Below are 57,671 nucleotides of genomic sequence, written 5' to 3'. Positions count from 1 at the left end.
CCTTCGGGTCAGGTAATGCTGAGGTTACGCCTGCGTTTGCTGAACTGTTAGAAGAGCTGGCAACGGTATTAGCTGCCGTCACTGGAACGATTTCGATTGAGGGACATACGGACAACGTGCCAATTAGCACTTCTCGTTTTCGAAGCAATTGGGATCTAGCTGCTCTGCGTGCATCTTCCGTTGCCAACATACTCGTATCTACTGAAACACTTTCTGCTGAGCGGTTGATGATACAAGGCTTTGCTGATACGAAGCCTCTTGCGTCAAATCTGACGCCTGAGGGACGCGCAGTTAATCGCCGTGTTGAGCTAAAAATTGATATTAATGACCCGATTGAAGAGCGGGAAGAACGCTCAATTCGCTCAATGGAAAACAGCTTAAGCGACGTGGCTGCCATACAGCCTGCCCCTTAATTCAGTCTGGCTAAGGGCTGAATTCGGCATCAGTGATAGAATCAGCTACGCTGAGTGTGTTAATGGTTACAGTGTATGTGGCCTGAAAACGAGTTGACGCTAACTATCAAAGGAAAGGAGAACGTAATGGATAGTAAAGCAAGTGCACGCTGGGAAGGTGGCCTTAAAGAAGGACAGGGTAATGTAGCGACGGAAAGTGGAGCATTGGATGCTGGCTATTCGTTCAAACAGCGCTTTGAAGGTGCGCCCGGCACCAACCCAGAAGAGTTAATTGGCGCTGCCCATGCAAGCTGTTTTTCAATGGCGCTTTCGATGATTCTTGGAGAGAAAGGCTTTACCGCTGAGGCTATTGATACTAATGCTCGCGTAACGCTTTCACAAAGTGCTGAAGGCTTCGATATTTCCAGTATTCATTTGGACGTTGTTGCCAGCGTAAGCGGTGCCGATGATGCTGCTTTTCAAGAAGCCGCTGAAACGGCTAAAGCGAACTGCCCTGTTTCCAAAGTATTAAATGCTGACATAACCATGGAAGCAACATTAAAGGGATGATTTGAACGCCAGATAACACCAAAAAGCGCTGCTAGCAGGCAGCGCTTTTTTACGGTTTTTTTAAGTTAAATAGCGTTCAGGACAGCGCTCATGACAAGGGCCTTGTTGTTAGCAAGGCCCTGTAGAGCACCGCGGTCCATTACCTTGGCGAACGATGCTTAAATAACGAGTATTACTCGTCGTCATTCTCGCTGTTATTTAGCTCTGTATCACGCTCTGTTTCAAGGTCATTGTCACGATCACGATCATATTCTTCGGCATCTTGCAGCGCTTCTTCGGATGCATTTACCGTAATAATGTAATCGTCGTTATCTTCATCTTTGGTAAGTTCAAGCGAATCCCACTCAATGGCGATATCTTTTTCGCCCATACCAAGGAAACCACCAACGCCCACCACAACGGCATTAATTTGCCCATCTTCATCAATGATTAAATCATTGATGGTGCCGATGTCTTCATCGTTTTCAACGCTACTTTTTACTTGATTACCGGTTAGGGAATCTGCGTGAAAAGTGCCTTCCGGCGCATGGGTCAGATAAGAGGCTTCCATACCAGTCTGATTGTCATCACTCGCCTGGGCAACGCCTGCGACAGCAATAAAAGTAGGAATAATCAGCGTGCTGAGAAACGTCGTTTTCATCGTTTTGCTCCTTGCATTTTTATAAAGGTGTTAACAGGTAATCTGTTAATGCCTAAGTAACATCGTAGCGGTAAGGTAGTTGGTACTCTTCATGCTCCTTGCTAACCAACCCTACCCGGTAGGTTCCTTTTGTCGGGTGGCGCTACTATTCCTGTTGGTGATGAGTAAGCCCTGCATATTGCTGATTGCTGTATGCAGGCACTTATAAAGGTAGGTGCTGTGCACTGTATTGCAATGGGAATGAAGAACTCTTAATTAATATCAACTCAAAAGCTCGTCAGCGTTAAACCAGGACGTGTTAGTTTTATTGATAAACGTTAAAATCACATACAACGATACGCGCACTTATAGTGGGCGTTGAGATGATAGTGGTCGTTGAGATTGTCGTAGGCATTGAGATTGCTGCGACAGTCTGTCGAGTTGACCCAATGAGACCCCTTGTCCATATTCTTAGCCACCTTGCCCTACAGGAGAGAGTGCCTTGGGGTTATATAAAAAAGGAAATCCCATGACGCTTATCACGCGATATCAAACGCTTCGGCAGGTTAAAAAATTGTGGGCTAGCAGTGTAGCCCTCGGCGCTTGGCTGTTTGCATCCAGTGCTGTTGCCAGTGAGAGTGAGTTACCCAAAGGCCATTTTTCTCTCCCCGATGAGGGTAATATGGTGGGTGAGATGTATACCGTTATGGCGAAAAAAGAGGATACCCTGCTCGATATTGCCCGTGAGCATAACGTTGGTTATGAAGAAATTCGCATGGCTAACCCTGATACCAGTATTTGGGTTCCTGGCGAGGGTACTGAAGTGACAATCCCCGGCCAATATATTTTGCCGGATGAGCCGCGTACTGGCATTGTAATTAATGTCGCCGAGCTACGCCTTTATTACTATCCAGAAGTGGAAGAGGGTAAAGAGCCACGGGTAGAAACCTATCCTATTGGCATCGGCCGCGATGCATTCAATACGCCGCTAGGCATTACTAAAACTACCATGCGTTTAGAAAATCCTGCATGGTATCCACCTGAATCTATTCGCCGAGAAGCCGCGGAACGCGGTGATCCTGCGCCATCGGTTGTTCCACCAGGTGAGGATAATCCATTAGGGCAATACGCCATTTTGCTGGATATACCTGGTTACCTAATCCACGGCACTAATCAGCCTGACGGTATTGGTATGCGCGCTAGCCGGGGATGTATTCGTATGCACCCAGAAGACATTGAATCTGTGTTCTGGCGTGTTCCAGTTGGCACACAGGTGAATATTATCGACACGCCCGTTAAGGTGGGTTGGGGAAGTGACGGTAATGCCTATGTACAAGCTTTTTCGCCCACGGATGAGCAGAGCTTTGGCATGGACACGCTATTGGAAGTGGTTAGCCTAATTGAGGCCCATGAGGGTGATGAGCACAGCATGGATTACGAACAAGTGCGTAATGTGCTGGAAAAAGCCAATGGCCAACTTGTTCCGCTTAGTTAGGCCTTGCTATCAAAATAAGTGGCGCTGAGCGGAGAAACGAGTTCTAGCGCCACCGCTTGTCGAACGAGCTCTGCTAAATTTGCAGCGTGCATGGCCTTCATCGCTCTTAGCCGATAGACTTCGACGGTTTTGCCGCTAATCTGCATATGCTCGGCAATTTCACGACTGGTCATTCCTTCTGCCACGTGAATCACAATGCGTTGCTCTTTTGGGCGTAGAGATTGGTAGCGTGTTCGCAACAGGGCGAGCTGTTGCTTAGCGCGTTGCTGTTGATGAGCGCTGCCTAATGCTTGCTGTACGCTGTCAATCAGCTGCTGGTGATTAAACGGCTTTTCGATAAAATCAAACGCGCCGTTTTTCAGTGCAGCCACCGCCATAGGGACATCGCCATGCCCCGTCATCATAATGACCGGCAGGGTAGTGCCTTGATCCACCAACTGCTGTTGCACTTGCAGTCCACTCATTCCCGGCATGCGAACATCAAGCAGTAGTGCGCCTAATTCATCATGCTGGCTAGCTAGAAATTGCTCGCCATCATGAAATGCTTGAGCGGTTAAACCAACTGATTCGAGCAGCCAAACCAGCGATTCACGCAGTGCCTGATCATCATCAACAACCGCAATAGTGGCGATGGATTTATGTTCAACACTGCTAGTCATCATTGGTTCCTGGTGATGCACCGATGGCGCGTTCATGTTGTTTCTGTACGAAGTATTATGTCAAAGCATGCGCCTTTCGAGCTTTGCTGAGGGCGCAGAGTAAGGGCACCCCCCATGCTTTCCATGAGTGAACGACTAATCGCTAAACCCATTCCCAACCCTTCATCGCGGGTGGTGAAAAAGGCATCAAAAATTGACCCTTGATGGGCTGGCGCGACGCCTGGGCCCAGGTCTTTAACGCTAAGGGTAAGCTGCCGATTACCGCTTTTTTGCGCAGCAACGATGACTCTGTCAGCACCAGAAACGTCACGGCTAGCGGTGAGTGCATTGAGTAATAGGTTAACGATAACTTGCTCAAGGGCAATAGGGTCCGCATAAATACGTGGCAACCCAAGGGGTAATTGTTGGGTAAGTTGAATAGAAGCCTGTTGATATTGCCAGTTGCACAGTTGAAAAGCGGCGTTAATAACATGTTCAAGTGCCAGGGGCCTGACGCAGTGGCTGCGTTTACGCACAAAGCTGCGCATATGTCGGAGTCGCTGGGCAAGGCGTTGTACTTGCTCATCAATGCGGGCCAGAGGCAACTGTAGCTCGCTGGCGGGCAGATTGGGCGTATGCTTAGCTTTCAGCAGGGCGCCGCTGGTATAGTTGGCGATGGCCCCTAAGGGCTGATTGAGCTCATGGGCAATATTAGACGCAAGCTCTCCGGCAGCGGCTAATCGATTGGCATGGGCAATTTGTTCTTGGTGCCGACGTGCCTGGGATTCGGCCGCTTTACGCACGCTAATATCGCGGTTAATCAGCGCAAAGTGCCCAGGTTCTGCCCCGCGGCTGCGATGGGTAAGCACAACACTAAGTACCGGCACTGTCCCGTTTGCACTCAGCATTTCTAGTTCGCCACTCCAGGAACCATAGCGTTCAACGGCTGGGAAGACGACTTGCTCTAAAAGAGCCAGCGAGTCAGCATGGTAGAGCGCTGCCAGGGCAACTTGCATGGCATCACGTGGGAGTGAGAAACAGCGCCGGGCGGCTTCGTTGGCGCTAAAAATATGTTGGTTAGGTCCTAAAAAAAGCACGTAGTCAGTGGTGGATTCGACCACTTGCGCTAAACGCTCTCTGGTGGCTTCGGCATGGACGCGGCGACTCACATCCCGCGACACACATAAAATATCAATCAACTCGCCTGTGGCAGTGTCTCGGCGGGTTCGACTGGTAGTTTCAAACCAGATGTAGTGGCCTGCTTTGGCCCGAAACCGATACGTTTGCTGATAAAAACCGTCGTGATAGTAGACCCGGGGTGATTTGTTTAATAGATCACTTAAATCAGCGGGATGAAACAGCTGATAGGCTGACACGCCAATCAGTTCTTCTGGCTCGTACCCTAGTAAGTCGCGCGCTGCTTGAGAGGCATATAAAAACGTACCGTCGCGGGCATGGCGAGATATCAAGTCAGTGGTACTTTCTGCCAGCCACTGATAATGACGTTTCTCTTCTTCCAGCGCTGCATTTTGTGCTTCTAGCGCCTTGATCCTGGCACTTAATGTGGCTTCGTTAACGGTGCTCATCGCGTGTCAGTGCGCCGGGTCGAGCACGCCACCCAGCGAGGCGTTGCGCCTAAACCAGCCAGCAATACTGGCACGTGGATGCTGCGTGGGCACTACCTCGTGAGGAATGGTTTCGGATAAAAAACAGGCGAACGTGCCGGCTTCGGGCACCACGCGGGCGACTTCCTGAGAGGGGGCATCAGGGTGATAAATGACCATCTCTCCGCCACCATCTAATGGCCACTGAGGGTTCAAGTAACCGACGGTTGAAATAACTCGGTTAGCTCGCCCACGAAAGCTATCGACATGGCGTTGATAAAATGCGCCTGGGGGGTAATGGGCAAAGTGAGCCTCGTACTCAAATAACCCCAGGAAAAGCGCCTGATTGAGGGATTGCTGGAGTTCTGCCATGGCATCAAGGTAGCGGCGTTGGGCTTCGCTTTCTCTATCCAACCAGTGAATGGCATCGCCACGAATATCTTTGCGAAGGAGATGTTCTTTGCCACGACCAATGCCTGCCTCGGCAAGCACGTCGTGTTCAGCCATATGGTGCAGCTCACGGTGCAGCGCTTGGCAAAGATCGAGGTCTATCACGTTTTTACCCACGTACCAACCGTGCTCAACAAGCGCATCCACCAGCGCAACATGGGCGATAGGATTGATCGCTGGTGGGCTATTACTATTGCTATTGGGTAAGGAGTTTGGCGCTGCAGAGGCAATCATTTCATGGTTCTCTTCGTTGGCATGCGAGTTGCTTTGGGTAGGCGACTGCTTCTCTCAGGATAGTGACGTAACGCTCCTGGCGGGCGCTGGTAGAGATCAATAGCCATACCAAAACCTTCTGCCAGCAGTTCTACCAGCATCATGGCAGAAAGCCCCCAAATCACGTAGCCATCCACGTGGTAGCTGGGCACATAGTGGGCAACCCCGTCTACTGTAATCACATCGGTGTGGGTGCGCCTGTCGTCTAAAAAATGGCTGAGTGGCACTTCAAAAATAGTGTCTAGTTCTGAGGGGTCTGCTACCAGCGGTAAATCTGGCGGAATAATACCTACCCACGGCGTGACGCGGATGCCATGTAGTGAAATAACATCTGATAACCTTCCCAAGGGTTGTACAAAGGAGGGCGCTAGCGCAATCTCTTCTTCTGCCTCGCGAAGTGCCGTGGCGTAGAGATCGGCATCACAGGCCTCGCGTTTGCCACCGGGAAACGCCACTTGGCCACTGTGAGTGCTTAGATGGCTAGCCCGCCGTGTAAATAGCAGCGTGGGCGAAGGTCGCTCAACAATCGGCATTAGCACGGCAGCCTCGGGCATTACAACGTGGTCTAGCCGTTGAGGAGAGTGCTGTTGCAGCTGTTTGCGCAGTTTCTCTAACATAGGGTTTCCCTTTGCTTTGTTCTCTTTTACCCAGCAGCGGTGTTTGACGTCAAGTACGTCAAAGCCTTACCCCATCAGCCGTAGAGAAAACGCGATGAATTTTTGTAGTCAGTGTGGTGAAAAAGTCCGTTTTGCTGTTCCTGAAGGCGATGACCGTTCACGCTATTTATGCGATGCCTGTGGCGCTATTCATTATCAAAATCCACGTATTGTGGCGGGTACGTTGCCGGTAATTGGCGATAAAATATTGTTGTGTAAGCGGGCGATTTCTCCTCGTAAAGGGTACTGGACACTTCCAGCGGGCTATATGGAAAATGCCGAAACCACTCAGCAGGCCGCCGCAAGAGAGACCTGGGAAGAGGCCTTTGCAGAGGTCAAGCTGGAAGGGTTATACACGCTCATTGATCTACCTCATATCAATCAAGTGTATATGATTTTCCGTGCAGAGCTTCTGGGTGGTTTTAGCGCGGGCCCTGAAAGCCTAGAGGTCGCCCTGTTTGAAGAGCATGAGATCCCCTGGGATGAACTTGCCTTTCCCACGATTGAGCGCACGCTGCAGCACTTTTATGAAGATCGAAAAAGCGCCCACTACCCGCTACACATCAGCGCAATTACCCCTGAAGACAGGGAGCGTTATTTTGGCAGTGCCTAAGCTCTTTTAGTGCCTAAGCTCTTTTAATGCAGGGCATCGCTGAATTACAGATCGGCTAATTGCCAAACATCATAGGCCACCTCTTCATAGGGGTGGGCTAATTTCAAAGCGGCAATGGCGGCCTGAATGTGCTCATCTTGGCAGACAAGCTCCACCTTTACCTCTTCAACAGTTTCAAGCGTGCCCACTTTGCCTAGGTGTGGCTCTGCGCCTTCTAGCGGACGAAACTGCCCGATGCCGCGGGTTTGAAAACAGCAGGCCTCGTAATCACCAATTCGCCCAGCGCCTGTTTCAAACACCGCTTCTTTAACACTCTCGGCATCTTCAACGGGAACAAAAAAAGCCAGCTTGTACATAGTAATCAGGCTCCAAAATTAGCGCAGGCAAGGTAACGCTGCTTTCAGAATGATCACCTAGCCAGAGGGATTGCCCAGCAGCGGTACGACCTTGTAACGTTCAAAGTGTATAAAAACAAACAAAGAATAGCTTACAGAAACAGAATAGTTAGAAACAGGTTGGTTAGAAATAGAGTATCTAAAAACTAAGTATCTAAAAACTAAGCATCTAGAAGTGAGTAGGAAAAAGCTAAGCGAATGATCGCTACGTCAACGGTTCAGAGTGAGCGTTATGGATAACAATCTGAGTAACTTGCTGGATACGCTGGGATTAATCCCCACTGATAAGCTTCAGCCACTCAGTGGTGGTGACATAGCTGCTGTTTACGCCTTAATGACTCGCCAGGGGCAAGTCATTATCAAACACGATAACCCTGCGCGATTACTTGGTGAAGCCGAAGGGCTTCGCACGCTCAAGGGGGCGGGCACTTCATTAGTGATCCCTGAGGTGCTAGGTGAGTCAATGGGGTGGCTGGTGATAGAGTCGCTCGATACCAAACCTGCAAACACCCAGAGTAGCATCGCTTTGGGCGAGGAGCTACGTGAGTTGCATGGAGTGATAGGTGATGCCCGGCATCAGGACAATGCCTGTGGGCGTACGCCCCAGCCCAACGCCCCATTGTCAGATGGTCGTGCGTTTCAGCGCGAACGACGTTTACTGCCTCTTAGTCAAGCCTGCTATCAGAAGGGGCTGCTGGATGAGGCCTTGCGCAGCCGTGTGGAACACCAAGCAGGCCAATTAGAAACATGGTTGCCAGATTCGCCTGCCAGCCTTATTCATGGGGACCTATGGGCGGGCAATGTGCTGACGACCACAAGAGGGCCGGCACTGATCGACCCTTCTGTTTATCGCCATTATTCCGATGTTGATGTGGCTATGCTGACTCTATTTGGATCGCCAGGCACACCTTTTTTTGATGCTTACTGGGACGGCAATAAGCCAATCGACTGGCCAAGACGAGAAGCGCTTTTCCAGCTTTATCCGTTGCTTAATCATCTGTTGATGTTTGGTTCCGGCTATCGCAGCGCCGTTGAACGTTGTGTGGCAGTGCTGGAGGCTTTTGAAGAGTAATATGGAAGCACTTCAAACAGCTTGTGATTACCGTTCACAGTGGCACTGATGGTTCAGCTGTTGGGCCTGTTAAAGGTCGTGCTAAAAAACTGCCAGCTCAGTGCGCTTTGAACTAAGGTAAAAGAGAGTCTTGTGCAGTGCGGCTATTTATAAGTAACACTGTCCACACATTTAGGTTAAGTTCAAGCCTAGCATACATACATGAATGTAACTATAATGCCATCTTTTAGAATGGCTATCCGACTCGCCACCCTACGTTGACACCTAGAGGCAATCCCATGCGACTGGCACACTGGGCAGTCAATGCCCCTTTTCGTCCCCTGCTATTAGCAGTCCTTACATCATCTTTCATGCTGCCAGCTCACGCGGCAGATCTAATCAATATCACCCGCGACGCGCTTAATAATAATGCTGCCTTGGCGTCGGCACGTGCTGAGTTTTCAAGTGTTGAAGCGGCAAGTGACGTGGCAAGTGGAGCATTGTTGCCCCAGGTAAATGCCTCTGGAAACGTTGTTCATAATCAGCAGTATGAAAGCCAGTCCTTCGCGAGGAGTGCAGGGCAGGGAGCCGAACAGAGTGCTGGTACAGCAGGGGTGGGAGGCAGTGACGATCGATTCAACACGGTGTCGTTAAGCCTTGAAGCGACGCAAGCGCTCTTTAACGAAGTGGCGCGTCAGGAAGTGAATCAGGCTGAGCGTCAGATTGATCAACAAGTGTATCTCTTGGCTGCCACTGAACAGCAGTTGCTGATTGACGTTGCCAGCGCATATTTCGATATTTTACGTGCCCATGAAGTGTTAGAGGCGCGCTTAGCCCAAGAGCGTGCGATTGGTCGCCAGCTTGAACAAGCGCGAGAGCAGTTTGAAGTTGGTCTCATTGCGATTACTGAGGTTGAAGAAGCGCGGGCGAGTTTTGATCAATCTCGTGCGGATCGTATCGCTGCAGAAAGTAATCTTCAGGTGGCATTTGAAGTGCTTGAACAGCTAACAGGGCAGCGTTACGCCAGTATTGATGCCTTGGGCGACGCAATGCCGATTGCCTTGCCAACGCCTTCGGATCGCAATTACTGGGTAGAGCAAGCCATTGAACGTAACCCGCAGGTGCTGGCCCAGCAGGCAGGCATTGAGCTTTCTCGCGTAGGCGTTGAGCTTGCGCGTGCAGGACGCATGCCCACAGTGCAGGCGTTCGCTAACTATCAATACGCAGATAGTGATAGAGATCAGGTCAGTGGTTACGACACGTCAAGCCAGGTGGGCGTTTCAGCGAACTTGCCTATTTATACGGGTGGCAGCACCAGTGCTCGTATCCGCCAAGGGACCTTCCTGCTTGAAAGTAGCCAGTACGATTTTGAGTCCCAGCGCCGTACTACTATCCAGCAGGTCCGCTCGCTCTATACTCAAGTCAGCAATAATGTCGAGACCGTTGAAGCTCGCCAACAGGCAATCGTTTCTAACCGCAGCGCCCTTGAAGCAACTCGCGCTGGTTATGAAGTAGGCACGCGTAATATTGTTGATGTGCTAAACGCTGAACAGAACCTTTATAACGCCATTGCTAACTACGCAGAGGCACGCTACGACTACGTAGTGAACTTACTGTCATTGCGTCAACAGGCTGGTTTGCTGGACGTTGAGGCGATCGAAGAAGTCAATGCATGGCTAACGGGCGATCAGGTGAATTTCACGCTGCCTGAGGGTGGTAGCCCTGACACCTACCAGCGGGCTATGGAGATTGGCGCGCCGCCCACGCCAGGTGCATAAGTTAGCAAAACGTTCGTTTTCTAACACGTTAAATCAATCGAGCGCTGTGCTGCTATCCGTCAATGTTGAAAAGAAGAATGGGAAACCGATGTATGAAGAAGACGATTCACTCAGGTCGAGCGAGTCTAGTGACGCTGATAGCTGCACTGGCGCTAGCCGCATGCGGTCAGGAGCAGCCTCAGGAACAGCAGGCTGGTCAGCAGGAAGCGCCGCCTTATGCGGTAGAAGTTGCTGAAATTGCACGTCAGGATATTCCGCTAGATAAATCGTATCCGTCGCTGCTGCGCAGCGATAGTGAAGTCACGTTGGTGGCGCGGGTAAACGGGTTCCTGGAAGAGCGCCATTTTGAGCCTGGACAATTGGTAGAACAGGGTGATCAGCTCTATACCATTGAGCCAGATCTCTACCAAGCAACGGTTAATCAGCGTGAGGCTGACTTACAAAGTGCGCGCGCTGAGTTGGCACGTGCCCAGCGCGATGCGCAGCGCTTTGAGCAGCTGTTAAGCCAAAACTCGGTGAGTCGTCAGCAGTATGATCAAGCACTGGCTGACCAGCGGGTTGCCCAAGCCAGTGTAGCTCAAGCAGAAGCTGCCTTAACCAGCGCTAACCTTGATTTAGGCTATTCAAACGTCACTGCTCCCGTGTCTGGCATGATCAGCTTAAGCCAAATAAATGTAGGTAACTTAGTGACGCCAGGGACTGAGCTGGCCACTATCACGCCGCTTGATCCCCTTGAAGTACGTTTTCAGCTACCCCAGCGGGATGCCTTTGAACTGCGTCGTCAACTGGGAGAGCGCGGGAGCGCATCAGACATTACCGCCCGGTTGAGTGTGCCAGGGCAAACTAACGGCGATAACACAGAGCTTGAAGGCCGCCTGAACTTTCTTGGTTCCCGAGTTGATACCGGCACCAGCACGGTGCAAGCGTCAGCAACGTTTGCCAACCCCGATGGCGCGGTGTTGCCTGGTCAGTTCGTGCGGGTTCGTATTGAAGGCTTGAAGCGCTTTGATGTGTTGGCCGTGCCAGAAATTGCCGTTACTCAGGGTTTAATGGGACCGCAAGTCTTTATTGTTGATGATGACAATAAAGCTCGCGAGCGTACGGTTCAGCTCGGAGAAGTGGCTGGCCCATGGCAGATCATTCGTGATGGCCTTTCTGCTGGCGAGCGCGTTGTTGTTGGTGATCCTGCTGGTTTGGAGCCAGGCAGGGCAATTGACCCTCAGCCGTTTGAGGGTAACGCTGGCGCTATTGTCGAAGAAGCAGAGCAGGAAGAGGCTCAGCAAGAAGCCGAGCAGGCAGAGGCAATGCAGGAAGGGGAGGCTGACGCACAGCCTGCAGAAGGGGAAGAGGGCGCGCAATAATGAACTTTTCCAACTTCTTTATCAGCCGACCGATCTTCGCTACCGTTTTGGCGATTATCTTGACGCTGGTAGGTACGATGGCAATGCGAATATTGCCGATTGAGCAGTATCCCAGCGTTGTACCTCCCACGGTGTCGGTGCAGGCTCAGTTCCCCGGGGCAGATGCTGAAACAGTGGCGCAGACCGTCGCAGCACCACTTGCTGAGGCCATCAATGGTGTTGAGGACATGTTGTATATGACCTCAAACAGCGCTGATAACGGCACCATGAGTCTGAGTGTCGCCTTTAATATCGGTACGGATGGTGACATCAACACCATCAACGTGAACAACCGAGTGCAGGGCGCACTTTCACAGCTACCCGAGGCGGTACAATCGCAAGGGGTAACGGTCGAGTTACGCTCCGACTCTATTTTGATGCTTGTTGCCTTGACGTCACCCAGCGGTGACTACAGCAAGATCTACATGCAGAACTATGCCACACTAAATATCTTAGATGAGCTACGCCAAGTGCCCGGTGTAGGTAATGCCGAAGTGTTAGGCGGCGGTGAGTTTGCGATGCGGGTGTGGATGGATCCCGACAAGCTAGCTCAGTACGACCTGACGCCCAGTGAAGTGGCCAGCGCTATTCGCGCGCAGAATACCGAGATCCCTGCGGGTAACTTAGCGGCAACGCCACAAAGCGAACCGCGCGCTTATACCTACACGATTACCGCCGGTGGTCGTTTGTCGGGCACCGATGATTTTCGCAATATCTTTCTGCGCACCAACCCAGACGGCTCTTCGCTACGTTTAGAAGATGTGGCGCGGATTGAGCTGGGTGCGTCGTTTTATGGCGTGGATGCTCGTTTAAACGGCGCCACGATGACGCCCATTATTATTAACCAGCAGCCGGGTGCCAACGCGTTGGAAACCGCTGATGCGGTACGCACTACCATGGAAGAGCTTGCCGGGCGCTTCCCGCCAGGGCTTGAATATGTAACGCCTTACGACACCACGTTGTTTATTGATGCCTCTGTAGAAACCGTATTAAAGACCTTTATCGAAGCGTTTCTGATCGTTATCGTTATTCTGTTTATCTTCTTGCAGAACTGGCGTTTTACAGTCATTGCTATGTCAGTCGTGCCGGTGTCGGTTATCGGCACCTTTGCAGGCTTCTACTTGTTTGGCTTCTCCATCAACCTGCTCACGTTGTTTGCCTTGGTGCTGTCGATAGGCATCGTAGTGGATGACGCGATACTGGTGGTTGAAAACGTCGAACGGGTACTGAGCGAAGAAGATGATATTTCGGTGCGTGATGCGACCATTCGTGCGATGAAAGAAGTGGGCGGTCCGGTTATTGCCACGTCGCTGATTATGGCGGCGGTATTTGTGCCGGTGGCATTTCTGGGTGGTTTTACCGGCCAAATTTATCAGCAGTTTGCGATTACCGTGGCGATATCAGTGGCGCTTTCAGCGCTAATGGCACTGACCTTTACCCCCGCGCTCTCGGCTATCTTCATTAAGCATAACCTGCATAAAACGAAACAGTCTGCGTTCCGGCGAGCGATTACCACGCCGCTGCGCCTATTTGACCGTTTCTTCGCTGGTTTTACCGCCGCGTATATGTGGTTCGTGAAAAAGCTGGTGCGCTTCTGGGTGTTAGCGCTCGCGCTAACCGTGGCGGTCGGTGCTGGTTCTTACTGGCTCTACGCGAATACGCCTTCCACGCTTGTACCTGAAACTGACCAAGGTATCGTACTGGTCAGTGTTTCATTGCCCGATGCCGCGTCACTTAGCCGAACCCAAGCCTATATGGCTGAACTTAGTTCACAGATAGAAGATATTCCTGGCGTTGAGTACTCTTCTGCGGTCGCAGGCTATGACATTTTGTCGAGCGCGGTTAATACCGCTCGTGGCATCATGTTTATCAACATGAAAACCTGGGCTGAGCGAGAGCTAACAGCAAATGAGCTGGTCGGCCGTATTATGCAGCTGGGCGCGAGTATTGATGGTGGTTCGGCGATGGCGTTTAACGTGCCGCCGATAATGGGGCTTTCTACAACGGGTGGTTTCACTGGCTACTTGCAATCATTTGAGGGCGCTTCCACGCGTGAGCTTTATCAAGCGTCCTTGCAAATTATGCAGGCAGCGAACCAACACCCAGCATTAAGTCGCGTATTCACGACGTTTAATGTCAATGTGCCTTCTTACCGTGCGGAGATTGACCAGCAAAAAGCACTCAGTTATGGCGTTGCGCTTGAGAATATCAACTCAGCGCTTGCCAATACCTTCGGTAATGGGTTTGTTAACTTCTTTAGTTACCAAAACCGCAATTTCCAGGTCTACTTACAGAACGAAGATGAATTCCGTAAAACACCGGATGATGTCAGCAGCGTTTATGTGCGTAGTGGCAATGGCGATCGCATACCGCTTTCCGAGTTCGTCACGCTTGAACGCCAAACGGGTCCGGCGGTTGTATCCCGCTTCGGTGTTTATGCAGGTGCTCAGTTCCAAGGTAGCCCAGCTCCAGGCTACAGTTCTGCCCAGGCGATTGAAGCCATGGAAGAAGTGGTTCAGGAAACGTTAGGCAGAAACTGGGGCATGGGCTGGACAGGAACAGCGTACCAAGAGTCTAACCTTGGCAATACCGCTGTACTTGCCATCGTGTTTGGTATCCTGATGGTGTTCTTAATCCTGGCGGCTCAGTACGAAAGCTGGTCGCTACCGCTCGCAGTGTTGACGGCTACGCCATTCGCTTTCCTAGGGGGGATCGGCGGCATTGTGCTACGAGGGTTAGATACCAGTGTGTACGTACAGATTGGGATGTTGGTGGTGGTCGGCTTGGCTGCCAAAAACGCGATATTAATCGTTGAGTTTGCTGAGCTACAGCGCAAAGAGCAGGGTAAGTCGATTCGTGAAGCAGCGATTACTGCTGCGGAGCTTCGCTTCCGTCCTATTGTGATGACGTCACTTGCCTTTATCTTCGGCACCCTGCCGTTGGCACTGGCTACTGGCGCGAGTGATGTGAGTAGTCACCACATAGGTACCACCGTTGCAGTGGGTATGGCGTCTGTCGCAACCCTGGGAAGCCTGTTTATTCCCAGCTTCTACGCCATGATTGCCACGGTTTCCGACTGGCTCTATCGTAAACGCCATCCTGACCAAGAGCGAGATAGTCGCAACGGACAGGCAGCGGTAGGTCACGATCAGCCGTAACGCTGTTTAGTCATTGGCGAACGGGCACCATGTGAACATGGTGCCCGTTTTTTTATAGTGGCCATTTTGTTGTCGACCTAAATGGCTTAATTGCCGGTAGCGCTAGTGGAAATAATTAATATTGCTAATTTTTCGAATTTTTACATTAGTTATTTATGGTTTTTTAGAGGCTGTTAGGTTTTTTAAACTACACTTTATTGATAGTAATTGCCCAGAAAAGGATAGCTATCAATGAGCAACTCTAACCCTTCAAAAATATCTGGTTCAAAGCTGAAAGCTCATATTGACGCCCTCGAGAAGCAGCCTCTCGATATTACGCCAGACGCCTCATCAAGACACTTGCATAACGGTATCGACACGCCATTTCCACCCGCCGATCTGCATGGCAGCTATACCAACAACCGGCCACTTCCGACCGAGGGTATTGAGCAGCGTCACGCCTGGATCGTTGGTGGCGGTATTGCTGGGTTGTCTGCTGCTTTCTTCCTGATTCGTGACGGTCATATGCCCGCTGGCAATATCACTTTCCTAGAGGAGCAGAGCATAGAGGGCGGCTCGTTGGATGGTGCTGGTAACGCGGAAGAAGGCTATATCGTGCGCGGAGGCCGTGAAATGGAGATGACCTACCAGAATTTCTGGGACGTCTTCTCGGAAATACCGGCGCTTGAGTTGCCGCCGCCTTTTACTGTGCTAGATGAGTACCGCATTGTAAATGACGCTGACAAAAACTGGTCAAAAGCGCGCCTGTTGGAAAAGCAAGGCCAGATCAAAGATTTTTCCACCATGAACCTCACCAAACGCCAGCAGCTGGAAGTCATCAAGCTACTGCTAGCGCGTAAAGAGGATCTGGATGATGTCACTGTAGAGCAGTGGTTTAGTGAAGGTTTTCTAGACACTAATTTCTATACCTTCTGGCGCACCATGTTTGCCTTCCAAAACTGGCATTCAGTGCTCGAAATGAAGCTATATATGCATCGCTTCCTGCACCTGATGGATGGCCTTAACGACATGACGTCATTGGTATTTCCAAAGTACAACCAGTACGACAGTTTTGTTCGACCACTGATGAGTTGGCTGAAGGATCAGGGTGTAAAGATTGAGTACGATACGGTTGTCGAAAACCTAGGCATGGAGACTCAGGAAGGCGGCAGTAGAACCGTCACCACCATTCAGTGTCACGGTAGTAACGGCGGTAAAGCCATCACGGTCGGTCCCCGCGACTTGGTGTTCGTCACCACGGGTTCGATGACCGAAGATACTGCTTATGGCGATGATGACACCGTTCCACAGCTGAAAGATAAAGGGCAGGCTGGCGTGGGATCAGGTTGGCAACTGTGGAAGAATCTCGCAGAAAAATCTGACATTTTTGGGAAGCCAGAAAAGTTCTGCGGGGACGTTCCGCGTTCTACCTGGGAGTCTGTAACGCTTACCTGTAAACCTTCGCCTTTGATGGATAAGCTTAAGGAATTGTCGGTTAACGATCCTTATTCAGGGTTCACAGCCACCGGTGGGATTATTACCTTTACAGACTCTTCCTGGTTAATGAGCTTTACCTGCAATCGCCAGCCGCACTTCCCCGACCAGCCCGACGATGTGATTGTGCTGTGGACATACGCCTTGTTGATGGACAAGCCCGGCGACTATGTCAAAAAGCCAATGCCAGCGTGCAACGGTAAAGAAGTGTTGACTGAAATGTGCTACCACCTTGGTTTGATTGATCAGGTTGATGCCATAGTAGCCGCTACCAAAACCCGTATCGCGCTAATGCCCTATATCACCGCCCAATTTATGCCAAGAGCTAAGGGAGATCGCCCTGAGGTGGTTCCTGAAGGCTGCACCAACCTGGCCTGTATGGGTCAGTTTGTAGAAACCCATAACGATGTTGTGTTCACGCTGGAAAGTTCGGTGAGAACAGCCCGTATTGGCGTCTACAGCTTACTTGGGCTTAAAAAACAGGTGCCTGATATCTATCCTGGTCAATACGACGTGCGTCGTTTGCTGCGAGCTACCCGCACCTTGAACAGCGACGACGCGTTTATAGGCGAAGGTGTATTACGCCGTCTACTGGGTGGGACCTACTTTGAAAATGTACTGCCGCTTGGTGCAGATGAAACCCCCGATGATCTTCACCACCATGGACGATTGGATCACCAGCTTCAGGCTATTCGTAGCTTAATAGGCGACAATCATACTCTTGACGACGTTAAAAGCCGGCTTCAGGAGCTAAGGGATAAGCTGCGCGGGCGTCGCTGATTTACGCTCGTTTATATTAATTATTTACTATTCCCCGCTCTCCGCCATCGCGCGGTGAGTAGGGGACGCCTTTCGCATAAAGCCCACGGCTGAACTTTCGACTATTAAGTGATGGGCATCAAGTTAGCTAAACACATAAACGCGTAAGGTGGTCTACGCTAAAAGAGATCGCTGTTTTTAGCTTGTACTAATAAAGATAACATCAAGCGAAAACATCACCAGGCTTTGTCTGGAGGAGAATACGCCATGATTCACTCGCTTGTTTCCGCTGCACTGCAATTTCCTACGATCGTTTTTACCCTCTTATTGGCTTTGACAGCACTCTACTGGTTACTGGTGTTAATTAGGCTTGCACCGCTTGAGCTGTTTGAGCGCGATAGCCTGCGCGACGACCACATGGCCAGCACACTTGTGTCGTTAGGCTTTGCAGGTGTACCCGCCACGCTTGCGCTAAGTATTTTGGTACTTTTTGCGGGGGTAATTTCGCTCGCTATTGAGCTACTGGCCCTGCGCTGGTTATCGCTGGGTATGTTGAGAGTGCCTGTCGGCGTGCTTGTACTGTGGGTATCATTTGCGGTTGCGTCGCCGATTGCGGCGGCCGTGTGCCACTCAGTGCAACGCGCGCTTCATCGCTATCAGCCGTTCAATCGTCGCTGTTTATTAGGCGCTACTGTCGTTGTTTCTGAACGCCAGAATGATGAATACGCCTCGGCTCAGCTGGAAAATGAACCCAGCAGTGCTGTTAGGTTGCACTGTAAAGCAGGAGACTGCCCACAAACGGGCGAGCGCCGGGTGCTAGTGAAATATCTTGCCGACGAAGGCGCATACCGTAGTGTGATTGAGCAGCAATATCTCGATACGCGCGTTCGTGTGAATAAGCTGCGCTTGCACCGCAAACATCATTCAAATGGCTATTCCACCTAGTGGGTGTTGTTTAGCCAAATAGCCGCCGCCACTGTTTAACAATCCACTGTGCAATAGGAAGCGACGTAGAAGGAGCACTTGCTGGTTTGCTGGAGGTGAAAACGCTCAGTGGCGTATCGAGAAACTGACGAAGCGGTGTGACTTGTTCGGGATGATTCAGCATAGGAGCATGGCCGCAGCCTGGGGCGGTGAAGGTGACCAAGCCAGGTTGCACCTCTTTCATTCTAGGCAGCGTTTCGGCATCCAGTAGCGTTGATTCAGCACCTCGAATTACCATCACAGGGCAGTGAATGTTCGCCCAATCTGCCCATGTGTCTCGTGGTGTGTCATGGATAAACTGCTCACCAATGCGTGGATCAAAGTGGTAAGTCCAACAGCCATCTGGTAGCCGCCGAGCGCTGCCAAGTGCTAATGCCCGCCACTCAGCGTCACTGGTGATCCCAAAGCTTGCGTAGTGCTGCATCAGTTCTTTTTGTAGATCCACAAAGCTCGTAAAGCGATGGGTTAGGCTGAAATAGCTGGAGAGTGCGATGAGTCCCTCTTTATTCAGTTCAGGCCCAACATCATTGAGGATAAGTCTAGAAATCCGTTGGCTATGCGTTTTATCGGCAGCGAGCAGCATGCCCAGTAGCCCTCCCATGGACGTGCCCAGCCAGTCGACTTGCTTTAACTGGAAATGATCTAAAATAGCGATCGCTACTGTCATATAGTGGCTGTAAAGATAGTCGTGGGCAGGAAACAGTGACCAGCTGGAAAGACCGCGACCAGGCGTATCCGGCGCAAGAATACGCCAGTCGCTGCCTAGCTGGTGTGCAAGTGCCTCGAAGTCGCCGCCGTGACGCGCAAGGCCATGCCACGCAATCAGCGTGCGCGGTGCGCTGGGGTTCCAAATACGAACAGCAATATCAAGTTCGCGGACACGAACAAATTCCAATGCATCCATAACATAATCCTATGCTGACAATGCGCTCAGTATAGGTGTATTGCTGCATTGCAGCGAGATGGTTAGCGCTGCATCATGGTGATTAAGGTATCGATAAGTTCACCGCCACGCTCACGTAGCGAGAAAGACTCAGGATTACGCAGCCAGTCGTGGAACAAACCACCCAGTGCTGCTTGCATCAGCCGGGTTGCCACCTCTGGGGACAGATCATCGCGTAGTAACTGCTGCTGCTGGGCCAGTTGAAAGACCAACAGCATTTCGTCGAAACACTCATCAGCGATTTCATCTTGCATCTGAATCGGATTAATATCGCTAAAGAATTCGCAGCGATGCAGAAGAATCGACAAAATGCGCTGATGAGATGGCTGTTCCAAACGGTTAAGCCCAGCATGGCAAGCAAGCTGAATAGCGGTAAGTGGCGAGAGGGTAGGGTCAGCGTTGTTGACCTCTTCCATTAAGGATTGGAAAGGCATGCGGACACGCTCCACCAACGCCATAAATAAGTCGCCTTTATTTTTAAAATGCCAATAAACGGCACCCCGCGTCAGATTAGCATGACGGGCAATTTGCTCCAGCGATGTGCGAGCTACGCCTTTTGCGAAAAACACTTCTTCAGCCGCATCCAACAGCGCTTCGCGAGTTGCAGCAGCCTCCGCTTTGGTTTTTCTTGCCATAAAAACGTAACCTCAATAAGTGACACGGGATAGTCACATTTTACCGTATGTGCATCACTTTTTACATTCAAAACTGTATGGTTAATTGTTTTAGCTCATAACCTAGGTTAGTAAAGTCGTTATTTCAGTGAAAGACGTATAAGATTTGTTTGGAAACGCTGTTTCGAAATGAAACCGTCATTACCCACGTTATAGGGATTTCAGCATGGCGCGAGCACCTTTTATTTTGGCAGGGCACACTGTAATGCCTGGCCAACGCTTACAAATAGATGTGCCTGTGGCACGCCTATACACCCACACACAGCTGCATATTCCGGTTGAGGTCGTGCATGGGCGTAAAGATGGCCCGGTCATGTTGGTGTGTGGTGGCATTCATGGTGATGAAATTAATGGGGTAGAGATTGTTCGTCGTCTGCTGCGTTCCAAGGCAATTAACAGCTTGCGCGGTACGTTAATTGCGGTACCCGTGGTGAATGTCTTCGGTTTTTTACAGCAAACGCGCTATTTGCCAGACCGCCGCGATTTGAACCGCTGTTTCCCGGGCAGTGAAAAGGGCTCGTTAGGTGGGCGCATTGCGGCGCTATTCCGCGATGAAATTGTCGATCACGCCACGCATATTATCGACTTGCATACCGGTGCTATTCACCGTACCAACCTTCCGCAGATTCGTGCCCAGCTCCAGCCAGGCAGTGAAACGGAGCGCATGGCCGATGCATTTGGCGCGCCCGTTGTGCTTAATGCAGAGCTCCGTGAAGGTAGTTTGCGCCACTATGCGCAAAACCGTGGTATCCCTGTGCTGACTTATGAAGCGGGTGAGGCGCTACGTTTTGATGAGTGGGCAATTGCCCCCGGCGTGCGTGGTGTTTTACGAGTTATGCGACGTTTAGGCATGCTAGCGGGCGAGCAGCGTCGCCGCTCGCCAATGCCTGCGGAACTTGCCAATGGCTCTAGCTGGGCGCGGGCACCTATCGACGGCATCTTACGACCCAAAGTGCGCCTAGGTGCCCGGGTGGCAAAAGGCGAAGTGCTCGGTAAAGTGGCTGACCCGTTTGGTAACGATGAGGGCGAAGTGCTCTCCATGGCCGATGGTATTGTGATTGGTATGAGTCGATTGCCGCTAGCGAACGAAGGTGAAGCACTTTATCACATTGCCCGCTTTGATGAGATTGAGGAAGCTGAGACAGCCATTGAGAATTTTCAATCAAGCCTAACGCCTCAGCCTGATGCGATGTATTGATACGATGTATTGATGCGTGTTTTTGGTGCGAGATTAAAGTTATTGATTCAATATTATAGTTAAAAACTATTAACTCAATAGCAAAAGAAGCCGGATCACAAATGGCGTGATGCAGATGAGTTGGCTATACCTGTGGGGTAGCCGCTTTAGCTTAGATTAATATAGATCGTTAAAGGCGGCTTTTTCCAGTGGTACAGATCGTGCCATGTCGAATGTGACAAGGAGGAAGTGTTATGAGCCGTGATAGCCAGCACCCCACTACGAACGAATCAGGTATTCCGGTTTCAAGCGACGAGCATGCGCTTTCGGTAGGGCCTGATGGCCCCATTGTTATGCACGATCACTATTTGATGGAGCAAATGGCGGCGTTTAACCGTGAAATGATTCCTGACCGCCAGCCACACGCAAAGGGGAGTGGTGCCTTTGGACACTTTGAGGTAACTAACGATGTTAGCTCCTACACCAAAGCCAAGTTTCTACAACCGGGCACCAAGACTGACGTATTGATCCGCTTTTCAACTGTAGCAGGGGAGAGCGGCAGCCCTGACACATGGCGCGACCCCCGCGGTTTCTCGATTAAGTTTTATACCGAAGAAGGTAACTTCGACATGGTGGGTAACAATACCCCTGTGTTTTTTGTCCGCGATCCGATGAAATTCCAGCACTTTATCCATTCGCAAAAACGCCGTGCGGATAATGGCCTGCGCGACCACGATATGCAGTGGGATTTCTGGACACTAGCGCCTGAGTCAGCTCACCAAGTGGCATGGTTGATGGGTGATCGAGGTGTGCCAGCCACATGGCGGCATATGAACGGTTACTCCAGCCACACCTATATGTGGGTAAATGCTGAAGGTGAACGGTTTTGGGTGAAGTATCACTTCAAAACTGATCAAGGCATTAAATGCATGACCCAAGAGCAGGCGGATCAAATGGCCGGCAGTGATGCGGATTATCATCGTCGTGACTTGTTCGAGGCCATAAAGCGGGGCGACTATCCTACGTGGACGCTCAAGATGCAGATTATGCCGTTTGAGGATGCCAAAACGTATCGCGTCAACCCCTTCGATCTGACCAAGGTGTGGTCTCATAAGGACTACCCATTAATCGAAGTCGGTAAGCTGACGCTTGATCGTAATCCTACGGATTTTCATAGCGAAATTGAGCAAGCGGCATTTGAGCCTAATAACATGGTGCCAGGTACCGGTTTATCACCGGACAAGATGCTATTGGCACGCTCTATCTCTTATGCTGACGCGCACCGTGCCCGCTTGGGTGTGAACTACAGGCATATCCCCGTGAATACCCCAAAGTGCCCCGTACATAGCTATAGCCAAGGTGGCGCGATGCGTATTCGACACGCTACCGATCCGGTGTATACGCCCAATAGCAAAGGCGGGCCGAAAGCCGATGCTCAGCGTTACCCAGAAGATGCGGTGTGGTCGACTGACGGAAAGTTTGTGCGCGCGGCCTATACGCTGAGAAAAGATGATGACGACTGGAGCCAAGCTCATGCGCTAGTGCGTGAAGTAATGGATGATACCCAGCGTGATCGCTTAGTATCGAACGTGGTAGGACACTTATCCGGTGGCGTTACTGAGCCTGTATTAGCACGTGCCTTTGAATATTGGCGCAATATTGATCAAGAAATCGGCGAGCGCATTGAGCAGGGCGTTCGCAATCCATAGCGGTGTTTGACGCCTAGCGCGCTCAACGCCGCTAGGCGTCGTCTCAACTGTCGCTAACTGCAGCCCATAGCCGAACTAGGTCGTGGGCTGTAGTGCTTCTGGGGTCTCTGTTTCGGGTTCGCGAACTAAACTAAGCGCTTCATCGAAAAGCCGCAGGCCTGCGTCCTCTTTATGGGCATGTTCAGATAAGTGGCGTCGGAAACGCCTACCCCCTGGGCAGCCCTGAAATAACCCCAGCAAATGGCGGGTAATGTGATTCAACTTGGCCCCTTCATCCAACCGCTGCTGAATATAGGGGCGAAATGCGTTAGCCGCTTCCAGGCGCGTACGTGCTGGTCCTGCTTCACCAAACAGCTGCTCATCCACCCCGGCGAGTAGCCACGGGTTTTGGTATGCCTCGCGGCCCACCATCACACTGTCTACGTGCTCAAGCTGTGCTTTGCACGCGGCAAGGGTTTTGATCCCCCCGTTAATGCCAATATGCAGCTCTGGATGGCTTTGCTTCAAACGGTGCACGCGGGGATAGTTAAGGGGCGGCACATCCCGGTTCTGCTTAGGCGACAAACCCTGCAGCCACGCCTTTCGCGCGTGAACGGTAAAGACGTTGCAACCTGCCGCCGCCACGATCTCAATAAACCGCGCCAGGTCAGCATCTTCATCCTGATCGTCAATCCCGATACGGCACTTCACCGTGACCGGAATCGACACTACCGCTTGCATAGCTTTCACCGCTGCCGCTACTTTTTCAGGGTAGCCCATCAAACAAGCGCCAATCATATTGTTCTGCACTCGGTCGCTGGGGCAGCCGACATTCAGATTGACCTCGTCGTACCCCCACGCCTCGGCAATCGCCGCGCACTCAGCAAGCTCGCCCGCATCGCTGCCACCCAACTGCAACGCAATCGGATGCTCTACATCGCTATAGCCTAAAAAACGCTCACGTGGCGACCCGTGCAAAATGGCACCAGTGGTCACCATCTCGGTGTACAGCAATGTCCGCTTGGTTAACGTGCGTGCAAACGCGCGATAATCGCGAGTTGTCCAATCCATCATGGGGGCAACAGAAAACAGACGGGCAGCATCTGCTGGGCTTGTTTTAGTCATATCAATCACTTGCATCATGCGATGCGGTATAAGCCTGTCGTAATTGCTTAGCAGCAAGGGGAGTAGTTGGCGAGCGATTGTACGCAAAAAGCGGGTTTGAGTACAAAGCAAGTCCCCGAAATCACCGTCATTCAGTTTATGTATGACGCTAGGTAGGTGGTCTCGTGTCGCTGGCTAGCGTTAGCGGTGTTTCTGGCAGTCGGTCGGTGCAGTGTTTTATTCTGATATTTCAGGCAGATTAGCGACGAAATGATGAGGTGTTTTTCGTTTGCCGTGCTATTCGCGTTTAGTTTTTGTATAACTCTTGTGAGCCTTGCAGCACTTTGCTTCTTTTGCGGTCTAATTCAATGTGATGAGGGCTAGGCAGTGGTAAGCTGATATTTCGTTGTTGAGGAGTCTCTATGCATAAGACACTAGGTGGTATCAGTTTTGTGTTGGTGAGTGTGTTACTGCTGGCTGGCTGTGGTAGTCAGGAAGAAGAGTCGCCCTCAGAGCCGGTCGTTGAAACGCCTAGCCCACAGGAAAGCGCCGAACCAAAAGAGGTGATTGATCCTCTTGTCGTAGCTATTTCGACTAAGGCCTCTCTGCGCTCTGATCGTCGTTTAATGGTAGAAGGCGAAACCAATCTGCCGGAAGGTGCCCTTATCCAGGTAACCATTGAGCGTGAGATAAGTCGTGTTCGTTGGCAGGCGCGCACCAATGTTTTGGACGGGAAGTTTAATGCTGGCCCTTTTGGCTCTGGCAGCGGGTTGCCAGATGGAAGATATATGGTGAGGGTTCAGCTTTCAGAAGCATCTGTGCAGCCTAGTTCGGTGCAGGCGCGCATTGGCAATGAAGGAGAGCACTTAGCTGGCGAGCTGGTTACCCAGACTCGCCATGGACTAGGGCAGGTGGCCACCTATTCGCGCAGCTTCTTAGTGGGCAGTGAACCAAGGCGTACGCGCGATCAGGTGGACGTGGTTGAAGAAATGTAGGATGTGGGGAGATAAGATGCTTTAGGCAGGAGACCAGTGTGCTAGAAGTACCGCATGTATGGTGGTATCACTGGGCGCTTTAGCAAAGTGCTCAATAACATAACCTTGTTCACGCTGGATCAGATAATGGCCAGCTTTATGAAATACATGGGTAGGGCCTAATAGCACTAAGTCGCCTACTGACACCGGAGAGAAATCCGTTTCTTGGCCGGGAGTTGCCAGTACGCAGGGGGCTTTCCAGTCAATCTTTAGCGGCAGATGATGTGGTACCGTCATTGTGGTTGCCTGAACCTGTTCCCAGGGGAGGGGGCCGGTATGTGTCAGGGTTAGCAATGGGGGAGCACTGTCACCTTCTAAAAGAGTCGCTAAAGAGCAATCAAGGGCATCAGCGAGCGCAACAAGACGTTCATGGCCGATTTGTTTGATAGCTCCGGATTCCCAATAAGAAATGGTGACATCTGATACGCCTACTTTACGTGCAAGGGCAGCTTTGTTGAGCTTGGCCCGAAGCCGCAGTTGCTTGATACGTGAGCCTAGCGATTCCATTTTATATTCCTATCAATGAGCCAAATAAGCTCGTTTAATGTACTTCCACCTTACTCGGCGGCGTTCTTTACATACTGAAATCGCGAAGCGTTTTCAAGTATGAACACGAATCATAGGTACTTCGCCATACTAAGTGATTGTGCTTTAACGCGCATCTTCCTATCTGTGAGCTTTTTCCTATCCGTGAGCTTTCAGCTTTCGATCAGACGCTTTTAAGTCAAACTCGTTCCCTGCAAGATACTGTTGGTTGCACTAAGGGTGCGTATAATGCCGTGACGCTTTATTGCCAAAAGGACATCTTGATGACCGTACGTACTCGTATCGCGCCTTCTCCGACGGGTGACCCGCATGTAGGAACTGCCTATATTGCGCTATTTAATCTCTGTTTTGCGCGCCAACATGGCGGCCAGTTCATTCTGCGTATTGAAGACACCGATCGGGTTCGCTCTACCGCTGAATCAGAACAGATGATTTTAGATTCTTTACGTTGGCTTGGCCTAGAGTGGGATGAAGGCCCTGATGTGGGTGGCCCGCATGGTCCGTATCGGCAAAGCGAGCGTGGTGATATCTACGCTCAGTACGCTCAGCAGCTTATGGATTCAGGGCATGCCTTTAAGTGTTACCGCACCAGTGAAGAGTTGGATGAACTGAGAGAAGCGCGCAAAGCGGCCGGTATGCACTTGGCCTTGAAGCCAGTTGACCTAGCGTTGGCCCCAGATGAGCAAGCTCGTCGTGAGCAGGAAGGCTGGCCTTATGTCGTTCGTATGAAGGTGCCGAGTACAGGTGTTTGTGTGGTGAACGATATGTTGCGCGGCACAATCGAAGTTGAATGGGCGCAAGTTGATGCTCAAATTCTGCTGAAGTCAGATGGCATGCCTACCTATCACTTGGCCAACGTGGTTGATGATCACTTGATGAACATTACCCATGTGTTGCGCGGCGAAGAGTGGATTAACTCAGCGCCGAAGCATCAGCTGCTTTATGAATACTTCGGTTGGGATATGCCGCAGCTGTGCCACATGCCGCTTCTGCGTAATCCTGATAAGTCTAAGCTTTCCAAGCGGAAAAACCCGACGTCGATTAACTACTATCGTCGGATGGGCTTTTTGCCTCAGGCCGTCACCAATTATTTGGGCCGCATGGGCTGGTCGATGCCGGATGAGCGCGAGAAATTTAGCCTGTCAGAGATGATGGCTGAGTTTGATGTTCAACGGGTATCGTTGGGTGGGCCGGTATTTGATCTTGAAAAGCTGACGTGGTTGAACGGCGTCTATATTCGTGAAGATTTAGATGACGACGCGCTGCTTCGTGCACTTCGCGAGTGGGCATTCAATGAGGAGTATGTGAAGCAAATATTGCCTCAGGTACGCCCTCGTGTGGAAACGCTTTCCCAAGTGATTCCGCTAGCTGGGCACTTTTTCTCTGGCCTGCCTGCGCTAACGGAAGACGACTTTGATAGCGTGAAGCTTGAAAAAGAAGAACTCGTCAAATTACTGCAGTTCTTAGTGTGGCGCTTTGAAGCGGTGCCTGCTTGGCATAAAGAGGCGTTATTGGCTGAGGTCAAAGTGCTGGCTGAGCATTTTGATATTAAAATGAAGGGCTTCCTTGCCCCTGTCTTTATTGCTATTACAGGCAGTACGTCAAGCACGTCGGTAATGGATGCCATGGCGATCTTGGGGTCAGACGTAACACGAGCACGGCTGCGCAGTGCGATTGAGGTATTGGGTGGCGTTTCCAAGAAGCAGGCCAAGCGCTTCGAAAAAGAGTTTCGTGAGCTGTAGACGGTAACGCGAGATGCGGATGGTAACGACAGGGATAGTGAGAGCATAAGAAATAAAGAAGGTGCGATCTGCATGTTACTGCTATGTTTTTGCACCGCTGGTATCGAATAGGCTTGACGAAGGCGGGCGTAATCAGTATTATACGCTCCGTCTTCAAGACATGTGGGGCCTTAGCTCAGCTGGGAGAGCGCAACACTGGCAGTGTTGAGGTCAGCGGTTCGATCCCGCTAGGCTCCACCAATATTGAAAACTCCGATTGTCAGTCCTTATGAAGAGATTTTCTATATAGCGTCTAAAGGCCGTATTGTTATTAGGTTAATAACGTCCCATTCGTCTAGTGGTCTAGGACACCGCCCTTTCACGGCGGTAACAGGGGTTCGAACCCCCTATGGGACGCCACCTACTACTTCCCTCGTTATTTTTTTCAAATCTGCTTTTAGAAAAAAATTCTTAAAATACGCATTTTAATTAAAGGCAATGGCGCAGCCCATCTGTCGGTTTTTGCGTTCCTATCGCTAACGTCGCTACCTGAAATCGCGTCTATTTCGATCGTTTTTTGATGATTTTGTGCTTGACTTGTCCACTTTTGCAGGTTTGTGAAAGGGGTTGTGCACAACCTCGCATTATCACTTCAAAAAATCAGTGATTTAGCATAAACCATTTTAAATCAACAAGTTATGTTAGGTTAAAAAATGACCAATTTAAGGCTAGGTCACTGTTCATGGCGATTGTGGGACGTTTTGTAGTGGTTGTGAACAGGGTTATCCACAGATAGTGTGGAAAACCCTTTTCAAGATCGAGGAGTTTAAATGTCAAGCGTTATTCTGGCTTTTGTAGGCGCTTTAATAGCGACGAAGTGTCCCAACGGCCGCCATCCATGCGTTGTACATCTGCATAAAATTGATCAACAAGGGCGGTAACAGGCAGCGTGGCATTCAATCGGCGAGCTTGTTCTAAACATATCCCTAAATCTTTACGCATCCAGTCCACAGCGAAACCATGATTGTACTCGTTGGCAATCATTGTTTTGTGGCGGTTTTCCATTTGCCATGAACCGGCAGCACCCTTAGAAACCACATCGATTACTTGTTGCTGATCAAGACCTGCTTGTTCGGCGAAGTGCAAGCCTTCAGCAAGCCCCTGCACCAAGCCAGCAATGCAGATTTGGTTGACCATCTTGGTCAGTTGGCCGCTGCTGGCACTGCCCATCAGTGTGACGGCGCGAGCATAGTGGTTGAGAATCGGCTGCACGGCATCAAAATGTGCTTGCTCGCCGCCGCACATAATTGTCAGGGCGCCATTTTCAGCCCCTTGCTGTCCGCCGGACACAGGAGCGTCTAAAAAGCCAACGCCTTGTTCACGGCAGGCGGTATCTAGTTCTAGGGCTAGGTCTGCAGAAGCAGTGGTGTGGTCGATGAGGAAGGAGCCGGTTGTCATGCTGCTCAAAACGCCGTCGATGCCGGTTGTTACTTGCCTGACGTCATCGTCATTCCCAACGCATACCAATACAAGGTCGGCGCCTTCGGCGGCTTCTCTAGGGGTGGCGTGGGCGGTGCCGCCATGCTCTTTTGCCCAGGCATCGGCTTTGCTGCTGGTGCGGTTGTAAACACGCGTTGTTAAGCCTTGTTGGGCGAGGTGGCCTGCCATGGGGTAGCCCATAACGCCGAGGCCAATAAAGGCAACCGTGGTGATTGTTCGCATAGAGCACCTTGTTAGTGAAGGGTGTAACAAAGAAAAGTGGATTTACGATAAGCAAAAGGCCACCCATGGGGTGGCCTTTTATTATCCTAGTGACGCTGCGTTGTTATTGCAGCGTTATTTTTTAGGATAGTCGCGCATATCGTGGCCGATATACAGCTGGCGCGGACGGCCGATTTTATAGCTTTCGCTAAGCATTTCATGCCAGTGAGAGATCCAGCCGATGGTGCGAGATACCGCGAAAATCACGGTAAACATGTTGGTCGGAATGCCCATGGCTTTAAGGATGATGCCAGAGTAGAAATCGACGTTTGGATACAGCTTGCGCTCGATGAAGTACTCATCTTCCAGGGCGATTTGCTCAAGGCGCTTGGCGATTTTGAGCTGCGGATCGTCGGCTAGGCCAAGCTCGGCTAGTACTTCGTCGCAGGTCTCTTTCATTACTTTGGCGCGCGGGTCAAAGTTGCGATACACGCGGTGGCCAAAGCCCATTAGCTTGAAGGGGTCGTCTTTATCTTTTGCCTTATCGACAAAGCGCTGAATATTCTCTTCTGAGTCATCGCCAATTTCGTCCAGCATGTTTAGTACGGCTTCATTCGCGCCGCCATGTGCTGGGCCCCACAACGCTGCAATACCTGCGCTGATACATGCAAAGGGGTTAGCGCCGGTTGAGCCTGCTAGACGTACGGTAGAGGTAGAGGCGTTTTGCTCATGGTCCGCATGAAGCATAAAAATGCGGTCCATAGCTTTCGCGTATACCGGATTGATTTTGTACTCTTCGCACGGGTTGCTGAACATCATGTAGAGGAAGTTCTCTGCATAACTCAGGTCGTTGCGCGGGTAGTTGAAGGGCTGGCCAACGTTATATTTATGCGACATTGCCGCCAGGGTAGGCATTTTTGCAATGAGGCGAATAGCGCTGATCACACGATCTTCTTCTTGGGTGATGTCCATGTGGTCGTGATAGAAGGCAGCTAAGCCACCAACAACACCGCACAAGATAGACATTGGGTGCGCATCGCGGCGGAACCCTTTGAAGAAGTTGTTGATTTGGTCGTGAACCATGGTGTGATTACGAATGCGTGATTCAAAATCAGCGTACTGTTCATCGTTGGGCAATTCGCCGAACAGCAGGGTGTAACAAACTTCTACAAAATTGGACTCTTTAGCGAGCTGATCAATAGGGTAGCCACGGTGTAGCAGTATCCCTTTTCCGCCATCGATATACGTAATGGCTGATTGGCAAGAAGAAGTGGCCATGAAGCCGGGGTCGTAGGTAAACAGGCCTTCGGCACCCAGGCTGCGTACGTCGATGACGTCGGGGCCAAGTGTGCCGGAATACATGGGTAGTTCGATCGATTTTTCTAGACCGTCTACCGTCAATGTTGCTTTCCTGTCAGCCATGCTGGCCTCCTTTCGAATTCGGTTTGGGACGTAAGGTCGTTGTTTCGCATACCGCGCCGGCAAAAAGGCTCGCCCACTATAGAAGTGTGCGCCATTTTGTCAATTAGCCTAAACGCTAGGTATCCTTGTACAAATATTGTTGTTGTGGATAGTTTTTGTATATGATGAAAAAGGAGTTCATAGTAACGAAGTGTCAGGGGATTGGCGACACGTCAACAGGCTTATCAAATCCTCAATCTACTGTCACTATAACCATGCTGCATCGCAAAATCGACTCGGGTTGGCTGCATTTTTCTTGCACCATAGTCGAGTTAAGCCTGAGTTCGGTTTGTCAGCAGGGGCGAAGGTTCTTATAATCCACGGCGCGCGACCGGCAGGTAGGTGGTCGTGCCCGACTTGGCAACGGCCGAGCCCCTTCCAGCAACCACTGCCCGCTCGGGCCATGCCCGACCTGTCGCAGAGCGGGCCAAGAGAGTGTGTATAACGCCGTGAATAGTAAACGACCCGTAAACCTAGACCTTACTACGATACATTTCCCACTACCGGCGCTAACGTCGATTACACACCGTATTACGGGTGTCATCCTCTTCGTTGGCCTGATTTTCGCTTTTTGGGCGCTGGGTAAATCGCTATCGTCTCCTGCTGGCTTTGATAGTGTCAGCAACGCACTGGCCACTAACTTCCTAGCCAAACTCATTGCTTGGGGTTTGTTATCGGCATTGGCATTCCATTTTGTGGCAGGTGTTAAACACTTGCTAATGGATGCTGATATCGGTGTGACCCTAGAAGGTGGTGTGAAAAAAGCACAGATCACAGTTGTGGTCAGCGCCGTTCTGATTATTTTGGCAGGAGTTTGGGTATGGTAACCAACATCACAAGTTTTGGCCGTAGCGGGTTATCCGATTGGCTGATGCAGCGCGTTTCAGCGGTAATTCTGGCTTTATATACCATTTTTATCGTTGCTTACCTGCTGTTCAATCCTAATTTGGATTATTACGCCTGGAGCGGATTGTTCGAGCAAACATGGATGCGTATTTTTTCGCTGCTAGCGTTTGTTTCCATTGCAGCGCACGCCTGGATCGGTTTGTGGACGGTCACCACCGATTACCTCAAGTCCACTCGCCAGCGCGTAGGTGCCCAGACCCTGATTATTCTGGCCATCTTCGTGTACCTGGTATGGGGCATTCAAATTCTGTGGGGAGCTTGATACATGTCTAACCTTCGTAGCTTGACGTTTGATGCCATTATCATCGGTGGCGGTGGCTCTGGCTTGCGTGCCGCTCTTGAACTGGCTAAGTCCGGTAAAAAGACAGCAGTACTGTCCAAAGTGTTCCCGACGCGCTCTCACACGGTTTCTGCTCAAGGTGGCATCACTTGCGCAATCGCCTCTTCAGATCCGAATGATGATTGGCGTTGGCACATGTATGACACCGTTAAAGGCGGCGACTATATCGCTGACCAGGATGCGGCTGAATACATGTGTTCAGAAGGCCCGAAGGCAGTCTTTGAGCTTGAGCACATGGGGTTGCCGTTCTCACGTTTCGATAATGGCCGTATTTATCAGCGTCCGTTTGGTGGGCAGTCGAAAAACTTCGGCGAAGGCGGTCAAGCGGCTCGTACTTGCGCAGCCGCAGACCGTACAGGCCACGCATTGCTACACACGCTTTACCAAAACAACCTCAAGAACAACACCACATTCTTAAATGAGTGGTATGCGGTTGATTTGGTGAAAAACAGCAACGGTGACGTAGTGGGCTGTATCGCTATGTGCATCGAGACAGGCGAAGTCGTCCACGTTAAATCGAAAGCCACGGTGCTAGCCACTGGTGGTGCCGGCCGTATTTATGCTTCTACAACTAATGCCTTGATCAATACGGGCGACGGTATTGGCATGGCATTACGTGCTGGCTTCCCGATGCAGGATATGGAAATGTGGCAGTTCCACCCGACCGGTATCTACGGTGCGGGTACCCTGGTAACTGAAGGTTGCCGTGGTGAAGGTGGTTACCTGATCAATAAAGACGGTGAGCGCTTCATGGAACGCTACGCACCGAACGCCAAAGATTTGGCCGGCCGTGACGTAGTTGCACGCTCTATGGTCATGGAAATTCTTGAAGGCCGAGGCTGTGGCGAGAAGGGTGATCACGTCTTCTTGAAGCTTGACCATCTGGGCGAAGAGGTGCTTGGTAAGCGTCTGCCGGGTATCGTTGAACTGTCGAAAACGTTCGCTCACGTCGATCCTGCCAAAGACCCGATTCCTGTCGTGCCTACTTGCCACTACATGATGGGTGGTATTCCGACCAATATTCATGGCCAGGCAATTACCCAGGACGAAAGCGGCAACGATCATATCATTAACGGTCTGTTCGCTTGTGGTGAAGCGGCGTGTGTATCGGTTCACGGTGCCAACCGCTTGGGTGGTAACTCTCTGCTAGACTTGGTGGTATTCGGTCGTGCGGCGGGTATGTTTATTGAAGGCGCGCTTAACGAAGGTATTGAATACCTAGATGCTTCTGAGTCTGATATTGAGTCAGCGATGAAGCGTATTACGCGCTGGAATGAGTCGGAAGGTGGCGAAAGCATTCCTGAGCTTAAAGCAGAGCTTCAAGACATCATGCAGACCTCTTTTGGTGTATTCCGAGAAGAGAAAAACATGCAGGAAGGTGTCAAAAAGCTAGCGGATCTGCGCAGCCGTATTGCCAATGCCCACCTGCCGGACAAGTCCAATGCTTTCAACACGGCGCGTGTTGAAGCGTTAGAGCTTGATAACCTCATGGAAGTGGCAGAAGCAACGGCGATTGCTGCCCTTGAGCGTAATGAAAGCCGCGGCGCGCATTCGCGCTACGACTATCCTGACCGTGATGATGTCAACTGGCTGAAGCACTCGCTCTACTTCCCGGCCACGAAAGAGCTGAAGAAGCGCGACGTCAACTTCAAGCCTAAAACTGTTGATACGTTCGAGCCTAAGGTTCGCACCTACTAATCTCTGCACTGATGAGAGGGAGTCACCATGTCTAACCTTCAGGTATCCGTATATCGCTACAATCCGGAAACCGACTCCGCGCCCTATATGCAGGAGTTCCAGGTCGATACGAAAGGCCGCGATTTGATGGTGCTAGATGTCCTGCACCTGATGAAAGTGCAGGATAGCGGGCTTGCTTTCCGTCGCAGCTGCCGCGAAGGTGTGTGCGGTTCCGACGGTATGAATATGAATGGTAAGAACGGTTTGGCGTGTATTACGCCGCTGTCAGACGTCGTTAAAGGCAATAAGCTGACCTTGCGCCCGCTGCCTGGTTTGCCGGTTATCCGCGATATGGTCGTTGATATGGGGCTATTCTATAAGCAGTACGAGCGTATTCAGCCGTACCTGCAAAATGATACCCCCGCACCAGCGATTGAGCGTCTGCAATCGCCAGAAGAGCGCGACAAGCTAGATGGTCTGTACGAATGTATCCTGTGTGCATGCTGTTCTACGTCTTGCCCATCTTTCTGGTGGAATCCGGATAAATTTGTTGGTCCGGCTGGTTTGCTCCAGTCATACCGCTTCCTTGCAGATACGCGCGACACGGCTACCCGTGAACGTCTTACAAGCTTGGAAGATCCGTTCTCTGTTTTCCGCTGCCGCGGGATCATGAATTGCGTTGCGGTATGTCCAAAAGGGCTAAATCCGACCCGCGCAATTGGTAAAATTCGTGAAATGTTGCTGGCCGATGCGACGTAAACGCCTAATCCTATGAAAAAAATGCGAGCGCCGCGTAAGTTGCTGCATAAAGCTACTTAAATCGTGGCGCTTCGCTTGTTATCATAGGGAGGTTTGGTGGTGCGGCGACGCGTCGCACTACCTTATCAGCCAAGTTTAAAAGCCGGTGCCGCAAGTACCGGCTTTTGAGCATGAACTGATTGAGTATGACCAAATAAAGAAACGCGTCGTGCAGTAAATGCGAAGCGATATTAGTTCGTAATGAAATTCGTAGCGTAGTTCGTTACGAAAATGCAGTATGAACAGGGCTTCCGGCCTACGGTCGGCGCCGCCGGCAAATGTCCCGCCCCGCCGGCAGGGCAATAGCGATGTCGTTGCGCGATTGCAGCGATACCGATACCACCCCATCAGTGCAGGGTGACCGAGAGATGCAACAAGGCATAATGGAGTTGATGTGGCGTTCCTCTCACGTTAGTGGTGGCAATGTCCACTACGTGGAAGCGCTTTATGAGCAGTACCTCGCCGATCCTGATTCTGTCTCAGACGAATGGCGCAGCTATTTTGATCAGCTGCCACGTTCTGAAGGCAGTGCCTCCCACGATGTTCCACTAAGCCCCACTCGTGATCAGTTCTACCAACTGGGTCGTGAAAGTCGCCCAGGTCGGGTAGCCGCCGCTGCGGATAGCGGTGAGAATAAGAAGCAGGTGAAAGTCCTGCAGCTGATTAACGCATACCGCTTTCGTGGCCATCAGAAGGCCAATATCGACCCGCTAGGACTGCGTAATCCCACCCCCGTCCCAGACCTCGATCTGTCATTTCATCAGCTTTCTAAGGCTGATCTTGACACCGAGTTCCAGACTGGCTCGTTTTTTCTAGGTATCGATAAAGCACCGTTGCGTGAGATCGTTGACGCACTGGAGCAGACCTATTGTCGCTCCATCGGCTGCGAAATTATGCACATCGTCGATACCGAAGAAAAACGCTGGTTGCAGCGGCGTTTTGAATCGGTGCGAAGTGCGCCGAAATTCAGCGATGACGTGCGTAAGCACGTGCTGGAGCGCCTCACCGCTGCTGAAGGCCTGGAAAATTACCTAGCGTCTAAGTACCCAGGTACAAAGCGCTTTGGTTTGGAAGGCGGTGAATCATTTGTTCCAATGATGGACGAGTTGATTCAGCGCTCCGGCGGTTATGGCACCAAAGAAGTCGTTATTGGCATGGCCCACCGTGGTCGTCTCAACTTACTGGTCAATATTTTGGGTAAAAATCCCGCTGAATTGATCGATGAGTTCGACGGTAAAAAGGTGATCGAACGTGGTTCTGGTGACGTAAAATATCACCAAGGCTTTAGCTCTAACGTCATGTCGCCTGGTGGTGAAGTTCACTTGGCCATGTCCTTTAACCCGTCGCATTTGGAAATTGTTGCGCCAGTGGTTGAAGGCTCAGTGCGGGCACGTCAAGATCGCCGTAATGACGAAGAGGGCAGTAAAGTACTGCCAATCAACGTCCATGGTGATGCCGCATTTGCTGGTCAAGGCGTGGTCATGGAGACATTCCAGATGTCTCAAACCCGTGCCTATAAGACCGGCGGTACAGTACATATCGTGATTAACAACCAAGTGGGTTTCACAACCTCGAACCCCTTGGATGCACGTTCTACTGAGTACTGTACCGATATTGCTAAGATGGTTCAGGCGCCGATTTTCCATGTTAACGGCGACGATCCCGATGCAGTGATCCATGCAACCCAGGTGGCATTGGACTACCGTCAGCAGTTCAAAAAAGATGTTGTTATTGATTTGGTGTGCTACCGCCGTCGCGGCCATAACGAGGCCGACGAGCCATCGGGCACCCAGCCAATGATGTACGCCAAAATTAAAGATCATCCTTCTTCGCGTTCTCTCTATGCTCAGCGCTTAGTAGAACAGGGCGTACTATCAGAAGAAGATGCTAAGGCAATGGTTGAAACCTACCGCGATGATCTTGTGGCAGGTAACCACGTAGCAAATGCCTTGGTGCAAGAGCCGAATACCTCACTGTTTGTGGACTGGGCGCCTTACCTGGGACACGAGTGGACTGGCGATGCAGACACCACCTTCGATATGAAGCGTCTGCAACAGTTGGCAGCACGAATGTGCGATATCCCTGACGGGGTCGAAGTTCAGCGCCAGGTCGCTAAGATCTATGAAGACCGTCGCAAAATGCAGGCGGGCGGCATGGGGCTTAACTGGGGCTTCGCTGAAACGCTAGCGTATGCCACGCTGCTTGATCAGGGCCACCCGATCCGTATTACCGGTCAGGATGTTGGTCGTGGGACGTTCTCTCACCGCCATGCGGTTGTGCACAACCAGAAAGACGGTTCTACTTATGTGCCGTTGCAGAACATGTCTGATGGTCAGCCGCGCTTTACGATTCATGACTCTTTCTTGTCAGAAGAAGCGGTGTTGGCCTTTGAATATGGCTACTCTACAACAGCGCCAAACGACTTAGTCATTTGGGAAGCCCAGTTTGGTGACTTCTTCAATGGCGCCCAGGTGGTGGTTGACCAGTTTATATCCTCTGGTGAAACCAAATGGGGCCGGCTGTGTGGCCTAACCATGCTGTTGCCGCACGGCTATGAAGGGCAAGGCCCTGAGCACTCATCTGCTCGATTAGAGCGTTTCTTGCAGCTGTGCGCTGAGCACAATATGCAAGTATGTGTGCCGACGACACCTGCACAGATTTATCACCTGTTGCGACGTCAGGTCATTCGCCCGCTGCGTAAGCCGTTGGTAGTGATGTCGCCGAAGTCGCTGTTGCGTCATAAAGAAGCAGTATCTAGCCTAGAAGATCTCGCTCATGGCAAGTTCCACATGGTCTTGCCAGATCAAGCGAATCTTGAGGCAGAGAAAGTGACTCGCGTTATTATGTGTGCTGGCAAGGTGTACTACGACCTAGCCAACTGGCGTGCAGAAAACGAGCGTGATGATACGGCGATTATTCGTCTTGAGCAGCTCTACCCCTTCCCGAAAGAAGAGCTTCTGGAAGTGCTCCAGGCGTATGCCAATGTGGAAGACATCGTGTGGTGCCAGGAAGAGCCGCTGAACCAGGGCGCTTGGTACTCAAGTCAGCACCACATGCGCGCCGTGGCCGATATGCTGAAAGATGGCTTCGGACGTGATTTGAAATTTGCAGGACGTCCTGCCTCTGCCGCACCGGCAGCTGGCTATATGTCCGTCCACACTGAACAGCAGCGCCAGCTGGTGGAAGACGCTTTTAACCTATAAGCGCCCACCGGGTTTAGAGAACATATAAGGGAAACGACATGGCTACTGAGATCAAAGCGCCAACCTTTCCGGAATCCGTTGCCGAAGGCACTGTGGCTGCGTGGCATAAAAAGCCGGGTGACAGCGTCGAACGCGACGAGCTGATTGTTGAAATCGAAACCGACAAAGTGGTGCTCGAAGTCGTCGCACCGGAAGCGGGTACCCTGACTGACGTAATGGCCGAAGAAGGCGATACCGTTGAGTCAGAGCAGGTGCTGGGCAAAATTGGTGAAGGCAGCGCGTCTAGCAGCAAAGAAGAATCATCTTCTGATGCTAAAAAAGACGAAAAGAAAGACGATAAGCAAGAAGAGAAAAAAACCAGCGGCGGTAACAGCGGTGGTAAGCAGCATGACGTAAAAGCCCCAAGCTTCCCTGAGTCTATTCAGGAAGGCACCGTGGCAACATGGCACAAGAAGGTAGGTGAGGCGGTTAAGCGCGATGAGGTGCTGGCCGATATCGAAACCGACAAGGTTGTGCTAGAAGTTGTTGCACCGGCTGATGGCGCACTGGCTGAAATTAAAGCCGAAGAAGGCAGCCAAGTTGAATCCGAAGCGATTCTAGCCGTCTTCACTGAAGGTGCTGGTGGTGCAAGTGAAGAGAGCAGTAGTGCCTCTTCTTCCAGCGCTGCGGGTACCGATGACGAAGGCTCTGATGAGAAAGTTGGTGATAAAATCTTAGCCCCTGCTGCCCGCAAAATGGTCGCTGAGCATGATCTGGATGTTTCTAAGATTGAGGGCACCGGCAAAGGTGGCCGCATCTTGAAAGAAGACGTGCAAAAAGCAGTGAAAGACGGCTCTGCCAAAAAAGCATCGAAATCTTCAGCCCCAGCGAAAGCTGCTGCCGCACCGGCAGTAGAAGGGGATCGCGTTGAGAAGCGCGTTCCGATGACGCGTCTGCGTCAAACCATTGCTAAGCGCCTGGTTCAGGCACAGCAAACCGCTGCCATGCTGACCACGTACAACGAAGTGGACATGACTGAAATCATGGCCCTGCGTGCTCAGTACAAAGATACGTTCCAGAAAACCCATGATATTAAACTGGGCTTTATGGGCTTCTTTGTGAAAGCGGCTTCTGAAGCACTCAAGCGCTTCCCGGATGTTAATGCCTCCATTGACGGTACCGATATCGTTTACCACGGTTATCAAGATATTGGCGTCGCGGTATCAACGGATCGTGGCCTAGTTGTACCGGTACTGCGTGACACTGACAGCATGAAGATTGCTGACGTTGAGCGCACCATTGTTGATTTCGGTAAGCGTGGTCGTGACGGCAAGCTGGGCATGGATGACATGATCGGTGGCACCTTCACTATTACTAACGGCGGTACGTTTGGTTCGTTGATGTCGACCCCGATTATCAATCCGCCTCAGACCGCTATCCTGGGCATGCACAAAATCCAGGATCGTCCCATGGCTGTGAATGGTAAGGTCGAGATTCGCCCGATGATGTATCTAGCGCTTTCTTACGACCACCGCATGATTGATGGTAAAGATGCGGTACGATTCCTGGTTACTATTAAAGAGCTGCTGGAAGACCCGGCTCGCTTGCTGCTGGACGTATAACGGAGCGCGTTGATCCGCCTCCGCTGCTGTATTAGCGTTCTAATGCAATCGCACCTTGCCTCCTGCCCGATTTAGATTCAAACGGGAGGAGGCAACCAAGCTAAAGGAGCCAACATGGCTGACAAGTTTGATGTGATCGTTATCGGTGCAGGCCCTGGTGGCTACGTAGCGGCTATCCGCGCTGCGCAGCTGGGCCTGAAAGCCGCTTGTGTTGAAAAATGGATTGGTAAAGAAGGCAATGTCGTTCACGGCGGAACGTGCTTGAACGTCGGTTGTATCCCGTCTAAAGCGTTGCTTGAAGCCTCGCATAAGTACGTTGAAGCCAAGCACGATTTCGACGATATGGGTATCAATGCCGGTGACGTCACCATGGACGTCAAAAAGATGATGGCTCGCAAGGACAAGATCGTTAAGAACTTGACTGGCGGCATCTCAGGCTTGTTTAAGGCTAACGGCGTTACCGCTATCGAAGGTACCGGTAAAGTGGTTTCCGGTAAGCAAGTTGAAGTCACTGATCTAGACGGCAACACCACCACGTACGACGCTGATAACATCGTCATTGCCGCAGGTTCCGTGCCGGTTGAAATCCCACCGACGCCGCTAACCGAAGGCTTGATTGTTGACTCTACCGGCGCACTGGAATTCCAGGAAACACCGAAGCGTTTGGGTGTTATCGGTGCTGGTGTTATTGGCCTGGAACTGGGTAGCGTTTGGAGCCGTTTGGGTTCTGAAGTTACCGTTCTGGAAGCGATGGATAGTTTCTTACCGATGGTCGATACGGCAATCGCTAAAGAAACACAAAAACTGCTCAAGAAGCAGGGTTTGGATATTAAACTGGGCGCCCGCGTCACTGGTTCTGAAACCAATGGCGATGAAGTCATCGTTAAGTACACCGATGCCAACGGCGAACAGGAAATGACCTTCGACAAACTGATTGTTTGCGTTGGTCGTCGCCCTTACACCAAAGGCGTCATTGCCGATGGCGTTAGCGTTGAGCTGGACGAGCGTGGCTTTATCTTTGTTGATGACCAGTGCCGCACTAACGTACCGGGTGTTTATGCCATTGGTGACTGTGTGCGTGGCCCCATGCTGGCGCACAAGGCATCTGAAGAAGGCATCATGGTTGCTGATATTATCGCTGGCCATAAAGCCGAGATGAACTATGACACGATTCCGAACGTGATTTACACGTTCCCGGAAGTCGCGTGGGTCGGTATGACCGAGCAAGATGCCAAAGCTAAAGGCATTGAAGTTAAGACCGGCAGCTTCCCATTTGCGGCAAGTGGTCGTGCGATGGCGAACAATGCCACCGAAGGCAGCGCTAAGATTATTGCCGATGCGGAAACTGACCGTATTCTTGGTATGCATATCGTTGGTCAACACGCGGGCGAAATGATTGCTCAAGGCGTGATTGCAATGGAATTTGGTTCCAGTGCCGAAGACCTAGCGTTGACTTGCTATGCACACCCGACCATGTCGGAAGCCGTACACGAAGCAGCACTTGCGGTAGAAGGCCATGCCATTCATATGGCTAACCGTAAGAAGCGTAAGTAATTCGCTAAGCAACAACCAAGCGCCACCGACAGGTGGCGCAACACTTTCGGCCCTGTGAGGCTAGTCATCAGAGTCGAAAGTACGGGGATGTCCCGCTTTTAAAGTAGCGGGGCATCGTTCGAGTCACATGCAACCAATGGCATGAATCGATGAACCTTCACGAGTATCAAGGCAAACAGCTGTTTGCTGATTATGGTCTACCAGTGTCTAAAGGCTTTGCCGTGGACACTCCCGAAGAAGCCGAAGAAGCGTGCAAAAAGATCGGCGGTGACATGTGGGTAGTTAAAGCCCAGGTTCACGCTGGTGGCCGCGGTAAAGCGGGCGGCGTTAAGCTGATTAAAGATCCGGCCGAAGCAAAAGCTTTCGCCGAGCAGTGGTTAGGCAAGAACCTAGTAACCTTCCAAACTGACGAAAAAGGTCAGCCGGTTGCTAAGATTTTGGTTGAGACCTGCACCGATATCGCTGATGAGCTGTATCTTGGCGCCGTTGTTGACCGCACTACCCGTCGCGTGGTCTTCATGGCCTCTACCGAAGGCGGTGTTGAAATCGAGACCGTTGCTGAAGAAACGCCGGAAAAGATTCTGAAAGCTGAGATCGATCCGCTGGTCGGCGCACAACCCTACCAAGCGCGTGAGTTGGCCTTTGCTCTGGGCCTTAAAGGCGACCAGATCAAGCAGTTCACCAAGATTTTCCTGGGCCTTTCTAAGCTGTTCCATGATAAGGATCTGGCGCTGTTAGAAATTAACCCGCTAGTGATTACCGACGAAGGCAATCTGCACTGCCTCGACGCAAAACTGGGACTCGACAGCAACGCGCTATACCGTCACCCAGATCTTCAGGCGATGCGCGATCCTTCCCAGGAAGATCAGCGTGAAGCGGATGCGGCGAAGTGGGAACTGAACTATGTAGCACTTGATGGCAACATCGGCTGCATGGTTAACGGTGCTGGCCTGGCCATGGGTACCATGGACATCGTCAACCTGAGCGGCGGCAAGCCTGCTAACTTCTTGGACGTTGGCGGCGGCGCGACCAAAGAGCGCGTTGCAGAAGCGTTCAAGATCATCTTGTCTGACGACAACGTCAAAGCGGTTCTGGTGAACATCTTCGGCGGTATTGTTCGTTGCGACATGATTGCTGAAGGCATCATCGGTGCTGTTGAACAAGTCGGTGTTAACGTTCCGGTAGTTGTACGCCTGGAAGGTAACAACGCTGAATTGGGCGCTGAAAAACTGGCGTCTAGCGGTCTGAACATCATCGCTGCTACCAGTCTGACCGACGCGGCTCAGCAGGTTGTAAAAGCAGCGGAGGGCAAGTAATGAGCATCCTGATCGATAAGAACACCAAGGTCATCTGCCAAGGTTTCACCGGTGGCCAGGGCACGTTCCACTCCGAACAGGCGATTGCCTACGGCACGCAAATGGTCGGTGGTGTTACACCGGGCAAAGGCGGCCAGACTCACCTGGGCCTGCCCGTTTTCAACACCGTGAAAGAAGCGGTTGAGAAAACCGGTGCTGAAGCCAGCGTGATCTACGTTCCGGCACCGTTCTGTAAAGACTCGATTCTTGAAGCCGCTAACGCGGGTATCAAGCTAATCGTGTGCATCACCGAAGGCATCGCGACGCTAGACATGCTCGAAGCAAAAGTAAAATGCGACGAGCTGGGCGTACGTCTGATCGGCCCGAACTGCCCAGGTGTTATCACACCCGGTGAATGTAAAATCGGCATCATGCCGGGCCACATTCACCAGCCGGGTAAAGTCGGTATCGTGTCGCGTTCAGGCACCCTGACCTATGAAGCCGTTAAGCAGACAACTGACCATGGTTTCGGCCAGTCTACCTGTGTCGGTATCGGTGGTGACCCGATTCCAGGCTCTAACTTCATCGACATTCTAGAAATGTTCGAAAAAGACCCGAAAACCGAAGCGATCGTCATGATCGGTGAAATCGGTGGTACGGCTGAAGAAGAAGCAGCGGCTTACATCAAAGCCAACGTTTCTAAGCCTGTGGTTTCCTACATTGCCGGTGTGACTGCACCTCCTGGCAAGCGCATGGGCCACGCGGGCGCGATCATCTCTGGTGGTAAAGGTACTGCCGATGAGAAGTTTGCTGCTCTGGAAGATGCTGGTGTTAAAACCGTGCGTTCTTTGGCTGAGATCGGCGATGCACTGAAAGAAGTTACTGGCTGGTAAGCCAACTGACCTCTCGAAGCACGCGATAAGGGCGCCTTTCAAGGCGCCCTTATTCATTGGTGCATGGTTAACTTTTTGATGTTTTAGTGTCGGTTTTTTGGCGCAGCATTCGGTAACTGTAAAGAATAAAGAGAGGCGCCCCTACTGCCAAATAAAGGTGGTAGCTCACCAGTCGCCACACTAAGACGGCTGCTGCGGCCTGCTCACGCTCCATTAAGGGTAGCAACAAACTGCCAACCCCCACTTCAGCAGCTCCTGCGCCGCCGGGAAGAAAGCTAAGCTGGCTAGCCGCCATGGCCAGCATTTGGGTTAAAAATGTCCACATCCAATCGGCATGGCCACCCACGCCTAGCACCGCTATATAGAGCAAGCTATAGCGCATTAACCAATGCGCTGTGGTTAGCAGCATCATCGCGAGTAGTGTTGTGCGTGGAAGTGCGAGGGTGGCTTTGAGTGCATGTCGGCATCGTAATAAACGGCGTGTCAGCCAGCGCCGTCGATAACGGCTTGGCCAGACTGCTATAACGCCGCCTGTACGCAGCAGGCTTGGCAAATAGTACATAACAACACTGACCAGCGTAGCCATGAATGCTAAACCGACGAGCGCCCACTGTACTAGGGACTGATGCGGCCACTGGGTGTCGCTAACCAGTGAAAAAAGCACCAAGCCGCTCAGCATGGCGAGAAAGAACAGCAAGTCGCAGCCCTGATCAATCAAGAACACTGCCGCCCCTTTGGCGGGAGGGAAGCCGCGCTGTGCGAGTAGTAACAGCAGAGTAGCTGCGCCGCCACTCCCTCCTGGTGTAGCGCATAGTGCAAACTTAGACGCTAGCTCGATCCCCAGTGCGCCACGTTGGCCGAGTTTACCCGCTCGGCCGTCTAGCATTAGTCGCAGTCTTGTTGCATTCAGGTTCCAACACAGAAACGCCAGTAGCAGCATTAACAGCACTAACTCGAAAGGAAACTGTTTAATACGCTGCAGCGCCTCAACGCCGCCTAGCCAAGTGGTAAGCACTAGTGGGATTAAGAGCGCCCCAGCCAGCATAAAACCATGCAGCGGGCGAAAACGTAGCAGCCGTTGAGGCTTAGTGGTGGTGGGCGAGGGCATTGGGCCGTTCAATATTGCAAAGGTCGATGTAGTGCTCAAGTAGTGACTGGATAACGTTATCCCAACTGAACAGACGTTCGACATAATGACGGGCATAACGGCCGCTGGCGACAATATCGTTGCTGAACAGGGCTGTGCAAGCTTCAGCCATGGCGCTTGGGTCGAGGGGTTGGCACAGTATGCCTGCGCCTAGCGGCACATTTTCAGCCAGCGCACCGGCTCTTGCTCCTACAACAGGAATACCGCATGCCATCGCTTCTTGAGCGATTAGACCAAATGTTTCGCGGGTGCCTGCATGCAGCAGGGCATCGCTACTGGCCAGTGCTTTCGCCACCTCGTGCGCGCCACAGCAGCGATCCACGACAGTGACATTGTTGGGTACCTGATGGGGCATGCCAGGCCCCATCAGCAATAAATGATAATGGCTGCCGAGTTGGCGCATCGTTGCAAGTAGCACATCAATATTTTTCTCGCGGGAATTACGTCCCACAAAGATCAGCAGTTTTTTATCACTGGGTATACCCATGCCTTGACGGAAAGAGGGGTCACGCTGCTGGGGGTGGAAATGGTTTAAATCGACCCCTAATGGCTGTACGCGAACGTTATCGACTCCCCACTCTCTTAAGCGATTCGCCATAGCGTTACAGGGGGCTAACACGCTATCAAATTGGCAGTAGAGGTCTTTGACATAGCGCGTTAAGCGTTTCTCAACGTAGCGGCCAAAGCGATCCCCCATTAAGCGCGGAAGATCTGAGTGATAAAACCCTACCACCGGCACCCCAAGCTTTTGTCCCGCCGCGAGAGCCGCCCACGCCGTTACATAGGGGTCACCCGCCTCGATAAGGTCTGGCTTAAGATCAATCAACGCATTACGCCAGTGTGACCCTCTCAGTGGGAACCGATACCCCTGACCCAAGGGGAGGTGCAATGCGGGTAAGGTGTGGTGATCGCCAAGACTATCTCGCTCCGATCCTGGCACCAGCAAGCTGGTACGCAGGTGGGGAGTTCCAGATAAAACACGGTGCTTGGCTTGTAAATAGGTGCGTACACCGCCGCTAGCGGGGGCATAAAACATCGTCACATCTGCGATGTGCAAGCGAACCTCCAAATCCAAAAAGCGTCACTGTTTCACCATAAGGGAGAAATAAGTCAATTCAGCGACAGCTTAGCTAGGTCGTTGATTACCCGCTCATCTGTGTTAACTCCCCATCAAACTGCATGCTGTTGAAACGCTTTCGCTCGTCTCATTGCTTGACACATGTCGTGGGAAGATTAATATAACATCCATATGGATGGTGTATGGAGTTATTTTGGATGTATTTGCAGGTATTTTAAAATGGTTTTGAGCTACTCTTGCCTGGAGAGTGGGCGCAACGAGGAATGATACATGAGCGTGCATGAACTACGCCGTAAGTCCGGCGATTCCAGCGAAAAAATCACCATTAACCTTGGGGTGGTCGACCTGGGGCAAATCGACTTGCTGGTTCAAGAGGGGTTTTATTCAAACCGTACTGACCTAATACGCACGGCCATTCGTAACCAATTGGCGACACATGCTGAAGTGGTTAAGCAAACCATAACCCGCAAGGCGTTCGTACTAGGGCTTGAACACTACACTCGAGGGGACTTGGAGGCGCTGCAGTCGGCAGGCGAAAAACTGCAGATTCAAGTGCTGGGGATGGCCAGCATTGCTGACGATGTAACGCCAGAGCTTGCCCGTGCCACAATTGAATCGGTGGTAGTGCTAGGTGCCCTACATGCTAGCAAAGCGGTGAAGGCCGCGTTGGCAGACCGAACTCACTGAATGACTTTTAACCGCTAAGCGGCAGTAGGATGTTAACCATGATTGGCGCCACCATGAATAAGCGAATGGAAGAAGCGACGCGGCTGACGCGCGCAGGCAAGTTGCATGAAGCCATGGCACTTCTCCAGGGCGCAATACCTGAGTCGAATGGGGAAGAAGCGCCAGTCAAGCCCTACCAGGGTGGCAATATCTTTGAGGGAACCTGTGAGGTTGTCGACGAAGACGGTACTGTATCGAAATCAAGGCCAACATCGAGAGCCTCATCGTCTGCATGTGGTCACGGCCGGAAAGCCAGCGCGGGCGCGTTTACGGCTGGGCGTTTTTCTAATCATGTTGGCTCGCGTGATTACAAGCTGTATATCCCCAGTGGCTATAAGGGGCAGGCATTACCGCTAGTGGTTATGCTGCACGGCTGCACACAGAATCCCGATGACTTTGCGGCTGGAACCAGCATGAATCAGCTGGCTGATACGCAGCAATTCTGCGTGCTCTATCCTGCTCAGCCGATCAGTGCTAATCACTCGAAATGCTGGAACTGGTTCAAAGCGGAAGACCAGCAGCGCGAAGGAGGAGAGCCTTCGATTCTAGCGGGTATGGCTCGCCACGTTATTGATACGCATGGGCTCGATGCGAGCCGAGTTTACGTGGCAGGGCTCTCGGCGGGGGCGGCCATGGCGACGACGCTGGCGATGACCTATCCGGATCTGTTTGCAGCGGTAGGTGTTCACTCTGGGCTGCCCCACGGTGTCGCAAAAAGCCTTCCCGACGCGCTGAGTGTTATGCAAGGAGGCACAGGGCCACTTGGTAATAGGGGTAAAAAGCCAGAGGCCGAATGGGCATCAGATGTGCCCGCTATTATCTTTCATGGCGACCGCGACACCACCGTGCACCCCAATAATGCGGATCGTGTTGCCGCCCAATACGGTGCATTGCGTCCAGCAGAGGGTGCCTATAAGCCAACGGTAGAGAAGGGAAAAGCTGCCAATGGTCATGCCTACACGCGTACCACGCATTATGATTCAGCGGGCAAGCCACGCCTGGAGCAGTGGAAGATCCATGGAGCAGGCCACGCCTGGTCCGGGGGGAGCGTGGAGGGTAGCTATACAGATCCTAAAGGCCCTAATGCCACGCAGGAAATGCTGCGCTTTTTCGTGCAGCATCAGCAGCCTAGCTAAAGGTAATGGGTTTTTATTGCCTGGCAAAAACAACAACGGCGCCTTTAGGGCGCCGTTGTTGTTTACCTAACCAGTTATTTAGCCGGTTTTCTAACAAGTTTCTATAATTAGTTTATATAGAAGGTTTATATATAGAAGGTTTTACGCCGTCGGCTTTGCTACCAGCGAACGGGTTTCTTCGCGGGCTTCTGTTAGCGCAACGCGCACGTTGTCACCTAACTTGTAGCGCTCTTCGCCTTCAATCTGAATGCGGCCCTCTTTGTCATCAATGACCACTTTGGTTCGATCACTGTGCATCAGCGGAGCGGGTACGAAGGCGGTAGCACCATTTTCCAGCAGGCGTACTCGCATGCCGCCACGATTGATCGCCATGATCTCCGCATCGAAGGCGTCCTGGTTCTGAGCGGCCGGCGTTAAGTAGCGTACGTAGAGCCAATCTTTTACGTCGCGCTCTGCCATACGGTTCAGGCGGCGACGCTCAGTGAGCTGCTCAGTGAGCTGCTGGCTGGCTTCCGCAGGCGCCTGTTCACCTTTAAGCACGCGCTTAATCAAGCGGTGGTTGACCATGTCGCCGTACTTACGAATAGGCGAGGTCCAGGTGGCGTAAGCCGGTAACCCTAGGCCGAAGTGCGGGCCAGGTTGAGCCGACATGCTGGTGAAGCCTTGGAAGCGACGCAGACGTGCGTCCAGCCAGGCATCATCACGGCTTTCAAGGGCACGCTTTAGCTCTTTGTAGTGGGCCAGTTCAGTCAGTGCTTCCTGGGCGACCTCGATTTCCTGAGTTGCCAAGAATTCTTGGGCAGATTCGGCTTTTTCAGGCTCAAAGGCGCGGTGTACATTAAAGATACCGTGGCCGATATGCTTGGCGAGGAAATCCGCACAGCACGCGTTGGCGGCAATCATCGACTCTTCAATCATGCGGTTGGCGATGCGGCGATCTTCGGTGCGAATGCCCAGTACGTTGCCTGCCTCGTCCAGGTCGAAAACGTAGTCCGGACGATCTTTAAATACCAGGGCATGCTCGTTGCGCCAAGCGGTCCGTGCCTCAGTCAAATCACGCAGTGCTTTAAGCTGCTCAGCGATATTGTCGGCGGGAGCCCAGTCACCTTGACCTTCAATCCAGTCGGAAACGCGGTCATAAACTAGTTTGGCGTGAGATTTTACGTTAGCCGCAAAAAAGCGGTAATCACCCAGGCTGCCGTCGGCATTAATATCTAACGAGCAAGCAAGGGCAGGGCGTTCTTGGCCTTCCCATAGCGAGCAAAGGTCGTCCGCCAGCTGTTCCGGTAGCATCGTTACGTTCTGGCCGGGTAGGTAGACCGTGAAAGCACGGGTACGCGCTTCAAGGTCGGCCGCATGGCCTTCTTCAACGTAGGCCGTTGGGTCAGCGATGGCAACGCTCAGTCGCCAACCGCCGCTTTCCAGCGCTTCTACGTGTAGCGCGTCGTCCATATCGCGAGTTTTTTCACCATCGATGGTGAAGAAGGGCTGCGCGGTGAGGTCTTCACGGGTCAAACCCTCATCATGCAGTGGCCATTCGGTGCCGGCGTCTGGGCACTCCTGTTCCAGCGCATGGCGGGCGAGAGTGACGCGCCACGGAACGGTGGGATCATCGGACTTAGCCACCAGTTCGTCAATTTGTGTGAAAAAGCCGCGATCATTCTCTTTCAGCGGGTGGCGTACCAGCCGCGCGACAACCCAGTCGCCATCAGCAATGGTCGCTTCATCCAGGCTGTTCTTGATGCGCGCCTTTAGCACGTTGCGAATCGACGGATGGTCGGGCACAACAGCTAAACGGTCTTCGCGCTTCTGAACACGGGCAACAAAGCGGTCAAGCCCAGCTTCAATCAGCTTTTCAGGCTCAACGGACTTTTTATCGCCGTTTTCATGAATCACTGCCTCGACGCGGTCGCCGTGCAGTACCTGCTTCATGGCGGGGGGCGGCACGAAATAGGATTCACCGCTATCGGTTTCAAGAAAACCGAATCCTTTTTCGGTGGCTTTAATCACCCCTTCAGCGCGTGGGGTGGTGTCACGGATCTGTTGCTTAAGCTGGGCAAGCAATGAGTTGTTTTGCAGCATGTGTTCAATCAGTTGGCGAGAGTAGCCTGCCACTATACGGATTCCTAAAGGCTGCGCCAATTATCCCCTGAAGGAAGTCGGGCCGCCATTGGCAGGTCAATGACTTACCCGTGCCTAGCTAAATCGGTTAAGCTCGAAAATAAACATAAAATCCCACTTCTTCCTAGCCTCTCTACTTTTTAAAAAGGAGTGCACCATGACATCACGCCTTATCGTTTCCGACCTTGACGGTACGCTGTTAGGCAGCGACCACCGGCTGCATGAAAGCACGATTGAGGTGTTGAGGGCGCTTGTAATGCAAGGCCATCATGTTGCGCTGGCTTCTGGCCGCCACTATCACGATATGCGGGTGTTTCGCGATCAGTTGGATATCCCGATCCATTTGATCAGTACCAACGGGGCGTATACTCATGACCCCGCTGGCACGCTGTTGAGCGCGACGCATCTTGAACCAGCCCATGCCGAAACACTTATTCAGTTGCCGCGCCCGCCCCAGGTGCGGCTCAGCCTTTACCGCGAAAACGGTTGGCATGTCGATGCCGAGGCACCACATCTACTGTCATTACATGCGTCGACCGGCTTTACTTATGAGGTCGTGCCGCCGGAAGAGATGGATGCCAAGGGGGTTGGTAAAGTGCTCTATCTGGGTGACCCAGATTCATTAGCGCAACTGGAAGTTCAGGCCCATCAAGCACATGGGCAGGGGTTGCATATTACTTACTCCACTGCGGACGCTCTGGAAATTATGGCCGGTGGCGTCAATAAAGGCGTGGCCTTAACGGCGCTGCTGGAAACGTTAAAGCTGACACCAGCAGAGTGTTTGGCCTTTGGCGATAACCTAAACGACATTGAAATGCTTAACCTGGCAGGTGAGGCTCAGGTAATGGCCAATGCTCACCCGGCGCTATTTGATCGTATAAAGGGGGCTGAACGTATCGGCCACCATGGCGAAGCAGCCGTTGCCGAGTGGCTGAAGCAGCGCTTTGGGCTGTAACAAACGCTTCGCGCTGCCACCTTGGTCGATGGCCGCTTGCGATAGGGTGGCCACTCCACCATCATCTAGCCCCGACAACGATAATAACGAGTGATAATAACCCAGGGGCGCTTTGCTACTATGACTACCACGCCTGCTACCTTGATGGTCGTTGATGACGACTTGGAAATCCGCGAACTACTGGCAGACTATTTAGGGCGTCACGGTTATCACGTGTTGACCGCCGACGGGGCGGATTCGCTTTATCAGCAGCTGGCCAAGCAAACGCCAGACTTGTTGATTGTTGACGTTATGATGCCGGGAGATGATGGTTTTACCATCTGCCGAGAGCTGCGCAAAACCAGCGACATACCGATTATTATGCTCACTGCCAGTGCCGATGATACCGACCGTGTGTTGGGGCTCGAATTAGGCGCTGATGACTATATGGCTAAGCCTTTCAATCCTCGTGAGTTGCTGGCGCGGATTAAAGCGGTACTGCGCCGTGCTAGGCCTGTCGCAACTGTTGCGTCAGCCCAAGAGGCCCGCTGGGTGCGCTTTGGTGACTGGCAGCTTGACCGCATGACCCGCGAACTGATCGACCGAGAAGGCATTCGTACGGCACTTTCTGGCGCAGATTACCAACTTCTGCAGGTGTTTTTGGAACGGCCAGCCACGGTTATTACCCGCGATGATCTCTATACATTGACCCGTGGCCGTGAAGCACCACCACTGGATCGATCGATTGACGTACACGTATGCCGTTTGCGCCAACGCCTGGGGGAAGATGCGCAGCACTCTCAGCTGATTCGTACCGTGCGTGGAGCTGGCTATGTGCTGACCGCCAGGGTTGAACCCGCTTCGTGAAAGGTGTAAAGCGCAAACTCGCCCGCTGGTTACCCAGCAGTCTACGCGGGCGCTTTGTCATCATCATGATTGCAGGTGTTCTGGCCGCTCAAGCGGCCAGCTATGCGCTATGGACTTCCCAGGTGCGGGCCAGCCAGCTGGAACAGTTAGATGAGCTTTCTAGCAATATGGCCTTTAGTATTGCTTCGACCATGCGGTTTTTCCGTTCGCTGCCGGTAGATTACCGGCACATTGTACTGGATCAGCTGCGTAGCATGGGGGGCACGCGCTTCTTCGTCAGCGTGAATGAGCGGCGTATTCCCGTCGAAGATATTGGCAGCGGCCCGGAAAAAGAGGTCGTGGTCGACAATGTACGCGCTATCTTGACCCAACAACTCTCCATCGACGATGTAGTGGTGGAGTTTTCCCGCCCGGAAACCTTGCGTGTCTTCAATAACGAAGTGCTGCTTTATGATTTACCACCCCGTTGGGGGCAGCACAGTTTGTTAATGGAGCCACTGTCTCCACCTATCTTAGTGGTGCAACTGGAGCTGGCCCCTGACACCTGGCTTTACGTGGCCACACTGCTGGGCGTACCGGATATTTTTAGCGGCTATCGCTGGCTGTCTGAAGAGCGTTTATTAGTTGGCGTGTTGGTGCTGCTCAGCGTGTTAGCGCTTTCCCTACTGGGCATTACCAGTGTGACCCGACCGTTGGCAAGGCTCTCAAAAGCGGCACGCCAGTTGGGCGATGACTTGGATAGTCCGCCACTCAAAGAGAGTGGCCCTAAAGAAGTGGCCGCCACTGCGGCGGCCTTTAACCGGATGCAGCAGCGTATTCGCGAACAGATTGATGAGCGCGAACGGCTGTTTTCGGCGATTTCCCATGATCTTAAAACCCCCATTACACGGTTGCGGCTGCGGGCTGAAATGCTCGATGACTCCGTCCAGCGTGAACGTTTTTGTGCCTCGCTTGATGAATTAAGCGAGCTGGTCAAAGGCGCACTGGCCTCGGTAAAAGGACTGGACCTGCATGAAGAGCCACAACCCACAGATCTTAACGCGCTGCTGTTGGAGATTGCCGAAGAGCTGCGTTTACATGGTGGAGAGGTATCTCTCTGTGGCAGCGTAGTACCACTGACCGTTAAGCCGCTGGCGCTAAAACGCTGCTTGGCAAACCTGCTTGAGAACGCGGTGTTTTATGGCCAGAAAGCAACCGTCACGCTGGAAGAGCAGGCGGGGATTGTGACGTTGCGCATTCATGATAATGGGCCAGGTATTGCTGATACGCAGCTTTCCCGAGTGTTTTCGCCTTTTGTGCGCCTGGAAGCCTCGCGAAGCCGCTACACCGGTGGCAGCGGCCTAGGGCTTGGCATTGCCAAGCATATTGCCCGCGCCCATGGGGGCGATATTGTCTTATCTAACCATTCAAAAGGGGGGCTGGTGGCCACGTTAACGCTACCACGCCAAACAAGTATTACAGGTTTGTAATAAACCACTAACACTAGTAACAAACTGCCAAGACTATGCAGGACTCGGTAACTCCCGTTGTGTGCCTGGGTGGCGTACTCTGCTGTGAGTCGTTTGATCGGCCATCAGTCGATACCACAGCGTATCAACACAATAAAAACAGCAGGAGCGAGCCATGCCCACTATTAATATGTCCGTTGTTGACCTGTCCACGTTTAAGAAGTCTGCGTTGGCGTTAGCCCTGGCGGCTGGCACCAGCATGGTGGCCAGCACTACCCATGCTAACGAAGTGGAAGTGCTGCACTGGTGGACCTCCGGCGGTGAAGCCCGGGCAGCTAATGTTCTTAAAGACTTAATGGAAGCCGAAGGCTATGGCTGGCAGGATTTTGCCGTGGCCGGTGGTGGGGGTGAAACCGCCATGACGGTACTTAAATCCCGAGCCATGTCCGGCAACCCGCCTTCCGCCGCGCAAATTAAAGGCCCTGAAATTCAGGAGTGGGGCGAGCTTGGTTTGCTGGGGGATTTAGACGACGTCGCCACCGCTGAAGGTTGGAACGACCTACTGCCCGAGAGTGTTGCCGATATTATGCGCTACGACAGCCACTATGTTGCCGTACCCGCGAACGTTCACCGCGTTAACTGGCTGTGGGCAAATCCTGAAGTGTTAGAAGCGGCAGGTGTTGAAATGCCTACTACGCTTGAGGAGCTATTTACCGCAGGTGAAGCCATTCGCGAGGCTGGTTTTGTACCGCTAGCCCATGGTGGCCAAGCGTGGCAAGACGCCACGGTGTTTGAAAGTGTCGTGCTGGGTAGTCAAGGCGCCGAATTTTATCAGCAAGCGCTGGTGGAGCTAGACCCTGAAGCTCTTGGTGGAGAGCAGATGATCGCCGCGCTAGAAGATTTTAAGCGCCTGCGCGAGTTGATGGATGAAGGCATGTCCGGCCGCGATTGGAACATTGCCACCGCCATGGTGATTGAAGGTGTTGCAGGTTTTCAGCTAATGGGCGACTGGGCAAAAGGGGAGTTCACTGCCGCAGGTCTTACGGCCGGTGAAGACTATCTGTGCGCTGCAGCTCCCGGCACTGAAGATGCGTTCACATTTAATATCGATAGCTTGGCTATGTTTCGTGTAACTGACGACGCCGAGCGCGATGCCCAGCAAACCCTGGCACGCTTAGTGTTAGAGCCGACCTTCCAAGAAGCCTTTAACCTTGCCAAAGGCTCCATTCCTGCCCGCCCCGATCTAGATATGAGTGAGTTCGATAGCTGTGCCCAACAGTCGCTTGCTGATTTCCAACGCACTGCTGATGAGGGTGGCCTGGTGCCCAGCATGGCTCACGGGATGGCGGTACGCGCGGATGTTCAGGGAGCGATCTTTGATGTCGTAACTAACTACTTCAACGATACCACTATGCCTGCCGATGAAGCCGCCCAACGGTTGGTGAGTGCGGCTGAAACCGCCTCTTTTTAAGCCCCACGTACTTTTAATAAGTGACGTAACAGCGCCGCCGCAACGGCGGCGCTAGCGGCTGACTGGCGAGGAATTATCTCATGAGCGAATCCACAACGCGTATACACGCGAGGCCAACGGCGTCTGGCTGGCTGCAAGCCTGGCTACCCCGTTTGGTGCTTGCACCCTCTGTTGCGGTGTCTCTGTTTTTTGTTTACGGCTTTATGCTGTGGACTTTTGTGTTGTCGCTAACTAGCTCGCGCATGCTACCAAGCTACGACTTTGTTGGTTTTGGCCAGTATTCGCGGCTGATGGCCAATGAACGTTGGTGGGTAGCCTCTACCAACCTGATGCTGTTTGGCGTGCTGTTTATTGTGATCTGTTTGGTGATTGGCGCGCTACTGGCAATTTTGCTGGATCAAAAAATTCGCCAAGAAGGCGCGCTGCGTACCATTTATCTCTACCCCATGGCGCTGTCGTTTATCGTCACCGGGGTGGTGTGGAAGTGGCTGCTGAATCCCCAGCTGGGTATCCAGGCGATGGTGCAAAGCTGGGGGTTTGAGTCATTTCGTTTTGATTGGATTGTTAACCCGGACATGGCCATCTACACCCTGGTAATTGCCGCGGTTTGGCAGGCATCAGGGTTTGTGATGGCGCTCTTTTTGGCGGGGCTGCGCGGTATCGATGACAGTATCGTCAAAGCCGCTCAGTTAGATGGTGCCAGCTTGCCGCGCATCTACTGGCGAGTAGTTATGCCTTGCCTGCGCCCAGTGGTGTTCAGCGCGGTGATGATTCTGGCCCATATTGCGATTAAGAGCTTTGATTTAGTGGTAGCGCTCACCGGTGGCGGGCCTGGCTACGCCACTGACCTACCGGCCACCTTTATGTACACCCATGCCTTTAATCGTGCCCAGATTGGGCTTGGCTCTGCCAGCGCCATGTTAATGCTCGGCGGTGTGCTGGCCATCCTGATTCCTTATCTTTATTCCGAATTAAGGAGCCGCAAACATGGCTAACGTGATTCGTCGGCAAACGCCTGCCGCACGGCTGTTGCGTGCTGTGCTTTATGGCGTACTTATCGTGGCGGGGCTGTTTTATATCCTGCCGCTGGTGGTCATGCTGATGACCTCTATCAAACCATTGAGTGAAATCAGCGCGGGGACGCTCCTGTCGCTGCCACAAAACCCAACCCTTGAACCCTGGGCAAAGGCTTGGGGAGAAGCGTGTACCGGTATGCGCTGTGAAGGTGTCGGCGGTTATTTTTGGAACTCCTTTGCGATTGTGATTCCTGCGGTGTTGATCTCCACCACGGTCGGGGCGCTAAACGGCTATGCGTTGACTAAATGGCGTTTTAAAGGCTCTGAGTTGGTCTTCGCCTTGATGCTATTTGGCTGCTTTATTCCGTTTCAGGTGGTGCTGCTACCCATGGCACAAACCCTGGGCTGGTTGGGGCTATCAAGCTCCCGTGCAGGGCTGATTTTGGTGCATGTGGTCTTTGGCATCGCCTTTACTACGCTGTTTTTTCGCAACTTCTATGTTGGTATTCCTAACGAACTGGTCTCGGCGGCGAAGCTTGATGGCGCGGGGTTCTTCCGCATTTTCTGGCGCATTTTATTGCCGGTTTCCGCGCCGATTATTGTGGTGTCGGTGATTTGGCAGTTCACCCAGATTTGGAACGACTTTCTGTTCGGCGTGGCGTTTTCTGCCCATAACACCCAGCCGGTGACGGTAGCGCTTAACAATCTGGTGAATACGTCCACCGGTGTGCGTGAGTACAACGTCGATATGGCCGCCGCAATGATTGCAGCACTGCCAACGCTGGTGGTGTATGTGCTGGCCGGAAAGTATTTCGTGCGCGGGCTGACGGCAGGCTCCGTGAAAGGCTAATAACAACTAAGTGAATGGCAGCAACCATTTCTAGACGGTCAGAAGCAGCCCTCGGCGGGGGCGCTGTGAACCCATCCATGGGCGCTACTTTCGCCATCCATGGCGAAAGACCCCCGCTACGGGCGGCTTTTGACCGATCCAACTAAGTGGAGTTTGTCAGTCGCTTTACAATGGGATTTTCATTATGGCAGCGTTAGAAATTCACAACGTGCGCAAAGAGTTCGGCAGCGAGCGGGTGCTGAAAGATGTCAGTATTTCGATTGATTCCGGTGAATTCCTTATTTTGGTGGGGCCATCTGGCTGTGGTAAGTCCACGCTGATGAATGCCATCGCTGGGCTGGAGCCCGTGACGAGCGGTAATATCTATATCGACGGCGAAGACGTCACTTGGCGCACGCCCGCTGAACGGGATATTGCTATGGTGTTTCAGTCCTACGCGCTGTACCCGAGTATGACCGTGCGGCAAAACATCAGCTTTGGCCTGGAAATGCGCAAGGTGCCCAAAGCCGAGCGTATCACTGCCGTAGAGCGCGTGGCCGATCTACTGCAAATCTCCCACCTGTTGGAACGCAAGCCTGCCCAGCTTTCCGGTGGTCAGCGTCAGCGTGTGGCCATGGGGCGGGCGCTGGCCCGTGAACCCAAGGTGTATCTGTTTGATGAGCCGCTATCCAACCTGGATGCCAAGCTGCGGGTGGATATGCGCACCGAGATTAAAAAGCTCCACCAGCGCTTAGGCACCACGATTGTTTACGTCACTCACGACCAAGTTGAAGCAATGACCCTGGCCGACTGCATTGCGGTAATGCGCGATGGTCATATCTTACAGCTTGGCAGTCCCGATGAGGTGTATAACAACCCGGTCGATATGTTCGTCGCAGGCTTTATGGGGTCACCGTCGATGAACTTTATTCGCGCGAGGCTTGAAGGGGCGGGAGATGGCTATGCATTGCGGATTGCCACGCCTGACGAAGACGATGTCCTGCTACCATGGCCCTCTGAACGCAACGCAGCGGGACTCGTGGAACAGCTGAATAAGCCGATTATCCTCGGGCTGCGACCAGAACACTTCAGCGAAGAAGATGTGCGGCTAAGTGAGCAGGCGGAAGGGACGTTAATGGAGGCCAAGGTAAGCGTCGTTGAGCCGACCGGTGCCGATATTTTGCTACGCCTGCCGCTGGGTGAGCAGGAAATCACTGCCAGGGTAGGGCCTAAGTGCGCCATTGCACCCGGCGAACGCTTGTCGCTGCGCGTCGATATGGCTCGTGCTGTGCTATTTGATGCCGAGACTGAACAGCGTTTGGCGTAACTGAAACGCCCTCCCACAAAGGCATTCAGCATTACTTGATGGGAGGGTGCTTAGCTTACGAAATGTGCTTACTTTTGAGGGCGCGTGGTGGGAGCGGCATCTTTATCGAGCCGTTTGATTTGCCGCCACAGATCTTGGCGGAGATCGGCCAGCTTGGGTTGTTCTTCATCGGTAAAGGCCACCGGGCGGCATAGGCGCTGGGCGCGTAGCCCTAAACGGGCGCTCAGTAGGCCTGTGGCCAAGCCTTGGCCCGCGCGGGCGGAAAGCCTACCTGCCAAATCCAGTGAAAGCATATCCATGCTGGCGTCAGTGGCGAGTTCACTGGCCCCGGCAAAGGCCATGTTATGCAGCACATTACGGAAAAGCCTTAGTCGGCTGGCGTAACCAAGCTCAAGCCCGTAAAGACGGCAGAGCCTGTCGACCATGGCAAGGCTGCGCCAGGCCACCAGAGCCATATCCACTAATGTAAGCGGGCTGATAGCCACCATAATGGCGGTTTCGCCGGACATACGGGTAATCAGGCGTTGGGCTTCACGGTCACGAGGTGCCAGTAGGTGGTAGCGCAGCAGTGTTTGTATCTCTTCACCGCTGTGGTGGGGCTGGCAGGCGCGTTGAAATGCCTGCCAATGAGGATCATCGTCGCCCAGTTTTAGCTGGCGCTTCAGCTGCTCTGCCATGGATTGGGCTTGCTTAGTAGAGCGCTGTGGCAGTTCGGCAAGGTCATGGCGTAATTGGTCGTGGCGCTTTAAGCGGCGCAGACGGCCAAGCTCTTTCAACAACGACAGACCACCTAAACCGATCAAGCTAATGCCAAACAGCTGCCAGGCCATGGACATCCACTGTGACTGGGCAACGGCGTCTGGAATGCCGGTGGCCAGTTCTACGCTGCCCAAAGTGGCACCGCCGACCAGGGCAAACATCAGCCCCCAACGGCGCTTTCGGGGCGT

General features: G+C 52.3%; 48 protein-coding genes and 2 tRNA genes (2 of these 50 running past the window's edge). 34 read left to right on the top strand and 16 right to left on the bottom strand.

Annotated features, from left to right (window positions below):
* Window positions 1-413 carry the end of a flagellar motor protein MotB gene (locus tag M0220_RS02940; RefSeq protein WP_264018621.1) on the top strand. 448 nt of this gene lie to the left of the window's left edge, so the window shows 413 of its 861 coding nt (coding positions 449-861); its start codon lies off the left edge, out of view; the stop codon is at window positions 411-413.
* A gap of 126 nt (window positions 414-539) precedes the next feature.
* Entirely contained in the window at window positions 540-962 is a 423-nt protein-coding gene (locus M0220_RS02935; protein ID WP_030070101.1) for an OsmC family protein, read from the top strand.
* A 172-nt stretch (window positions 963-1,134) separates the two neighbouring features.
* Here M0220_RS02935 and M0220_RS02930 read toward each other — a convergent pair whose 3' ends face one another.
* Window positions 1,135-1,602, bottom strand: a complete 468-nt coding sequence (locus tag M0220_RS02930) for a PRC-barrel domain-containing protein (protein WP_264018620.1) — start codon at window positions 1,600-1,602, stop codon at window positions 1,135-1,137.
* A 508-nt stretch (window positions 1,603-2,110) separates the two neighbouring features.
* Between M0220_RS02930 and M0220_RS02925 the strand changes: the two genes are divergently transcribed.
* On the top strand, window positions 2,111-3,076 hold the full coding sequence (locus M0220_RS02925; RefSeq protein ID WP_264018619.1) for a L,D-transpeptidase family protein: 966 nt from the start codon (window positions 2,111-2,113) through the stop codon (window positions 3,074-3,076).
* Here the strand turns inward: M0220_RS02925 and M0220_RS02920 are convergent.
* The 4 genes from M0220_RS02920 to M0220_RS02905 are packed head-to-tail and all read right to left on the bottom strand — an operon-like array spanning window position 3,073 to window position 6,658.
* Window positions 3,073-3,771, bottom strand: coding sequence for a response regulator transcription factor (locus tag M0220_RS02920; RefSeq protein WP_264018618.1), 699 nt, complete (start codon window positions 3,769-3,771; stop codon window positions 3,073-3,075). The genes M0220_RS02925 and M0220_RS02920 overlap by 4 nt on opposite strands.
* Window positions 3,768-5,300: a PAS domain-containing sensor histidine kinase gene (locus M0220_RS02915; RefSeq protein ID WP_264018617.1), complete on the bottom strand. Its 1,533-nt coding sequence runs from the start codon at window positions 5,298-5,300 to the stop codon at window positions 3,768-3,770. The genes M0220_RS02920 and M0220_RS02915 overlap by 4 nt, the downstream gene beginning before the upstream one ends.
* 6 nt (window positions 5,301-5,306) lie before the next feature.
* The gene (locus tag M0220_RS02910) at window positions 5,307-6,002 is read right to left on the bottom strand and encodes a 2OG-Fe(II) oxygenase (protein WP_264018616.1); all 696 of its coding nucleotides are present in this window, start codon (window positions 6,000-6,002) and stop codon (window positions 5,307-5,309) included.
* Entirely contained in the window at window positions 5,999-6,658 is a 660-nt protein-coding gene (locus M0220_RS02905) for a CoA pyrophosphatase (protein WP_030070108.1), read from the bottom strand. Before M0220_RS02905 ends, M0220_RS02910 begins: the two co-directional genes overlap by 4 nt.
* Before the next feature lie 94 nt (window positions 6,659-6,752).
* Here M0220_RS02905 and M0220_RS02900 point away from each other — a divergent pair, with 94 nt between their 5' ends.
* Complete coding sequence (locus tag M0220_RS02900) at window positions 6,753-7,310, top strand: NUDIX hydrolase (protein ID WP_030070109.1); 558 nt, start codon at window positions 6,753-6,755, stop codon at window positions 7,308-7,310.
* Window positions 7,311-7,354: 44 nt separating this feature from the next.
* Here the strand turns inward: M0220_RS02900 and M0220_RS02895 are convergent, their stop codons facing one another.
* A complete protein-coding gene (locus M0220_RS02895; RefSeq protein ID WP_264018615.1) occupies window positions 7,355-7,666 on the bottom strand; it encodes an NGG1p interacting factor NIF3 in 312 nt (103 codons plus the stop codon).
* A gap of 271 nt (window positions 7,667-7,937) precedes the next feature.
* Between M0220_RS02895 and M0220_RS02890 the strand changes: the two genes are divergently transcribed.
* From M0220_RS02890 to M0220_RS02865, 6 genes are all read left to right on the top strand, one after another.
* Window positions 7,938-8,777, top strand: a complete 840-nt coding sequence (locus M0220_RS02890) for a fructosamine kinase family protein (protein WP_264018614.1) — start codon at window positions 7,938-7,940, stop codon at window positions 8,775-8,777.
* A gap of 278 nt (window positions 8,778-9,055) precedes the next feature.
* Window positions 9,056-10,534, top strand: coding sequence for a TolC family outer membrane protein (locus M0220_RS02885; protein WP_264018613.1), 1,479 nt, complete (start codon window positions 9,056-9,058; stop codon window positions 10,532-10,534).
* Window positions 10,535-10,626: 92 nt separating this feature from the next.
* Window positions 10,627-11,895: an efflux RND transporter periplasmic adaptor subunit gene (locus M0220_RS02880; protein ID WP_264018612.1), complete on the top strand. Its 1,269-nt coding sequence runs from the start codon at window positions 10,627-10,629 to the stop codon at window positions 11,893-11,895.
* Entirely contained in the window at window positions 11,895-15,092 is a 3,198-nt protein-coding gene (locus M0220_RS02875) for an efflux RND transporter permease subunit (protein WP_264018611.1), read from the top strand. Before M0220_RS02880 ends, M0220_RS02875 begins: the two co-directional genes overlap by 1 nt.
* Before the next feature lie 231 nt (window positions 15,093-15,323).
* Window positions 15,324-17,345, top strand: coding sequence for an oleate hydratase (locus M0220_RS02870; RefSeq protein WP_264018610.1), 2,022 nt, complete (start codon window positions 15,324-15,326; stop codon window positions 17,343-17,345).
* A 246-nt stretch (window positions 17,346-17,591) separates the two neighbouring features.
* Window positions 17,592-18,269, top strand: a complete 678-nt coding sequence (locus M0220_RS02865) for a hypothetical protein (protein WP_404813842.1) — start codon at window positions 17,592-17,594, stop codon at window positions 18,267-18,269.
* Between the two features lie 10 nt (window positions 18,270-18,279).
* Here M0220_RS02865 and M0220_RS02860 read toward each other — a convergent pair whose 3' ends face one another.
* Window positions 18,280-19,212 carry an alpha/beta fold hydrolase gene (locus M0220_RS02860; RefSeq protein WP_264018609.1) on the bottom strand — a complete coding sequence of 311 codons (933 nt, stop codon included), beginning with the start codon at window positions 19,210-19,212 and terminating at the stop codon, window positions 18,280-18,282.
* A 62-nt stretch (window positions 19,213-19,274) separates the two neighbouring features.
* Complete coding sequence (locus M0220_RS02855) at window positions 19,275-19,886, bottom strand: TetR family transcriptional regulator (RefSeq protein ID WP_030070118.1); 612 nt, start codon at window positions 19,884-19,886, stop codon at window positions 19,275-19,277.
* A gap of 205 nt (window positions 19,887-20,091) precedes the next feature.
* Between M0220_RS02855 and M0220_RS02850 the strand changes: the two genes are divergently transcribed.
* Window positions 20,092-21,123: a succinylglutamate desuccinylase/aspartoacylase family protein gene (locus M0220_RS02850; RefSeq protein ID WP_030070119.1), complete on the top strand. Its 1,032-nt coding sequence runs from the start codon at window positions 20,092-20,094 to the stop codon at window positions 21,121-21,123.
* Between the two features lie 233 nt (window positions 21,124-21,356).
* Window positions 21,357-22,811 (top strand): catalase, encoded by a 1,455-nt coding sequence (locus tag M0220_RS02845; RefSeq protein ID WP_030070120.1) that lies wholly within the window; start codon window positions 21,357-21,359, stop codon window positions 22,809-22,811.
* 75 nt (window positions 22,812-22,886) lie between these two features.
* Here the strand turns inward: M0220_RS02845 and dusA are convergent, their stop codons facing one another.
* Window positions 22,887-23,915: a tRNA dihydrouridine(20/20a) synthase DusA gene (gene dusA / locus M0220_RS02840; protein ID WP_264018608.1), complete on the bottom strand. Its 1,029-nt coding sequence runs from the start codon at window positions 23,913-23,915 to the stop codon at window positions 22,887-22,889.
* Window positions 23,916-24,316: 401 nt separating this feature from the next.
* Between dusA and M0220_RS02835 the strand changes: the two genes are divergently transcribed.
* Window positions 24,317-24,889, top strand: coding sequence for a hypothetical protein (locus M0220_RS02835; RefSeq protein WP_264018607.1), 573 nt, complete (start codon window positions 24,317-24,319; stop codon window positions 24,887-24,889).
* A gap of 21 nt (window positions 24,890-24,910) precedes the next feature.
* On the opposite strand, the gene M0220_RS02830 is transcribed toward M0220_RS02835, so the two are convergent.
* Window positions 24,911-25,435, bottom strand: coding sequence for a helix-turn-helix domain-containing protein (locus tag M0220_RS02830; protein WP_030070123.1), 525 nt, complete (start codon window positions 25,433-25,435; stop codon window positions 24,911-24,913).
* Between the two features lie 302 nt (window positions 25,436-25,737).
* Between M0220_RS02830 and gltX the strand changes: the two genes are divergently transcribed.
* The 3 genes from gltX to M0220_RS02815 all read left to right on the top strand — a co-directional run bounded on the left by gltX (window position 25,738) and on the right by M0220_RS02815 (window position 27,615).
* Entirely contained in the window at window positions 25,738-27,216 is a 1,479-nt protein-coding gene (gene gltX / locus M0220_RS02825; RefSeq protein WP_030070124.1) for a glutamate--tRNA ligase, read from the top strand.
* Between the two features lie 164 nt (window positions 27,217-27,380).
* Window positions 27,381-27,456: transfer RNA gene (locus tag M0220_RS02820), tRNA-Ala, on the top strand.
* An 83-nt stretch (window positions 27,457-27,539) separates the two neighbouring features.
* Window positions 27,540-27,615 (top strand) — tRNA-Glu (locus M0220_RS02815).
* 420 nt (window positions 27,616-28,035) lie between these two features.
* Here the strand turns inward: M0220_RS02815 and M0220_RS02810 are convergent.
* The gene (locus M0220_RS02810) at window positions 28,036-28,917 is read right to left on the bottom strand and encodes an NAD(P)-dependent oxidoreductase (protein ID WP_030070125.1); all 882 of its coding nucleotides are present in this window, start codon (window positions 28,915-28,917) and stop codon (window positions 28,036-28,038) included.
* A 114-nt stretch (window positions 28,918-29,031) separates the two neighbouring features.
* Window positions 29,032-30,318, bottom strand: a complete 1,287-nt coding sequence (gltA, locus tag M0220_RS02805; protein ID WP_030070126.1) for a citrate synthase — start codon at window positions 30,316-30,318, stop codon at window positions 29,032-29,034.
* A gap of 488 nt (window positions 30,319-30,806) precedes the next feature.
* Here gltA and sdhC point away from each other — a divergent pair, with 488 nt between their 5' ends.
* The 9 genes from sdhC (at window position 30,807) to sucD (ending at window position 42,624) form a co-directional block, all read left to right on the top strand.
* Entirely contained in the window at window positions 30,807-31,184 is a 378-nt protein-coding gene (gene sdhC, locus M0220_RS02800; RefSeq protein WP_198023687.1) for a succinate dehydrogenase, cytochrome b556 subunit, read from the top strand.
* On the top strand, window positions 31,178-31,525 hold the full coding sequence (gene sdhD / locus M0220_RS02795; RefSeq protein WP_030070128.1) for a succinate dehydrogenase, hydrophobic membrane anchor protein: 348 nt from the start codon (window positions 31,178-31,180) through the stop codon (window positions 31,523-31,525). Before sdhC ends, sdhD begins: the two co-directional genes overlap by 7 nt.
* 3 nt (window positions 31,526-31,528) lie before the next feature.
* On the top strand, window positions 31,529-33,301 hold the full coding sequence (gene sdhA, locus M0220_RS02790) for a succinate dehydrogenase flavoprotein subunit (protein ID WP_030070129.1): 1,773 nt from the start codon (window positions 31,529-31,531) through the stop codon (window positions 33,299-33,301).
* A 27-nt stretch (window positions 33,302-33,328) separates the two neighbouring features.
* Entirely contained in the window at window positions 33,329-34,039 is a 711-nt protein-coding gene (locus tag M0220_RS02785) for a succinate dehydrogenase iron-sulfur subunit (RefSeq protein WP_030070130.1), read from the top strand.
* A gap of 407 nt (window positions 34,040-34,446) precedes the next feature.
* Window positions 34,447-37,281 (top strand): 2-oxoglutarate dehydrogenase E1 component, encoded by a 2,835-nt coding sequence (locus tag M0220_RS02780; RefSeq protein ID WP_030070131.1) that lies wholly within the window; start codon window positions 34,447-34,449, stop codon window positions 37,279-37,281.
* 38 nt (window positions 37,282-37,319) lie between these two features.
* Entirely contained in the window at window positions 37,320-38,882 is a 1,563-nt protein-coding gene (odhB, locus tag M0220_RS02775; RefSeq protein ID WP_030070132.1) for a 2-oxoglutarate dehydrogenase complex dihydrolipoyllysine-residue succinyltransferase, read from the top strand.
* A 114-nt stretch (window positions 38,883-38,996) separates the two neighbouring features.
* Window positions 38,997-40,436 carry a dihydrolipoyl dehydrogenase gene (gene lpdA, locus M0220_RS02770; RefSeq protein ID WP_030070133.1) on the top strand — a complete coding sequence of 480 codons (1,440 nt, stop codon included), beginning with the start codon at window positions 38,997-38,999 and terminating at the stop codon, window positions 40,434-40,436.
* A 149-nt stretch (window positions 40,437-40,585) separates the two neighbouring features.
* A complete protein-coding gene (gene sucC / locus M0220_RS02765) occupies window positions 40,586-41,752 on the top strand; it encodes an ADP-forming succinate--CoA ligase subunit beta (protein ID WP_009722517.1) in 1,167 nt (388 codons plus the stop codon).
* The gene (gene sucD, locus M0220_RS02760; RefSeq protein WP_009722518.1) at window positions 41,752-42,624 is read left to right on the top strand and encodes a succinate--CoA ligase subunit alpha; all 873 of its coding nucleotides are present in this window, start codon (window positions 41,752-41,754) and stop codon (window positions 42,622-42,624) included. The genes sucC and sucD overlap by 1 nt, the downstream gene beginning before the upstream one ends.
* A 67-nt stretch (window positions 42,625-42,691) precedes the next feature.
* Here sucD and M0220_RS02755 read toward each other — a convergent pair whose 3' ends face one another.
* A complete protein-coding gene (locus tag M0220_RS02755) occupies window positions 42,692-43,732 on the bottom strand; it encodes a lysylphosphatidylglycerol synthase transmembrane domain-containing protein (protein WP_264018606.1) in 1,041 nt (346 codons plus the stop codon).
* The gene (locus M0220_RS02750) at window positions 43,710-44,828 is read right to left on the bottom strand and encodes a glycosyltransferase family 4 protein (RefSeq protein ID WP_264018605.1); all 1,119 of its coding nucleotides are present in this window, start codon (window positions 44,826-44,828) and stop codon (window positions 43,710-43,712) included. The genes M0220_RS02755 and M0220_RS02750 overlap by 23 nt, the downstream gene beginning before the upstream one ends.
* A 291-nt stretch (window positions 44,829-45,119) precedes the next feature.
* Between M0220_RS02750 and M0220_RS02745 the strand changes: the two genes are divergently transcribed.
* Window positions 45,120-45,536 carry a CopG family transcriptional regulator gene (locus M0220_RS02745; RefSeq protein ID WP_030070136.1) on the top strand — a complete coding sequence of 139 codons (417 nt, stop codon included), beginning with the start codon at window positions 45,120-45,122 and terminating at the stop codon, window positions 45,534-45,536.
* Window positions 45,537-45,574: 38 nt separating this feature from the next.
* Window positions 45,575-46,711, top strand: a complete 1,137-nt coding sequence (locus tag M0220_RS02740) for an extracellular catalytic domain type 1 short-chain-length polyhydroxyalkanoate depolymerase (RefSeq protein WP_264018604.1) — start codon at window positions 45,575-45,577, stop codon at window positions 46,709-46,711.
* Between the two features lie 141 nt (window positions 46,712-46,852).
* On the opposite strand, the gene M0220_RS02735 is transcribed toward M0220_RS02740, so the two are convergent.
* Window positions 46,853-48,793, bottom strand: coding sequence for an exoribonuclease II (locus M0220_RS02735; RefSeq protein WP_264019192.1), 1,941 nt, complete (start codon window positions 48,791-48,793; stop codon window positions 46,853-46,855).
* Between the two features lie 196 nt (window positions 48,794-48,989).
* Between M0220_RS02735 and M0220_RS02730 the strand changes: the two genes are divergently transcribed.
* The 7 genes from M0220_RS02730 (at window position 48,990) to M0220_RS02700 (ending at window position 56,724) form a co-directional block, all read left to right on the top strand.
* Window positions 48,990-49,787, top strand: coding sequence for a Cof-type HAD-IIB family hydrolase (locus M0220_RS02730; protein WP_030070139.1), 798 nt, complete (start codon window positions 48,990-48,992; stop codon window positions 49,785-49,787).
* 120 nt (window positions 49,788-49,907) lie between these two features.
* Entirely contained in the window at window positions 49,908-50,633 is a 726-nt protein-coding gene (locus M0220_RS02725) for a response regulator (RefSeq protein ID WP_030070140.1), read from the top strand.
* Window positions 50,630-52,102 (top strand): ATP-binding protein, encoded by a 1,473-nt coding sequence (locus M0220_RS02720; RefSeq protein ID WP_264018603.1) that lies wholly within the window; start codon window positions 50,630-50,632, stop codon window positions 52,100-52,102. Before M0220_RS02725 ends, M0220_RS02720 begins: the two co-directional genes overlap by 4 nt.
* A gap of 154 nt (window positions 52,103-52,256) precedes the next feature.
* A complete protein-coding gene (locus tag M0220_RS02715) occupies window positions 52,257-53,552 on the top strand; it encodes an ABC transporter substrate-binding protein (protein WP_030070142.1) in 1,296 nt (431 codons plus the stop codon).
* A gap of 80 nt (window positions 53,553-53,632) precedes the next feature.
* Window positions 53,633-54,547 (top strand): carbohydrate ABC transporter permease, encoded by a 915-nt coding sequence (locus tag M0220_RS02710; protein WP_030070143.1) that lies wholly within the window; start codon window positions 53,633-53,635, stop codon window positions 54,545-54,547.
* Entirely contained in the window at window positions 54,540-55,418 is an 879-nt protein-coding gene (locus tag M0220_RS02705) for a carbohydrate ABC transporter permease (protein WP_030070144.1), read from the top strand. The genes M0220_RS02710 and M0220_RS02705 overlap by 8 nt, the downstream gene beginning before the upstream one ends.
* Window positions 55,419-55,602: 184 nt before the next feature.
* Window positions 55,603-56,724, top strand: coding sequence for an ABC transporter ATP-binding protein (locus M0220_RS02700; protein WP_264018602.1), 1,122 nt, complete (start codon window positions 55,603-55,605; stop codon window positions 56,722-56,724).
* Between the two features lie 68 nt (window positions 56,725-56,792).
* Here M0220_RS02700 and M0220_RS02695 read toward each other — a convergent pair whose 3' ends face one another.
* Window positions 56,793-57,671, bottom strand: partial view of a YcjF family protein gene (locus tag M0220_RS02695; RefSeq protein ID WP_264018601.1) — the 3' portion only. 159 nt of this gene lie beyond the right edge of the window; the window shows 879 of its 1,038 coding nt (coding positions 160-1,038); the start codon falls outside the window, past its right edge; it ends in the stop codon at window positions 56,793-56,795.

The sequence above is a fragment of the Halomonas qinghailakensis genome, assembly GCF_025820815.1.
GTDB classification, from domain to species: Bacteria; Pseudomonadota; Gammaproteobacteria; order Pseudomonadales; family Halomonadaceae; genus Vreelandella; species Vreelandella qaidamensis.
The sequence above is the reverse complement of the archived record's forward strand: the minus strand, read 5'-3'. Positions and strand labels throughout refer to the sequence as shown.

Excerpts from the sequence above, each read along its gene's own strand:
- M0220_RS02935 (WP_030070101.1), top strand. The coding sequence starts at position 540 with ATGGATAGTAAAGCAAGTGCACGCTGGGAAGGTGGCCTTAAAGAAGGA.
- M0220_RS02930 (WP_264018620.1), bottom strand. The coding sequence starts at position 1,602 with ATGAAAACGACGTTTCTCAGCACGCTGATTATTCCTACTTTTATTGCT.
- M0220_RS02925 (WP_264018619.1), top strand. The coding sequence starts at position 2,111 with ATGACGCTTATCACGCGATATCAAACGCTTCGGCAGGTTAAAAAATTG.
- M0220_RS02920 (WP_264018618.1), bottom strand. The coding sequence starts at position 3,771 with ATGAACGCGCCATCGGTGCATCACCAGGAACCAATGATGACTAGCAGT.
- M0220_RS02915 (WP_264018617.1), bottom strand. The coding sequence starts at position 5,300 with ATGAGCACCGTTAACGAAGCCACATTAAGTGCCAGGATCAAGGCGCTA.
- M0220_RS02910 (WP_264018616.1), bottom strand. The coding sequence starts at position 6,002 with ATGATTGCCTCTGCAGCGCCAAACTCCTTACCCAATAGCAATAGTAAT.
- M0220_RS02905 (WP_030070108.1), bottom strand. The coding sequence starts at position 6,658 with ATGTTAGAGAAACTGCGCAAACAGCTGCAACAGCACTCTCCTCAACGG.
- M0220_RS02900 (WP_030070109.1), top strand. The coding sequence starts at position 6,753 with ATGAATTTTTGTAGTCAGTGTGGTGAAAAAGTCCGTTTTGCTGTTCCT.
- M0220_RS02895 (WP_264018615.1), bottom strand. The coding sequence starts at position 7,666 with ATGTACAAGCTGGCTTTTTTTGTTCCCGTTGAAGATGCCGAGAGTGTT.
- M0220_RS02890 (WP_264018614.1), top strand. The coding sequence starts at position 7,938 with ATGGATAACAATCTGAGTAACTTGCTGGATACGCTGGGATTAATCCCC.
- M0220_RS02885 (WP_264018613.1), top strand. The coding sequence starts at position 9,056 with ATGCGACTGGCACACTGGGCAGTCAATGCCCCTTTTCGTCCCCTGCTA.
- M0220_RS02880 (WP_264018612.1), top strand. The coding sequence starts at position 10,627 with ATGAAGAAGACGATTCACTCAGGTCGAGCGAGTCTAGTGACGCTGATA.
- M0220_RS02875 (WP_264018611.1), top strand. The coding sequence starts at position 11,895 with ATGAACTTTTCCAACTTCTTTATCAGCCGACCGATCTTCGCTACCGTT.
- M0220_RS02870 (WP_264018610.1), top strand. The coding sequence starts at position 15,324 with ATGAGCAACTCTAACCCTTCAAAAATATCTGGTTCAAAGCTGAAAGCT.
- M0220_RS02865 (WP_404813842.1), top strand. The coding sequence starts at position 17,592 with ATGATTCACTCGCTTGTTTCCGCTGCACTGCAATTTCCTACGATCGTT.
- M0220_RS02860 (WP_264018609.1), bottom strand. The coding sequence starts at position 19,212 with ATGGATGCATTGGAATTTGTTCGTGTCCGCGAACTTGATATTGCTGTT.
- M0220_RS02855 (WP_030070118.1), bottom strand. The coding sequence starts at position 19,886 with ATGGCAAGAAAAACCAAAGCGGAGGCTGCTGCAACTCGCGAAGCGCTG.
- M0220_RS02850 (WP_030070119.1), top strand. The coding sequence starts at position 20,092 with ATGGCGCGAGCACCTTTTATTTTGGCAGGGCACACTGTAATGCCTGGC.
- M0220_RS02845 (WP_030070120.1), top strand. The coding sequence starts at position 21,357 with ATGAGCCGTGATAGCCAGCACCCCACTACGAACGAATCAGGTATTCCG.
- dusA (WP_264018608.1), bottom strand. The coding sequence starts at position 23,915 with ATGACTAAAACAAGCCCAGCAGATGCTGCCCGTCTGTTTTCTGTTGCC.
- M0220_RS02835 (WP_264018607.1), top strand. The coding sequence starts at position 24,317 with ATGCATAAGACACTAGGTGGTATCAGTTTTGTGTTGGTGAGTGTGTTA.
- M0220_RS02830 (WP_030070123.1), bottom strand. The coding sequence starts at position 25,435 with ATGGAATCGCTAGGCTCACGTATCAAGCAACTGCGGCTTCGGGCCAAG.
- gltX (WP_030070124.1), top strand. The coding sequence starts at position 25,738 with ATGACCGTACGTACTCGTATCGCGCCTTCTCCGACGGGTGACCCGCAT.
- M0220_RS02810 (WP_030070125.1), bottom strand. The coding sequence starts at position 28,917 with ATGCGAACAATCACCACGGTTGCCTTTATTGGCCTCGGCGTTATGGGC.
- gltA (WP_030070126.1), bottom strand. The coding sequence starts at position 30,318 with ATGGCTGACAGGAAAGCAACATTGACGGTAGACGGTCTAGAAAAATCG.
- sdhD (WP_030070128.1), top strand. The coding sequence starts at position 31,178 with ATGGTAACCAACATCACAAGTTTTGGCCGTAGCGGGTTATCCGATTGG.
- sdhA (WP_030070129.1), top strand. The coding sequence starts at position 31,529 with ATGTCTAACCTTCGTAGCTTGACGTTTGATGCCATTATCATCGGTGGC.
- M0220_RS02785 (WP_030070130.1), top strand. The coding sequence starts at position 33,329 with ATGTCTAACCTTCAGGTATCCGTATATCGCTACAATCCGGAAACCGAC.
- M0220_RS02780 (WP_030070131.1), top strand. The coding sequence starts at position 34,447 with ATGCAACAAGGCATAATGGAGTTGATGTGGCGTTCCTCTCACGTTAGT.
- odhB (WP_030070132.1), top strand. The coding sequence starts at position 37,320 with ATGGCTACTGAGATCAAAGCGCCAACCTTTCCGGAATCCGTTGCCGAA.
- lpdA (WP_030070133.1), top strand. The coding sequence starts at position 38,997 with ATGGCTGACAAGTTTGATGTGATCGTTATCGGTGCAGGCCCTGGTGGC.
- sucC (WP_009722517.1), top strand. The coding sequence starts at position 40,586 with ATGAACCTTCACGAGTATCAAGGCAAACAGCTGTTTGCTGATTATGGT.
- sucD (WP_009722518.1), top strand. The coding sequence starts at position 41,752 with ATGAGCATCCTGATCGATAAGAACACCAAGGTCATCTGCCAAGGTTTC.
- M0220_RS02755 (WP_264018606.1), bottom strand. The coding sequence starts at position 43,732 with ATGCCCTCGCCCACCACCACTAAGCCTCAACGGCTGCTACGTTTTCGC.
- M0220_RS02745 (WP_030070136.1), top strand. The coding sequence starts at position 45,120 with ATGAGCGTGCATGAACTACGCCGTAAGTCCGGCGATTCCAGCGAAAAA.
- M0220_RS02740 (WP_264018604.1), top strand. The coding sequence starts at position 45,575 with ATGATTGGCGCCACCATGAATAAGCGAATGGAAGAAGCGACGCGGCTG.
- M0220_RS02735 (WP_264019192.1), bottom strand. The coding sequence starts at position 48,793 with ATGCTGCAAAACAACTCATTGCTTGCCCAGCTTAAGCAACAGATCCGT.
- M0220_RS02730 (WP_030070139.1), top strand. The coding sequence starts at position 48,990 with ATGACATCACGCCTTATCGTTTCCGACCTTGACGGTACGCTGTTAGGC.
- M0220_RS02725 (WP_030070140.1), top strand. The coding sequence starts at position 49,908 with ATGACTACCACGCCTGCTACCTTGATGGTCGTTGATGACGACTTGGAA.
- M0220_RS02715 (WP_030070142.1), top strand. The coding sequence starts at position 52,257 with ATGCCCACTATTAATATGTCCGTTGTTGACCTGTCCACGTTTAAGAAG.
- M0220_RS02710 (WP_030070143.1), top strand. The coding sequence starts at position 53,633 with ATGAGCGAATCCACAACGCGTATACACGCGAGGCCAACGGCGTCTGGC.
- M0220_RS02705 (WP_030070144.1), top strand. The coding sequence starts at position 54,540 with ATGGCTAACGTGATTCGTCGGCAAACGCCTGCCGCACGGCTGTTGCGT.
- M0220_RS02700 (WP_264018602.1), top strand. The coding sequence starts at position 55,603 with ATGGCAGCGTTAGAAATTCACAACGTGCGCAAAGAGTTCGGCAGCGAG.